This window comes from Streptococcus sp. 2106 (assembly GCF_013277315.1).
Lineage (GTDB): Bacteria > Bacillota > Bacilli > Lactobacillales > Streptococcaceae > Streptococcus > Streptococcus pseudopneumoniae.
The window spans coordinates 1-52,464 of the sequence record NZ_VMMS01000037.1 but is presented as its reverse complement, the minus strand read 5'-3'; the positions used below and the strand labels follow the sequence as shown (position 1 = coordinate 52,464).

General features: G+C 40.1%; 57 protein-coding genes and 1 pseudogene. 55 read left to right on the top strand and 3 right to left on the bottom strand.

The window, feature by feature from the left end; all coding sequences use genetic code 11:
- Nucleotides 1-67 precede the first annotated feature (67 nt).
- On the bottom strand, nucleotides 68-1,078 hold the full coding sequence (locus HT723_RS04770; RefSeq protein ID WP_000009158.1) for a YeiH family protein: 1,011 nt from the start codon (nucleotides 1,076-1,078) through the stop codon (nucleotides 68-70).
- Nucleotides 1,079-1,669: 591 nt separating this feature from the next.
- Here HT723_RS04770 and HT723_RS04765 point away from each other — a divergent pair.
- The 50 genes and pseudogenes from HT723_RS04765 to purB all read left to right on the top strand — a co-directional run bounded on the left by HT723_RS04765 (nucleotide 1,670) and on the right by purB (nucleotide 42,571).
- A complete protein-coding gene (locus tag HT723_RS04765) occupies nucleotides 1,670-2,839 on the top strand; it encodes a pyridoxal phosphate-dependent aminotransferase (protein ID WP_000366350.1) in 1,170 nt (389 codons plus the stop codon).
- Nucleotides 2,836-3,606 carry a DNA repair protein RecO gene (gene recO, locus HT723_RS04760; RefSeq protein ID WP_172934748.1) on the top strand — a complete coding sequence of 257 codons (771 nt, stop codon included), beginning with the start codon at nucleotides 2,836-2,838 and terminating at the stop codon, nucleotides 3,604-3,606. Before HT723_RS04765 ends, recO begins: the two co-directional genes overlap by 4 nt.
- On the top strand, nucleotides 3,603-4,595 hold the full coding sequence (gene plsX / locus HT723_RS04755) for a phosphate acyltransferase PlsX (protein WP_172934747.1): 993 nt from the start codon (nucleotides 3,603-3,605) through the stop codon (nucleotides 4,593-4,595). Before recO ends, plsX begins: the two co-directional genes overlap by 4 nt.
- Nucleotides 4,596-4,600: 5 nt before the next feature.
- Nucleotides 4,601-4,834: an acyl carrier protein gene (locus HT723_RS04750; RefSeq protein WP_023940550.1), complete on the top strand. Its 234-nt coding sequence runs from the start codon at nucleotides 4,601-4,603 to the stop codon at nucleotides 4,832-4,834.
- A 172-nt stretch (nucleotides 4,835-5,006) separates the two neighbouring features.
- Nucleotides 5,007-5,861 carry a C40 family peptidase gene (locus tag HT723_RS04745; protein WP_240154943.1) on the top strand — a complete coding sequence of 285 codons (855 nt, stop codon included), beginning with the start codon at nucleotides 5,007-5,009 and terminating at the stop codon, nucleotides 5,859-5,861.
- A gap of 112 nt (nucleotides 5,862-5,973) precedes the next feature.
- The gene (locus tag HT723_RS04740; protein WP_172934746.1) at nucleotides 5,974-7,143 is read left to right on the top strand and encodes an N-acetylmuramoyl-L-alanine amidase family protein; all 1,170 of its coding nucleotides are present in this window, start codon (nucleotides 5,974-5,976) and stop codon (nucleotides 7,141-7,143) included.
- Nucleotides 7,144-7,295: 152 nt separating this feature from the next.
- Complete coding sequence (locus HT723_RS04735; RefSeq protein ID WP_050207639.1) at nucleotides 7,296-7,442, top strand: smi_0057.1 family bacteriocin-like peptide; 147 nt, start codon at nucleotides 7,296-7,298, stop codon at nucleotides 7,440-7,442.
- A gap of 564 nt (nucleotides 7,443-8,006) precedes the next feature.
- Complete coding sequence (locus HT723_RS11540; protein ID WP_007285090.1) at nucleotides 8,007-8,822, top strand: GHKL domain-containing protein; 816 nt, start codon at nucleotides 8,007-8,009, stop codon at nucleotides 8,820-8,822.
- The gene (locus HT723_RS04725; protein WP_001221866.1) at nucleotides 8,819-9,550 is read left to right on the top strand and encodes a response regulator transcription factor; all 732 of its coding nucleotides are present in this window, start codon (nucleotides 8,819-8,821) and stop codon (nucleotides 9,548-9,550) included. The genes HT723_RS11540 and HT723_RS04725 overlap by 4 nt, the downstream gene beginning before the upstream one ends.
- Before the next feature lie 369 nt (nucleotides 9,551-9,919).
- Nucleotides 9,920-10,048: a smi_0059.1 family bacteriocin-like peptide gene (locus tag HT723_RS04720; RefSeq protein ID WP_000658221.1), complete on the top strand. Its 129-nt coding sequence runs from the start codon at nucleotides 9,920-9,922 to the stop codon at nucleotides 10,046-10,048.
- 11 nt (nucleotides 10,049-10,059) lie between these two features.
- A complete protein-coding gene (locus HT723_RS04715; protein ID WP_001004581.1) occupies nucleotides 10,060-10,200 on the top strand; it encodes a hypothetical protein in 141 nt (46 codons plus the stop codon).
- Between the two features lie 110 nt (nucleotides 10,201-10,310).
- Nucleotides 10,311-10,493, top strand: coding sequence for a class IIb bacteriocin, lactobin A/cerein 7B family (locus HT723_RS04710; protein ID WP_000435077.1), 183 nt, complete (start codon nucleotides 10,311-10,313; stop codon nucleotides 10,491-10,493).
- A 19-nt stretch (nucleotides 10,494-10,512) separates the two neighbouring features.
- A complete protein-coding gene (locus HT723_RS04705) occupies nucleotides 10,513-10,704 on the top strand; it encodes a hypothetical protein (protein WP_000439598.1) in 192 nt (63 codons plus the stop codon).
- Between the two features lie 29 nt (nucleotides 10,705-10,733).
- Complete coding sequence (locus HT723_RS04700; protein WP_001055966.1) at nucleotides 10,734-10,934, top strand: SPPN_00645 family bacteriocin-like peptide; 201 nt, start codon at nucleotides 10,734-10,736, stop codon at nucleotides 10,932-10,934.
- A 192-nt stretch (nucleotides 10,935-11,126) separates the two neighbouring features.
- Nucleotides 11,127-11,357, top strand: a complete 231-nt coding sequence (gene blpU, locus HT723_RS04695) for a bacteriocin-like peptide BlpU (protein ID WP_001093485.1) — start codon at nucleotides 11,127-11,129, stop codon at nucleotides 11,355-11,357.
- 2 nt (nucleotides 11,358-11,359) lie between these two features.
- On the top strand, nucleotides 11,360-11,485 hold the full coding sequence (locus tag HT723_RS11900; protein WP_007284823.1) for a PncF family bacteriocin immunity protein: 126 nt from the start codon (nucleotides 11,360-11,362) through the stop codon (nucleotides 11,483-11,485).
- A 606-nt stretch (nucleotides 11,486-12,091) separates the two neighbouring features.
- Nucleotides 12,092-12,679: a recombinase family protein gene (locus HT723_RS04690; protein ID WP_100104700.1), complete on the top strand. Its 588-nt coding sequence runs from the start codon at nucleotides 12,092-12,094 to the stop codon at nucleotides 12,677-12,679.
- Between the two features lie 198 nt (nucleotides 12,680-12,877).
- Nucleotides 12,878-14,113 carry a CAP domain-containing protein gene (locus HT723_RS04685; RefSeq protein ID WP_119942187.1) on the top strand — a complete coding sequence of 412 codons (1,236 nt, stop codon included), beginning with the start codon at nucleotides 12,878-12,880 and terminating at the stop codon, nucleotides 14,111-14,113.
- A 46-nt stretch (nucleotides 14,114-14,159) separates the two neighbouring features.
- The gene (locus tag HT723_RS04680) at nucleotides 14,160-15,560 is read left to right on the top strand and encodes an N-acetylmuramoyl-L-alanine amidase family protein (protein ID WP_172934744.1); all 1,401 of its coding nucleotides are present in this window, start codon (nucleotides 14,160-14,162) and stop codon (nucleotides 15,558-15,560) included.
- 29 nt (nucleotides 15,561-15,589) lie between these two features.
- Nucleotides 15,590-16,636, top strand: coding sequence for a DUF6287 domain-containing protein (locus tag HT723_RS04675; RefSeq protein ID WP_172934743.1), 1,047 nt, complete (start codon nucleotides 15,590-15,592; stop codon nucleotides 16,634-16,636).
- A gap of 492 nt (nucleotides 16,637-17,128) precedes the next feature.
- A complete protein-coding gene (locus HT723_RS04670) occupies nucleotides 17,129-17,257 on the top strand; it encodes a smi_0059.1 family bacteriocin-like peptide (RefSeq protein ID WP_000658224.1) in 129 nt (42 codons plus the stop codon).
- 11 nt (nucleotides 17,258-17,268) lie between these two features.
- A complete protein-coding gene (locus tag HT723_RS04665) occupies nucleotides 17,269-17,424 on the top strand; it encodes a hypothetical protein (protein WP_001004584.1) in 156 nt (51 codons plus the stop codon).
- 34 nt (nucleotides 17,425-17,458) lie between these two features.
- Nucleotides 17,459-17,653 (top strand): class IIb bacteriocin, lactobin A/cerein 7B family, encoded by a 195-nt coding sequence (locus HT723_RS04660; protein ID WP_000180815.1) that lies wholly within the window; start codon nucleotides 17,459-17,461, stop codon nucleotides 17,651-17,653.
- Between the two features lie 27 nt (nucleotides 17,654-17,680).
- Nucleotides 17,681-17,881, top strand: a complete 201-nt coding sequence (locus HT723_RS04655) for a hypothetical protein (protein ID WP_000478865.1) — start codon at nucleotides 17,681-17,683, stop codon at nucleotides 17,879-17,881.
- Nucleotides 17,882-17,889: 8 nt separating this feature from the next.
- Complete coding sequence (locus HT723_RS04650) at nucleotides 17,890-18,057, top strand: class IIb bacteriocin, lactobin A/cerein 7B family (RefSeq protein WP_001047582.1); 168 nt, start codon at nucleotides 17,890-17,892, stop codon at nucleotides 18,055-18,057.
- A 3-nt stretch (nucleotides 18,058-18,060) separates the two neighbouring features.
- Nucleotides 18,061-18,276: a bacteriocin immunity protein gene (locus tag HT723_RS11535; protein ID WP_078929797.1), complete on the top strand. Its 216-nt coding sequence runs from the start codon at nucleotides 18,061-18,063 to the stop codon at nucleotides 18,274-18,276.
- An 80-nt stretch (nucleotides 18,277-18,356) separates the two neighbouring features.
- On the top strand, nucleotides 18,357-18,536 hold the full coding sequence (locus HT723_RS04645) for a hypothetical protein (protein ID WP_023940560.1): 180 nt from the start codon (nucleotides 18,357-18,359) through the stop codon (nucleotides 18,534-18,536).
- 77 nt (nucleotides 18,537-18,613) lie between these two features.
- Entirely contained in the window at nucleotides 18,614-18,820 is a 207-nt protein-coding gene (locus HT723_RS04640) for a hypothetical protein (protein ID WP_023938646.1), read from the top strand.
- Between the two features lie 411 nt (nucleotides 18,821-19,231).
- Nucleotides 19,232-19,426: a hypothetical protein gene (locus tag HT723_RS11530; RefSeq protein WP_000757185.1), complete on the top strand. Its 195-nt coding sequence runs from the start codon at nucleotides 19,232-19,234 to the stop codon at nucleotides 19,424-19,426.
- Between the two features lie 20 nt (nucleotides 19,427-19,446).
- Nucleotides 19,447-20,340 carry an XRE family transcriptional regulator gene (locus tag HT723_RS04635; protein ID WP_138706030.1) on the top strand — a complete coding sequence of 298 codons (894 nt, stop codon included), beginning with the start codon at nucleotides 19,447-19,449 and terminating at the stop codon, nucleotides 20,338-20,340.
- Nucleotides 20,341-20,882: 542 nt separating this feature from the next.
- Nucleotides 20,883-21,179: an uberolysin/carnocyclin family circular bacteriocin gene (locus HT723_RS04630; RefSeq protein ID WP_000837727.1), complete on the top strand. Its 297-nt coding sequence runs from the start codon at nucleotides 20,883-20,885 to the stop codon at nucleotides 21,177-21,179.
- 6 nt (nucleotides 21,180-21,185) lie between these two features.
- A complete protein-coding gene (locus tag HT723_RS04625; protein ID WP_000698831.1) occupies nucleotides 21,186-22,322 on the top strand; it encodes a hypothetical protein in 1,137 nt (378 codons plus the stop codon).
- Complete coding sequence (locus tag HT723_RS04620) at nucleotides 22,319-22,801, top strand: stage II sporulation protein M (protein WP_001232096.1); 483 nt, start codon at nucleotides 22,319-22,321, stop codon at nucleotides 22,799-22,801. The genes HT723_RS04625 and HT723_RS04620 overlap by 4 nt, the downstream gene beginning before the upstream one ends.
- Complete coding sequence (locus HT723_RS04615; RefSeq protein ID WP_172934742.1) at nucleotides 22,798-23,394, top strand: ATP-binding cassette domain-containing protein; 597 nt, start codon at nucleotides 22,798-22,800, stop codon at nucleotides 23,392-23,394. Before HT723_RS04620 ends, HT723_RS04615 begins: the two co-directional genes overlap by 4 nt.
- Complete coding sequence (locus tag HT723_RS04610; RefSeq protein WP_000671992.1) at nucleotides 23,375-23,866, top strand: hypothetical protein; 492 nt, start codon at nucleotides 23,375-23,377, stop codon at nucleotides 23,864-23,866. Before HT723_RS04615 ends, HT723_RS04610 begins: the two co-directional genes overlap by 20 nt.
- Nucleotides 23,867-24,129: 263 nt before the next feature.
- Nucleotides 24,130-26,283, top strand: coding sequence for a peptide cleavage/export ABC transporter ComA (gene comA / locus HT723_RS04605; protein WP_172934741.1), 2,154 nt, complete (start codon nucleotides 24,130-24,132; stop codon nucleotides 26,281-26,283).
- Nucleotides 26,284-26,295: 12 nt separating this feature from the next.
- Complete coding sequence (gene comB / locus HT723_RS04600) at nucleotides 26,296-27,645, top strand: competence pheromone export protein ComB (protein ID WP_172934740.1); 1,350 nt, start codon at nucleotides 26,296-26,298, stop codon at nucleotides 27,643-27,645.
- Between the two features lie 169 nt (nucleotides 27,646-27,814).
- A complete protein-coding gene (gene purC, locus HT723_RS04595) occupies nucleotides 27,815-28,522 on the top strand; it encodes a phosphoribosylaminoimidazolesuccinocarboxamide synthase (RefSeq protein ID WP_166731940.1) in 708 nt (235 codons plus the stop codon).
- Between the two features lies 1 nt (nucleotide 28,523).
- A pseudogene (locus HT723_RS11895) lies at nucleotides 28,524-28,666 on the top strand (phosphoribosylaminoimidazolesuccinocarboxamide synthase).
- A gap of 56 nt (nucleotides 28,667-28,722) precedes the next feature.
- On the top strand, nucleotides 28,723-32,448 hold the full coding sequence (locus tag HT723_RS04590; protein ID WP_172934739.1) for a phosphoribosylformylglycinamidine synthase: 3,726 nt from the start codon (nucleotides 28,723-28,725) through the stop codon (nucleotides 32,446-32,448).
- A gap of 93 nt (nucleotides 32,449-32,541) precedes the next feature.
- A complete protein-coding gene (gene purF, locus HT723_RS04585; RefSeq protein WP_172934738.1) occupies nucleotides 32,542-33,984 on the top strand; it encodes an amidophosphoribosyltransferase in 1,443 nt (480 codons plus the stop codon).
- A gap of 212 nt (nucleotides 33,985-34,196) precedes the next feature.
- Nucleotides 34,197-35,219 (top strand): phosphoribosylformylglycinamidine cyclo-ligase, encoded by a 1,023-nt coding sequence (gene purM / locus HT723_RS04580; protein ID WP_172934737.1) that lies wholly within the window; start codon nucleotides 34,197-34,199, stop codon nucleotides 35,217-35,219.
- Nucleotides 35,216-35,767, top strand: coding sequence for a phosphoribosylglycinamide formyltransferase (gene purN / locus HT723_RS04575; protein WP_172934736.1), 552 nt, complete (start codon nucleotides 35,216-35,218; stop codon nucleotides 35,765-35,767). Before purM ends, purN begins: the two co-directional genes overlap by 4 nt.
- A gap of 44 nt (nucleotides 35,768-35,811) precedes the next feature.
- The gene (locus tag HT723_RS04570) at nucleotides 35,812-36,276 is read left to right on the top strand and encodes a GNAT family N-acetyltransferase (protein ID WP_119919943.1); all 465 of its coding nucleotides are present in this window, start codon (nucleotides 35,812-35,814) and stop codon (nucleotides 36,274-36,276) included.
- Nucleotide 36,277: 1 nt separating this feature from the next.
- On the top strand, nucleotides 36,278-37,825 hold the full coding sequence (gene purH / locus HT723_RS04565; RefSeq protein WP_172934735.1) for a bifunctional phosphoribosylaminoimidazolecarboxamide formyltransferase/IMP cyclohydrolase: 1,548 nt from the start codon (nucleotides 36,278-36,280) through the stop codon (nucleotides 37,823-37,825).
- Nucleotides 37,826-37,946: 121 nt separating this feature from the next.
- The gene (gene purD / locus HT723_RS04560; RefSeq protein ID WP_172934734.1) at nucleotides 37,947-39,209 is read left to right on the top strand and encodes a phosphoribosylamine--glycine ligase; all 1,263 of its coding nucleotides are present in this window, start codon (nucleotides 37,947-37,949) and stop codon (nucleotides 39,207-39,209) included.
- Nucleotides 39,210-39,402: 193 nt separating this feature from the next.
- Nucleotides 39,403-39,894 carry a 5-(carboxyamino)imidazole ribonucleotide mutase gene (gene purE, locus HT723_RS04555; protein WP_000165491.1) on the top strand — a complete coding sequence of 164 codons (492 nt, stop codon included), beginning with the start codon at nucleotides 39,403-39,405 and terminating at the stop codon, nucleotides 39,892-39,894.
- Nucleotides 39,881-40,972 (top strand): 5-(carboxyamino)imidazole ribonucleotide synthase, encoded by a 1,092-nt coding sequence (purK, locus tag HT723_RS04550; protein WP_023935450.1) that lies wholly within the window; start codon nucleotides 39,881-39,883, stop codon nucleotides 40,970-40,972. The genes purE and purK overlap by 14 nt, the downstream gene beginning before the upstream one ends.
- 9 nt (nucleotides 40,973-40,981) lie before the next feature.
- Nucleotides 40,982-41,209: a hypothetical protein gene (locus HT723_RS04545; RefSeq protein WP_023935448.1), complete on the top strand. Its 228-nt coding sequence runs from the start codon at nucleotides 40,982-40,984 to the stop codon at nucleotides 41,207-41,209.
- Between the two features lie 63 nt (nucleotides 41,210-41,272).
- Nucleotides 41,273-42,571 carry an adenylosuccinate lyase gene (purB, locus tag HT723_RS04540; protein WP_100104650.1) on the top strand — a complete coding sequence of 433 codons (1,299 nt, stop codon included), beginning with the start codon at nucleotides 41,273-41,275 and terminating at the stop codon, nucleotides 42,569-42,571.
- 54 nt (nucleotides 42,572-42,625) lie between these two features.
- On the opposite strand, the gene strH is transcribed toward purB, so the two are convergent.
- Both strH and HT723_RS04530 read right to left on the bottom strand, forming a co-directional pair.
- Nucleotides 42,626-46,555, bottom strand: a complete 3,930-nt coding sequence (gene strH / locus HT723_RS04535) for an LPXTG-anchored beta-N-acetylhexosaminidase StrH (RefSeq protein ID WP_172934733.1) — start codon at nucleotides 46,553-46,555, stop codon at nucleotides 42,626-42,628.
- A gap of 315 nt (nucleotides 46,556-46,870) precedes the next feature.
- Complete coding sequence (locus HT723_RS04530; protein WP_001007202.1) at nucleotides 46,871-47,587, bottom strand: GntR family transcriptional regulator; 717 nt, start codon at nucleotides 47,585-47,587, stop codon at nucleotides 46,871-46,873.
- 346 nt (nucleotides 47,588-47,933) lie between these two features.
- On the opposite strand from HT723_RS04530, the gene HT723_RS04525 reads away from it, so the two are divergent.
- From HT723_RS04525 to HT723_RS04505, 5 genes are read left to right on the top strand one after another with little or no spacing between them, the layout of a single operon-like run.
- Nucleotides 47,934-49,721, top strand: coding sequence for a beta-galactosidase (locus HT723_RS04525; RefSeq protein WP_172934732.1), 1,788 nt, complete (start codon nucleotides 47,934-47,936; stop codon nucleotides 49,719-49,721).
- Complete coding sequence (locus HT723_RS04520; protein WP_000156973.1) at nucleotides 49,718-50,194, top strand: PTS system mannose/fructose/N-acetylgalactosamine-transporter subunit IIB; 477 nt, start codon at nucleotides 49,718-49,720, stop codon at nucleotides 50,192-50,194. Before HT723_RS04525 ends, HT723_RS04520 begins: the two co-directional genes overlap by 4 nt.
- Nucleotides 50,195-50,220: 26 nt before the next feature.
- Nucleotides 50,221-51,126, top strand: coding sequence for a PTS mannose/fructose/sorbose/N-acetylgalactosamine transporter subunit IIC (locus HT723_RS04515; RefSeq protein WP_000617019.1), 906 nt, complete (start codon nucleotides 50,221-50,223; stop codon nucleotides 51,124-51,126).
- The gene (locus HT723_RS04510) at nucleotides 51,113-51,928 is read left to right on the top strand and encodes a PTS system mannose/fructose/sorbose family transporter subunit IID (RefSeq protein ID WP_000185298.1); all 816 of its coding nucleotides are present in this window, start codon (nucleotides 51,113-51,115) and stop codon (nucleotides 51,926-51,928) included. Before HT723_RS04515 ends, HT723_RS04510 begins: the two co-directional genes overlap by 14 nt.
- A gap of 6 nt (nucleotides 51,929-51,934) precedes the next feature.
- Complete coding sequence (locus HT723_RS04505; protein WP_023940582.1) at nucleotides 51,935-52,339, top strand: PTS sugar transporter subunit IIA; 405 nt, start codon at nucleotides 51,935-51,937, stop codon at nucleotides 52,337-52,339.
- Nucleotides 52,340-52,464 lie beyond the last annotated feature (125 nt).

Sequence of the window (52,464 nt, the reverse complement as noted above, 5' to 3'; positions counted from 1 at the left end):
CGAAGTCAGTAACATATACCTACGGCAAGGCGACGTTGACGTGGTTTGAAGAGATTTTCGAAGAGTATTAGAAAATGCCGATAAGGGTCTGCATACCAAGAGTGGTGAGGATGATGGCAATCCAGCAGATGGCTCCAAGAAGAATGGATTTTCCACTGGATTTGACCATAGCGACCAGATTGGTTTTGAGACCGATAGCACTCATGGCCATGACAATGAGGAATTTAGAGAGTTGTTTGAGAGGGGTAAAGAAACTACTAGACACACCGAGAGAGGTCAGAAGGGTGGTTAGGAGCGATGCAAGGATAAAGTAAAGGATAAAAAGTGGGAAGACTTTTTTCAGTTGTAGGCTTTGCTTGTTTTCTTGTTGGCGACTTTGCCAGTAGGATAGAAAGAGCGTGATAGGGATAATGGCCAAAGTACGTGTGAGTTTAACAATGGTTGCAGACTCGAGGGTATTGCTTTGGTAAAGACTGTCCCAAGCGCTGGCGGCAGCCGTTACAGAGGAAGTGTCGTTGACCGCAGTCCCTGCAAAGAGGGCGAAGCCTTCATTGGATAGATGAAGCCAGGTGCCGAGGGTTGGAAAGATGAGCGCAGCCAAGACATTGAAGAAAAAGATAACGGAAATGGCTTGGGCTACTTCCTTTTCCTTAGCATCAATAACGGGCGCTGTCGCTGCAATGGCAGAACCCCCACAGATAGAAGAACCTACTCCAACCAAGGTAGCCAGTTTTGTATCCAGTGCAAAGAAACGCTGGAAGAGGTAGGCAATAATCAGAGCTATTGAGATAGTGGACAGGATGACAGGGAGTGAAGATTGGCCAACTGCGAAGACCTGCGAGATATTGAGACCAAAACCAAGCAAGACAACGGCATATTGGAGCAACTTCTTGGAACTAAAGGTCAAACCAGCATCCAGTTGTTTATAGGACGAGAGAAAGGGATGTAGGAGCATGCCTATGAAAATGGCAAAAACGGGCGCGCCAATCACAGGGAAGAATCCTCCTAAGTACCAAGATACGATAGAAATGAGAAGGCAGGCCAAGATACCTGCTCCATTTTTTGATAGAAATGACATAAAAACCTCCAAATAAAATCTATTACCATTATAGACCTATAAACAGGAAAAGTAAAATAGAAAGTGGAGCCAACAATTATTTGACAAGTAGTGCTAATTATGTAACAATAATCTTACAAGAACTGTAACGAAGTCTTGGCAAAAACAAAAATACCAGAGCTCCACCTCTGGTATTTCTTTTTGTCCAGTTACATTAAAACTAAACTCAGGTTATATTTTTTTGTCGCGCTTATCTAACCACTTTCTGACTATCCACTCAGAAATGACATTACCGGTAATAGTAATCAGTAATGGTGCTAGAATAGTTGTAACGAAGATTATCAAAACCTCAATACTCTTCGAAAATCTCTTCAAACCACGCCAACGTCGCCTTGCCGTATATATGNNGATTTTCATTGAGTATTAGTTATGCTTTCACCTCGATTCCTAGTCTCATGAGATTTTCATTGAGTATTCTCAAAACATAGTGTTGTAATCAATTTAAATTAACCTACTTCAATTTGTCATGCTAGCGTTATTCTATCATGTATTTTTGCGGTCGGGGGTTTTTTGTAGTATAATAGAGATACGTTTTGAAAGTAGGAGATATCTATGGATTTAACTAAGCGCTTTAATAAACAGTTAGATAAGATTCAAGTTTCGTTGATTCGTCAGTTTGACCAGGCTATTTCTGAGATTCCTGGGGTTTTGCGTTTGACCTTGGGGGAACCTGATTTTACAACGCCAGACCATGTCAAGGAGGCGGCCAAGCGAGCGATTGATCAGAACCAATCCTACTATACAGGGATGAGTGGTCTGCTGACTCTACGTCAGGCGGCCAGTGACTTTGTTAAGGAAAAGTACCAACTGGACTATGCTCCTGAGAATGAAATCTTGGTTACAATTGGGGCGACAGAGGCTTTATCTGCGACTTTGACAGCTATTTTGGAAGAGGGAGACAAGGTGCTCTTGCCAGCTCCTGCCTATCCAGGTTATGAACCGATTGTCAATCTAGTTGGGGCAGAGATTGTCGAGATTGACACAACTGAAAATGGTTTTGTCTTGACTCCTGAGATGTTGGAAAAGGCCATTTTGGAGCAGGGAGACAAGCTCAAGGCGGTTATTCTCAACTATCCAGCTAATCCGACAGGAATTACCTATAGTCGGGAGCAGTTGGAGGCCTTGGCAGACGTTTTACGCAAGTACGAAATTTTCGTTGTCTGTGATGAGGTTTACTCAGAATTGACCTATACAGGCGAAGCCCATGTGTCTCTAGGGACTATGTTGAGAGACCAGGCTATTATTATCAATGGTCTATCTAAATCGCATGCTATGACCGGTTGGCGTTTGGGACTAATTTTCGCTCCTGCGGCCTTCACAGCTCAGTTAATCAAGAGTCACCAGTACTTGGTGACTGCCGCAAATACCATGGCGCAACACGCTGCGGTGGAGGCCTTGACGGCTGGTAAAAACGATGCGGAGCCTATGAAGAAGGAATATATCCAGCGTCGTGATTATATTATCGAGAAAATGACTGCTCTTGGTTTTGAGATTATCAAACCAGACGGTGCCTTCTATATCTTTGCTAAGATTCCAGCTGGTTACAACCAAGACTCCTTTGCCTTTCTAAAGGATTTTGCTCAGAAGAAGGCTGTTGCCTTTATCCCTGGTGCTGCCTTTGGGTGTTATGGAGAAGGTTATGTTCGCCTGTCTTATGCAGCCAGCATGGAGACTATCAAAGAAGCCATGAAACGACTTGAGGAGTATATGAGAGAAGCATGATTCAGTCTATCACGAGTCAAGGCTTGGTGCTCTACAATCGCAATTTTCGGGAGGATGATAAGCTAGTCAAGATTTTTACAGAGCAGGCTGGTAAGCGCATGTTTTTCGTCAAACACGCTGGCCAGTCTAAGCTGGCGCCTGTTATTCAGCCCTTGGTGCTGGCTCGATTTCTCTTACGAATCAATGATGACGGACTCAGTTACATCGAAGACTATCATGAGGTCATGACTTTTCCCAAGATTAATAGTGACCTCTTTGTCATGGCCTATGCGACCTATGTGGCAGCTCTTGCAGATGCTAGTTTGCAGGACAATCAGCAGGATGCTCCCTTGTTTGCTTTTTTGCAAAAGACTTTGGAGTTGATGGAAGCAGGCTTGGATTATCAGGTTTTGACCAATATTTTTGAAATTCAAATTTTGACTCGATTTGGAATCAGCCTCAATTTTAATGAGTGTGTCTTCTGCCATCGGGTTGGTCAGGCTTTTGACTTTTCTTTCAAATATGGAGCCTGCCTCTGTCCAGAGCATTATCATGAGGATAAGAGACGTTGTCATCTCAATCCCAATATCCCCTATTTGCTCAATCAATTTCAAGCCATTGATTTTGAGACTTTGGAGACCATTTCGCTCAAGCCCGAAATCAAGCAAGAGTTACGCCAATTTATGGATCAACTCTACGAAGAGTACGTTGGGATTCACCTAAAATCAAAGAAATTTATTGATTCCCTAGCAGACTGGGGACAATTACTAAAAGAGGAAAAGAAATGAAAAAAATCGCAGTAGATGCTATGGGGGGCGATTACGCACCTCAGGCCATCGTTGAGGGTGTCAATCAAGCCCTAGCTGACTTTTCAGATATCGAAGTTCAACTTTACGGAGATGAAGCTAAAGTCAAGCAATATCTGACAGCGACAGAGCGCGTCAGCATTATCCATACGGATGAAAAGATTGATTCAGACGATGAACCTACGAGAGCTATTCGGAAGAAGAAAAATGCCAGTATGGTCTTGGCAGCCAAGGCTATCAAAGAGGGTGAAGCAGACGCTGTTCTCTCAGCTGGGAATACAGGTGCTTTGTTGGCGGCTGGATTCTTCATCGTGGGTCGTATCAAGAATATCGATCGACCTGGACTCATGTCTACCTTACCGACTGTAGATGGGAGAGGTTTTGACATGCTTGACCTCGGTGCTAATGCGGAAAATACAGCCCAGCACCTCCATCAATACGCGGTTCTAGGTTCCTTCTATGCTAAAAATGTTCGTGGCATTGAGCAACCACGTGTTGGTTTGCTCAACAACGGAACAGAGAGTAGTAAGGGCGACCCGCTTCGTAAGGAAACTTACGAATTACTGGCGGCTGATGAAAGTTTGAACTTTATCGGAAACGTGGAAGCGCGTGATTTGATGAATGGCGTTGCGGATGTTATTGTGGCAGATGGTTTCACGGGAAACGCTGTGCTTAAATCCATCGAAGGGACAGCCATGGGAATTATGGGCTTGCTCAAGACAGCTATTACAGGTGGTGGTCTTCGAGCGAAACTAGGCGCCCTCCTTCTTAAGGACAGCCTCAGAGGTTTGAAAAAACAGCTCAACTACTCAGATGTTGGTGGAGCGGTCTTGTTTGGTGTTAAGGCACCGGTTGTCAAGACTCATGGCTCAAGCGATGCCAAGGCTGTTTATAGTACAATTCGTCAGATTCGTACCATGCTAGAAACAGGCGTAGTTGCTCAGACTGCGCGTGAATTTTCAGGAGAATAAAAGAGATGACAGAAAAAGAAATTTTTGACCGTGTTGTGACCATTATCCAAGAGCGACAGGGAGAGGACTTTGTCGTGACAGAATCCTTGAGTCTGAAAGACGACTTGGATGCTGACTCAGTTGACTTGATGGAGTTTATCTTGACTCTGGAGGATGAATTTAATATCGAAATCAGCGATGAGGAAATTGACCAACTCCAAAGTGTAGGAGATGTGGTTAAAATCATTCAAGCAAAATAAAGATAAGAAGTTCCAAGGCATTTGCTTTGGAATTTTTTATTTGGTTCAAATGACCGTTTAGGAACAGATTTAGTCTTTCTAGGGACAGTAGAAATCTGAGGACAAATAAGGGATATAATAGAGTCAGAAAAAATCAATCTCCAAAAAGGAGAAAAAAGAAAGGATTTTTATGATGAAAAAATATCTTTATTCTAGTTTGTTAGTTCTTGCAGGAGGCGTTCTCCTAGCAAATACTACGGTAGCCTATGCTGATTCCCCATCAGCAAGTGAGAAAGAAGCGATTGCTCAATTAGTTAATCAAGGCAAGATAAAAGCTGAAGAAGCTGATCAAGTAAAATTGATTGGTTTTGAAGATAAAGAAACTCAAGCAGAGGGCAATCAAGAGAAGAAAGCTTTCAATCAATATCGTGATCCGAAAGGAACATGGATGCAAACCAATGGTAAATGGTGGTTTAAATACGGTTCAGGTGGGTATGCTAAAAATTGGGAACAATTAGATGGTAAGTGGTACTATTTTGATGACCAAGGATGGATGAAAGAAAATACTTGGATTCAACCTGATGGTAATTATTACTACTTATCTGCTAGTGGTGCTATGGTCACTGGTTATCAACGTGTGAATGGTACACCATACTTCTTCAGAGCTAGTGGTGTATGGGTAGAAAATCGTGGACAGGCACTTGGTGAATATGCCGAGACATTTGTAGGGAAAATCCCATATGTTTGGGGTGGGGCAGATTTGAATAGTGGCGTAGATTGCTCAGGATTTACGATGGCTATTCATGCTAAGTTTGATATTAGTATTCCTAGAGTAACCTATGGTCAAGCGACAGGAGGAAGCTATGTAAGTAATGGCTCACAACTTCCTGGAGATTTAATATTGTACAATGGCGACCAAGGTTCAAATCAACATGTGGGTATTTATGTTGGTGGTGGCAAGGTAGTTCATGCTCCAGATAGAGGTCAAGATGTTTCTTATATGAATCAATATGGAATGGATCAAAATACAATTCGTAGATATTGGTAATATTGTCTAATTTTTCACAATATTATTGACTTTGACAATGAAAAGTATTAAAATATAGCTAAATAAAGAGGGGAAGCCCTCTTATAGCTATTCAATAAAGGAGGAAATGGCTATGAAAAAATCTAAATTACTTACTCTTGGTTTGCTTGCAGGTGCTGGCTTACTTTTGTCTATCAACCAAGCACAGGCTGCAGATAATTGGGTTAAAAATGGTGCTGACTGGAATCTTTCTCAAGATGGCAGTCTAGCTAAGGATAAATGGGTACAAAATGCTGGGTCATGGTATCACTTCGACATCACTGGTAAAATGCAGACAGGTTGGCTAAAAGACGGTAACACTTGGTATTCGCTCGCAGATAGTGGCGCTATGCGTACTGGCTGGTACAAGGAAGGTAGCACATGGTATTCACTAGCAGATAGTGGCGCCATGCGTACAGGTTGGTACAAAGAAGGGTCTACATGGTACTATCTTCATTTTAGTGGTTCTATGATGACAGGTTGGGAGTTCATAGATGGTAAATGGTCTTACTTTGAAAAATCAGGTGCTATGGTTGCAGATAGAGCTGTTCCAGCCAGTGATGGGGAAAGTTATGTCATTGGTAAGGATGGCTATCTAGCAAATAGAAAAGATGCTGGATACAGTATTCATGATATTGTCAAACTTGGAGATGGGCAAGAATATTTGCTAAATGCTAAAGGTGACGATGTTATTATTGAAAAAAATGCTTGGTATATCAGACCAGAGTTCAAGAAGTTTTCTAATAAATATGGAGATGAGGTTGCAAATACTACCTTAGCTTTAGTGGATAATAAAGAAGAAGGACAAGAAATTGATCCTAAGGCAGTTGTACAGAACTTCCAAAACTTACCAAATCGCTACTACTTTGATGAAAATGGGCATCGTGTGGTTAATATCCCAGCAATGACAACCTATTCAGAGATTAAAAAAGTTGGCAATGATATCTATTTAGAACATCCAGGTGCACGACTTCGTCTTGGAGCTACCCACTTTACAATCAATAACAATAAACTATACTATTTAGAAAATGAGCAAGGTAAGCTCAAAACAGGTTACTTTGTATTGATTGATGATGGTATGGCTACAACCCACTATCACATCCTAGCCTATGCGGATCAATCTGGTGAAATTCTTAAGATGAAACGCTTGCCATCAGGAGTTTCAGATTATCTGGATAAAGAAATCGATGGTTTATATGGTGAAAAAATTAAAATTGAATCTCCACACTCAAACGAATATTATAAAGTGGTTGTGGTTAAATAAAAATAACATCTTCACAACTAATCGTTAACGCTCTAACCAATATACCATTTTCAGGAGGCTTTAGATTTCTTGTATTTTAAAAGGAAACTAAAGCCTTTTGTAGATGGAGCAGGGGATAGAGTTATCTATAAAATAATGAAAAGGAGTCTGTCATGGAAATGAAAAATACATTTGTAGAATTGGAACAATTTGAAGAGTTAACCTCAGAGGTATTGGAGGAAGTGAATGGTGGAGGGATTTTTGAAGATGCCGTAAAATGGTGCGATAAGTTATTTAGTACGGGTAGACACTTTGCTTAAATTCACAGTATTCGTTAGAGATTAGATTTATTTATGATTATTTTAGAATTCTTAGTTTCTGTGCTATATATACTGTTGGTAGTCGTTTCAACCATGGTTCCTACTATTTATTTGGGTGCTCAAATTTCCCCAGAATTTTATAAAAAACGTTATTGGGTTCTTGTATTTTTAATTAGTTTATCTGCTCGTCAAACATTTGGAGAATTATTTCATATAGGAATCATTCTCTTCTTTTACTGTATTTTTTTACTAGTATTGCACAAGGGAAAAGGGGAAGCTTTTTTTCTTTCTCTGTATCTTTTTCTCTTCTTTCAAAGTATTCGTTATTTATTTTTGACAATTTGGATTCGTGTATTATCTGGTGAGCCTTGTTGTTTTGTAGATTCGTTTTCCACTTTATATAGATCTGTATTTGATTTATTATCAATATTGCTATGTTCTACAATTATGAAACGTTGTTCTTTGGATTTGGATTTATTCTTTTCAGATGCTTTCAAAACCCACTATTATAAGAGTTTTTTCATTATCCTACCTCTGACTGGATTTAGGATATTCTCTTCGTTTATGACCAATAGAAATAGTTCGTTCTACGTTCGTTTTGATACGACCATTTCTCTCCTGATTTTCATTCTCTTTTTCTCTTGGCTCTTTTACATCAAGCATTTGGAGCAGGTTTATCGTGATGAGCAGACCATTCAGAGACAGGAAGATGAAAATCGTTCCTTGCAAGGAATGGTGGATAAGTTGGGACATCTCTATGATGAGGTTCGAGGTTTCCGTCATGATTTTGCGGGAATTGTCGCCAGCATGGAGCCTGCCATAGCAAATCAAGACATGGCTGAGGTATCTACCATTTATCAAGATGTCTTTCTAAAGACTAATGAAAAGCTGAGGAAGGCGGATTACACGGCCTTTAATCTTCACAATATCCATGATATAGCTATTCGCAATACCTTGGCAAAAGCCATGATTGTGGCAGATAAGCAGGGAATTCATTTTAGTTTGGAGACGGTGGGGGTTGTCGAAGAGCTGGCATTGCCTATGTTGGAGGCTATCCGTATCCTCTCTATCCTCACGACAAATGCTTTAGAAGCAGCCAGTGAGGCTGAAAATCCGCAGATTCGGGTTGCTTTATTGGCAGGTGATAGGAGTGTCCGTTTTATCATTGAAAACACTCGTAAGAAAGAAGAACTGAATCCCAGTATTCTCAGTCAAAAGGGTTACTCTACCAAGGATAACCACAGTGGACTGGGCTTGGCAACCTTGGAGGACATGGTTTTTCATTATGATTTAAACTTAGATACCCAGCTAGGAGAGACGACTTTTAGACAAGATTTAGAATTGCCATTTAAGGATGAGAAACGAGGGGGAGAGGAATGAGAATTTTAGTTTTGGAAGACGATAGAGTCCAGCAAGGACGGATAGAGCAGACTTTACTAGATATCGGTCGCTCTCGCAATTTAAGATTGGAAATTGATATTGCCAAAAACTATGGGGATGTTGAAAAGTATTCTCAGTATTTTGACCATTACCAGCTCTATTTATTAGATTTAGAGATTGATGGAGAGCGTGAACGGGGCTTTCAGGTTGCTCAACAGGTTCGGGAGCGGGATCCTTTTACAAGCATTGTCTTTGTGTCCACGCACTCGGAGGCCTTACCTCTAGCTTTTCGCTACCACTTGTCTGCCTTGGATTTTATTTCCAAGGATCAGCCAGAGGCGGACTACTGTCATCAGCTGGAGCGCTGTCTGGACTATGTACTGGCAGTAGATAAGAGGGAAAATATGCGTCTCTTTACCTATAGTTTTGAGGGAAGACGGGGCTTCACTCTGCCCTACCATGAAATTTTAGCCTTTGAAACTTCAGTGGAATCCCATCGTATCAAGGTCTATTATGCCAATCATTCTATCAAGACCATTTATGGCAGTCTCAAGGATATCGCTGCCAAGGCTGAAAAAGATTACTTTGTCTATGCCAATCGCAATACGTTAGTCAGTTTACAGGCTATTGAAGAGATGACTGCCACAGAAGTGACCTTGTTAGAAGGCTTGCATTTCCCCGTATCACGAACAGCCAGAAGAACCCTTAAAAAATATCTTAATGTCTAATATCTGTTAGATTTGAATGAGTTTATCAATAAGAATATCGGAAAATTTTCTGATATTCTTATTTTTTGACTTCTTTTTCGAATAGATAAGTAAGAGGAAAAGAAAAGGAGTTTGCTTCATGTATCTACCGATTTTCTATTCATGGTATATTAAATTATTTTTCAAATAAAATTTAATTTAGTTGTACATTTTCGAAATTTTTTTCGAATAGATAAGTAAGAGGAAAAAGAAAGGAGTTTGCTTTATGTATCTACCAATTTTCTATTCATGGTTCATTAAATTATTTTTTAAATAAAATTTAATTTAGTTGTACATTTTTGAAATTTTTTTCGAATAGATAAGTGAGAAGAAAAAGAAAGGAATAAAATAATGAAAGAACATTATTACGGATTTGTTGAGCTAACTTCGGAAGAATTGACCGATATTCAAGGTGGAGAAAATTGGACGAAGACCCTTGTAGATTGGTACATTGGATTTCGTAGAGGTTTTGGTTTTTAGGAGGATAAGAGATGAATGAAATGAATGATAAGTATACTATTGAAGTATTAAAGGAAAGCGACTTAGCCTTGCTGGTGGGTGGTAGTGAGGCAAGTTACCAACATGGTTTAATGGTGGGGTTCATTTTACGTCGTGCGTTATTTGGATTCTAAGATAATATTTAGAGAGTGAAGCTTACCTACAACAATGAACAGAATATATGAAAAAGGAAATACAAATAACTACCTTTTTCAATTGTTAAGAATCAAAAAAGGAGAATAAGATGGAACAAATTAAAAATATGGAAAATAATTTTCATGTAATGAGTCATGAGGAATTGGCCGATGTAGAAGGAGGCTTGCTATTTGGTCTGGTAGTAGTTGGAGGAGTCGCAATTGCAGGAACATTTTTATTGGGTGCGGTAGATGGTGCTTCAGGAGCACATGCTAAGCGTCGTGGACGTTAACAGGGAAGGAAGAGCGCTGATGGAACGCATAATAGAAAGTTGGATTACTAGGGTAGAGAATTTTTACAGTTTGCAGTCAATTCCTGTGAAAGTATTCATTTTCATAGTTGGAGTAGTTGGGATTTATGCTTTAGGGACATTACTTTTAGGACCGGTTTATTGGGCGGGGCAGAAGTTTGGCGAAACAATTTACAATTATTTGTTTCAATAAAAAATTATAGATAAAGAGGAACAGACATAATGAATATGATAAAAATTGAAGAAAAATTTACAAGTCTTACAGAAAAAGATTTGGCAACAGTAGAGGGTGGTCGAGTGTCATGGAGAGGTAATATTAACATCGATGTCCACAAAGTGATTGATAGTACGGGAAGATTTTTCGGTGGTATCTATAATGCTGGTAGATCATTTGGGCGAAATGTTTACAATGCATTTTATTAATATAGTTTATTAAAATGAATATCATATATTATATTTTTGAATTCGTTTTCGAATAGATAAATAAGAGGAATACAGGGAATGATTATTTCAGTAATTCAAGATTTGGATGAAACAATTTAATAAACACTGCTATACCAAACTTGTCAAGTTTGCAACAAGACAAGCATTAAAATAAAAAAGGAGGCATTCGTTATGAATACAAAAACGATGTCACAATTTGAAATTATGGATACTGAGATACTTGCTTGCCTTGAAGGTGGCGGATGCAATTGGGGAGATTTTGCCAAAGCAGGTGTTGGAGGAGGAGCAGCACGAGGTCTTCAGCTAGGAATTAAAACAGGAACATGGCAAGGTGCAGCAACTGGTGCTGCGGGAGGAGCTATATTTGGAGGTGTGGCCTATGCAGCGACATGTTGGTGGTAATTATGGATTTTAAAAGTTTTATTATTGGTTTAGTAGTTGGTATATTTGGTCCCTATATGGATGATCTAATTAGAAAAAAATTTTTAAAGTCTTCGGAGAAGAAAACAGAAAAATTTGTCAAAAAATAATCAAAACGATAAATGATGAATCTGATTCAAAATTATCTTGCACATGTAAAGAGGACCATCTCTCCTCTTATCAGGTAAATAGGAATCTTGCAGTAGCGAATCAAAAAAGGAGTAACTATGAATCGTAATTTAGAACGGTGTTATCTATTCTGACTATGAATAGATCATACCAGAGGTGGCTTATAAATAGCGGGGACATTAGAAATTGAAGTAACTTTAAATAGGATGTCGTAAATGTTGCTATCAATGATTTATTTGTCCCAAGCTTGCCTAGGGTGTCAGTAAAAAATCAATTTCCTTTCAAAATAGCATATTTTTAGTAGGTAGGACGTTTGTTCTGCCTATTTTTTGCTAAAAAGTGCAGTTGAAGTGTCTATTTGCATCATTTGGAGTTTTACATGTATTTTTGATAAAAAATAGGTATAGAAATTAGGAAAGTTGAAGAAAAGGAATGAAGGAGGTCTTAGTTTGTGATTTTTTACATACTTTTAAGGCTTGATGAACCAGTTTGAACTAATATATAATTGCTAGAAATTGAATACACTACTCCTTGAGGGCATTTTGCCCTTTTTTATATTTTACAATAAGTGTAAAAGGAGAGTTTTTATGCGTTACGGTTATGTTCGAGTATCTACAAGAGAACAAAATATTGATAGGCAATTTTCAGCATTGGTAGAAAACAAATTATCAAAAGAGAATATTTTTATTGATTACGTTTCAGGAAAAGATTTTGACAGAATGGAATATCAAAAATTATTAACTACCTTGAAAGAAAATGATGAATTGGTTATTAAATCAATTGATAGGTTGGGAAGAAACTATGATGAAATTTTAGAACAATGGCAATCGATTACTAAGAAAAAGAAAGTAAATATAACTGTTTTAGATTTCCCCTTATTAAATACAAAGAATAGCAATGATAATATCACAGGAAAACTAATCTCCGATATCGTTTTACAAGTCCTATCTTATGTGGCACAGTTTGAAAGAGAACAAATCAAACAAAGACAAATGGAAGGAATACGGGAAGCACAGAAAAAAGGGAAGAAATTCGGTAGACCAAAATTGGTTGTCCCGAATAATTTCCCTGATGTGATAGCTCAATATAAGAAAAAAGAAATAACCTTACGAGAAGGTGCAGACATCTTAGGAGTATCAAAAAGCACCTTTCATAATTGGATAAAAAATTCATAGTTCCTGTCAAAAAACCTAGGATTTTTTGACAGGAAATACACTCTATTCTAGAGCCGTTTTCGTTAGAAAAAAAGGTTCTAAAATCAAGCATTTTGACCGATTATTATTACACTTCCATTTTATCAAGTTTGTCCAAAAAAGTCTAGGTTTTAGGACAAACTGATTACTTTACAATAAATAAAAATAGGGGGACACGAAATGGACACCAAAGCTAAAAAGTTCACACTTGCAACGATTTCAGCTCTATCACTTCTTGGGGTAGGAATTGTTACATCACAATCAGTAGCTGCTAATGATAGGCTGGTTTCCACTCAAGCAATCAATGGTCAATCCTACAATATCTTAAACTCTGAGGTTACTAGTACTTCTTCTGGTACTACTCTGGTTGGGATTGAAGGGACTTTCTTAACGCCAGATAAACAGGCTATCTTAGACCGTATCAATGCCATTCGAAAAGAGGCAGCAGACGAAGGTCTAGTTACTAGCTATGTTCCTATCAAATGGTCAACTGCGCTAGAAAAAACAGCCTTCGTTCGGGCAGCAGAAGCTTCTGTAACTAGGCATCATAAACGTTTATCTAATAAAGATATTTGGAGTGCCTGGCCTTCAGGGAATTTTTCACTAGCCGAAAACTTAGCTTGGAACTATGATGGATTTATGATAGCTATTAATCAATGGTATGAGGAAAAAGCAGATTACGTCAAATCTCGTAGTGGGGCAAGTGTATCTGGTCAAACTGGACACTACGAATCCTTAATCAATCCAGAATTGACCTATATGGGTTTGGCAGCCTTTGAAAACCCTGTCACTCAAAATGGATGGATTACCATTGCACAAAGTTTCGGAACAGCATCTGGTGGCTCTGAAGAATTAGCTGGTGGTTATGGAAAGGCCATTCAATATACAGAAGCAAATTCTTCTCAGATTCAAACATTTGCGACTAAGGCGAATCTTTTTGACAAAGACTTGAAGGCAATCGGAACTCATACCAGTAAGAAAACAAAACAAGGTAAGTCTAACGGGACTAATAAACCAGGTTTCTTTTTTCAAATGCAAGATATTGGTAGGGGTATGGGTTTTTGGCAACAATCGGGCTCTCGTTGGTGGTTTATGCAACTTGATGGGTCTTACCCTTACAATCAGTGGGCAAAATTAGATAATATCTGGTATCACTTCGATAGTTCAGGCTGGATGCAGACAGGTTGGTTGAAAGACGGTAAGGCTTGGTACTATCTCGACGGTTCAGGCGCTATGAAGACTGGTTGGCTCAAAGATAACGGTAGCTGGTACTATCTCGACGGTTCAGGTGCAATGAAAACTGGCTGGATGAAAGTATCTGGTAAATGGTACTATGCCTATAGCTCTGGTGCCCTCGCACTCAATACGACGACCCCTGATGGCTACCGTGTCAATTACAACGGTGAATGGGTATAGGATAAGATTATAAAAAATAGATAAAAAGAAAAGGAATACAAAAATTATGAAAAAAATCGTTTTAACGACTACAGCAGTTTTATCACTTGTAGCAACAGGAGCTACAATTTCAAGTGTCAATGCTGCAGACATTCCAATGGTCAAAGTATGGTCTCCAGCAGCCAATGCTTATGTTGAAGTCCCTGCTATTGGTTATCGTGATACAGATTTAGTCGCAACAGATGTGACGCTTGTAGAAAAAAGAAAAGCACAACTCGGAGCATTTTCTAAAGGTAATAGTGAATTTATAACGGTTGATTATGTAGACAAAGCTTATAGACAAGAATTTTCTAAGCAATTTGCAAGTTTTGAATCCAATGATATCGCCACATTCAACGGTAAAACAATTGTCTTTAAAGCAACAGACTATGGTATCTATACCATGAAGTTTGAGCTAAATGGTACTCGCTATAAGTTAACTGCTGATGTCAGAGAAAATCTGGGAAAAGGTGGTCCTTTTTACACTTATGTAACCAAACTAGAAGTCTTATCAAATAATCAAGCAAATACTATCTCGAATACGAGTACTGAAAAACAAATAGAAGCAACAATTACAAAGGTTGAAATTCATCATTTTGGATTTAATTTTGAAGGTGTACTCTCAGAGCCACTACAACACGGAGGAGATAATGCAGCTAGAGGAAATGTTACTCTAATTGATAAGGCTACCGGAAAGATTGTGTGCCAACATAATAATGATGTCATCTTTAGTGGTCTAACTAATGACGTCAACGACCAATTTCTTTTGCCTTTAATTTATAGTAATAAATTTAAAGGGGATGTTTTCGATATCAGACAGTTTCCTGCCGGAACATACATCTTGGAGATGTCTGGAGAAGCTGGCTCTCCGCACGATCACTCAGTTGATAATAGAAAACGTGTCTTTAAAGTTAGAAAAGAGGTGACTATCGGAAATCCTTCAACAAATTCAAATACTAACACCACAACTCAATCAGGTTCGAATCCATCTAGCTCGTCAACTTCTACAAGTTCGTCATCTGGAAACTATTCTAACACGGATACAACCATGACGACCCATCAGTCTAAATCTACTTGGATGTATTCGAATGGTCGCTGGTGGTATAAACACGAAGATGGCACTTATACAACTAATGACTGGGAAAAAATCAATGGTGTTTGGTATCGTTTTGATAACTCTGGTTGGATGCAAACTGGCTGGGTAAAAGACAACGGCACGTGGTACTATCTCGACGGCTCAGGTGCGATGAAGACAGGTTGGGTCAAAGATAACGGTAGCTGGTACTACCTTCAAGATTCAGGAGCTATGAAAACAGGCTGGATGAAAGTATCTGGCAAATGGTACTATGCCTATAGCTCTGGTGCACTCGCAATCAATACAACTACACCTGACGGTTATCGTGTCAATTACAACGGTGAGTGGGTATAAAAACAATTTCAAATTGTAAGATTAAACATATGAAAAAATTATTTCTATTCAGTATCAGTATTTTAGCTATCTCCATTTTAACAGCTTGCCAACCTCAGAGTAAAAACACTTCCTCAGAAAGTTCTGAAACAACTACTTCTAGTAGCAGTTCGCCTACTTCCACATCAGAAGAGAAGAAAAATGATTACACCCTATATAATCCTGTCCTTAAAGAATATGCCAAAGTATTAGATGATTCATCAGATTCACCTAAAGAGCTCAATTCAAAAGCAAACTTAAAAAATACTTATCCTAAAGAATACTCTGGACTACAATACAGCTTGTATGATTTAGACCAAAATGGTACGGACGAACTTTTGGTTGCCCTTAAAACGGATTCTAACTATTACGATTTATTAGATATTCGAACTCTTAAAAATGACGAAGTTATTCGACTGACCAATGCAGAAAACAATCTGGACTTTATTGGAGAGCGAGTACATTTTAATCCTTTAGAAAATGGCTATTTCCAATTATCTACCCGAGTATCTATTAATCAAATCCAACTTAAACTATACAAGTTCAATCAGGATGGAACACGATTAGACTTAGTTATCGAATCAGATACAGAAGAGGGAATGGGCACAAAACCACCTTCCCTTGACATAAGATCTTTCTCTTGGAAATCTGTCACAAGTCTCATAAGTGAAGAATCTTCCTTTCCGTCAGAAAGTAAAGGGATGGATATTTCTGCAATTCAAAATGGAGATTTTTCTAGTGTCGCAGGCACTTGGAGGAATCGTTCAGGTATTGAATTTACTTTCGACAAAAATGGTTTAGTAAGTGATAAGTCCAAAATTTCAATTGAACATGCTAAAGAAATTGACCACTATCTTAAGGCAAATTCTGTTTCTAAAGATGGAGGTGCTGGTGCAGCTATTGCCTTTTTACCGGCAGGAATCCCTATAACCATGTCTGTCACCTCTTCTTCAGATAATGGCTATACTGACTCGTCTGATATTACACAAGACCGCTTATGGTTTGGACACCAACTTATCAATGGTAGTACCGAGGGATTTTTTTACAAGGTAGAATAGTTTTAATAGACTTACAAATTTATCAATAAGAATGTCGGAAAATTTTCTGATATTCTTATTTTTTTGGATTCTTTCTCGAATAGATAAGTAAGAGGAAAAGGAAAGGAGCCTAGTTCATGTTTATATCAATGTTCTACCCATGGTTCACTGAGTTATTTTTTAAATAAATTTAATTTAGTTGTACATTTTTGAATTGTTTTTCGAATAGATAAGTAAGAGGAAAAGAAAAGGAGTTTGCTTCATGTATCTACCGATTTTCTATTCATGGTATATTAAATTATTTTTCAAATAAAATTTAATTTAGTTGTACATTTTCGAAATTTTTTTCGAATAGATAAGTAAGAGGAAAAAGAAAGGAGTTTGCTTTATGTATCTGCCAATTTTCTATTCATGGTTCATTAAATTATTTTTTAAATAAAATTTAATTTAGTTGTACATTTTTGAAATTTTTTTCGAATAGATAAGTGAGAAGAAAAAGAAAGGAATAAAATAATGAAAGAACATTATTACGGATTTGTTGAGCTAACTTCGGAAGAATTGACCGATATTCAAGGTGGAGAAAGTTGGGTGAAGACCCTTGCAGATTGGTACATTGGATTTCGTAGAGGTTTTGGTTTTTAGGAGGATAAGAGATGAATGAAATGAATGATAAGTATACTATTGAAGTATTAAAGGAGAGCGACTTAGCTTTGCTGGTGGGTGGTAGCAAGGAAAGTTATCAACGGGGTCTAATTACAGGTCTATTGTTACGCGGTATATTTATTGGAACCCCATTTTTTAGAAGATAAGATTTAGAAAAAATAGAACAAGAGGAGAAAAAAGATGACAAATTTTGACAAAATGGAACAGAACTTTGTAGCTCTTACAGAAGAAGAGTTGATGGATGTGGATGGGGGAGCATTGCCTCTTGTAATCGCCGGAGTGTCTATCTGGAAGATAGGTGCAGCAGTAGCAGGTGGAGCAGCAGCGCTTTTTGCTGGAGGAGCAGCTTTGGGGTATTATGCGAATAGACCATAATCTGATTGTAGTCAGAGAGGCATTTCTATGTTTTTAAAAAAAGAAGTGATATTATTAGGGGTATTGTTATCGCTACGTATTATTTTTACTATCGTTCAAATTTTAATTGATTATAAAATATTATCTGGACAGTATAGTATAAATTTTATGGATATTTCAGAAGTATTTACTTATCCAATACTCATTTTAATCATTTACATAGCAATAAAATATAATACAAAGGAGTAATGACGAATATGAACTTAGAACAATTTTATCAATTATCTGACGATGAATTAGTGGGAACAAAAGGTGGTTTTGGTCTTGCGGAAGCAGTTGGGATTGCAGGAGTACTGAATGCTGCTGTACAAATTTTTAATGCTGGTTACAAATTTGGTTCAGATTTTGCTCGTCGTGGGCGTTAGATAATGAACAGTCGCAACCTTAATCTCAATACATTGTTACCTAAACTAGCCACGATATGTCCTTTGTTGGGAATAACTCTTAATGTCGCGCTTCATGTGATTCGTACAGGTTCGTTAGTATCCTTTAATTGGCAATGGACTTTAGTTGGTTTGCTTTTCTCAGGATATTTTGGTATTTTTCGCAAAGATTTGTCAAAAAATAATCAAAACTATAAATGAAGAACATGAATCAAAAGGATTTTGTGTATATGAATGGTAACGTTTTTCCGCCATTCTTGTCAGGCAAATAGGAGTCTTCTATGAAAACATTTTTATTAGGCTTTGCTGAGAGTTATTTTACCGTATCGCTCATAATCTACATCGCAACGTATTTGATTTTGAGAAATCCAATCAATACCCTATTTTATCCAGAAATTTACCCTGTTTTATTTGGGCTCTTTTATCTAGGATATAAGGTCAATAAAAAGCGAGTAGAGTAAACAGTTAAGAATGACTTGTTAGTCTGCGCTAAAATGGCTAGGCTAGAATCTAGGAATGCATCACATTGGAGTTTAATATGAAATTTATTAAATCAATACTGAAAGTTTGGCCTGAAATTATGGTATTACTTAGTTCAATGTCTTATATCATCATCAGATTAGTAGCTGACATGAATAAAGTATCTTTACTTACTTGGTTTGATAGTTTCAATATACCAACGATTGCATTATTTATGATGGTCTTCATTCTTTTATACAGAAGTAAAGAAAAAAAGAATGGATAAATTTGAGGTAGTAGACGCTCTATAGGGAATAGGTGTCTTATAGTAACGAATCAAAAAAAGGAGTAACTATGAATCGTAATTTAGAACGGTGTTATCTATTCTGACTAGGAATAGATTATACCAGAGGTGGCTTAGAAATAGCAGAGACATTAAAAATTGAAGTAACTTTAAATAGGATGTCGTAAAGGTTACTATCAATGATTTATTTGTCCCAAGCTTGCCTAGGGTGTCAGAAAAAAATCATTTTCCTTTCAATAGCATATTTTTAGTAGGTAGGACGTTTGTTCTGCCTATTTTTTGCCAAAAAGTTCAGTTGAGGTGTTTATTTATATCGTTTGAAGTTTATTTGTATTGTTGTTCGTACTTTTTTGATAAAATAGTTATAGAAATTAGGAGAGTTGAAGAAAAGAAATGAAGAAGGTTTTAAGATATTTTTTAGTATTTGTTTTTCTATTTTTGATGAATATTTTCATCTTTAAGATACTAGCAACTCTGGGATTTCAGCTGACAATGAGTGAAAAGAGTTATATTGTACCACCGCTGTTTTCGATTATCGTTTTGTACATGATTGACAAAAGAATTAGGAAGAAAAAGAAATCTTTGTAATCAACTTAAGGAGTATTACTATGGATGAGTTGAAACGTGAAATTGGTTATAAAATCAAAACTATTAGGCGATCTTGTGGAAAAACTCAGATAGATATTTGTGGTGATGAATCAGAGTTGACGATTCGTCAGCTAGCACGTATTGAAAATGGGCAAGCTTTAGCAACACTTCCTAAATTATTATTGATTGCGGATAAACTTGGAGTATCATTACAGAATATTGTGGATGTTAAGGTTATAGAGATTCCAAAAGGATTCCTAAAACTCAAAGATGAGCTGATTCATTCTCAAACCTACGCTGATAAGGGAAGAATCGAACGAAAAGAAGCTATACTTGAGGAAATATATGAAAACTATTATGAGAATTTGCCTGAGGAAGAGCAGTTAATTGTGGATGTGACACAAGCTCGTTTTGATATTTATGGTAGTTCAGATGTGACCTACGGTTTAGGGTTAGTGGAAGAATATTTCCAGCAGTTATTAAAAAAGAAATATTTTTCTGTAAATGATTTGTTGATTATTGAATTGTATTTCTTTTGTTGTGCTATGGGATTAAAAGATAAAGAACATTTTGAGGAGTTAGCTCAAAAAGTATTGCTATGTTCAGAATATGAAGATAAGGCTAGCCTAGCTCAGATGGAAAAAGTTCTTCTGAGCCTATTTATCCAAATTCAGACAGAAGATAGTCTGATATATATTCAAACATTTGAGAAAATTATTGCTAAAACAAGACATGTTTTTTACCGACCTCATCTATTTTTGCTAAAGGCAAAATATGCTTTATTTGTAGACAAGAATATTTTAGAGGCAGAAAGTTTCTATGAAAAGGCAATTTCTCTAGCAGAATTGCTAGATGATCAGATATTAGTTCAGAGAATCTTAGAAGAAAAACAAATAGATTTCCCAACAACCTGACTTCTAAGTCATGTTGTTTTTTTCATGTTTTTGTTATACTAAGTCTATAAAGAAAACGCTCTCAAAAAGAAAGGAGGTTTATTATGGTTGGAACGTTATTTGTCCCTTTAAGTATAAGAGTTTGGTTCTATCTATAATATCAGGTAGAGATTAATGGAATAAAGTATTCTTATATTGGATTAAAGGAATGTTTTAATAGGTTTCCTACATTAGTATAGAGGATGAAACTCAATTTTCAATGATATAAAAGAGTGATTTGGAGATTGTGAGGGTTGAGTATGTTTATTTATGATGTAGGAAGTGTAAACTAAAAAGGAGGTAGTAATCGTATAAAAGTTAAATAGACATTATCTTTTATTGAGTCTTAGTGATATAAAAGTAATTTGATAATCTAGGAAAATGTAGTAGTAATTTATTTATTATAGATATGTTAATAAAAGTAGTATAAAATATAGACGAACATTTGAAGAGAGTTAGGAATACAACATGTGCGAATTAACTCTCAATAAAACATACATAATATACAAAAGGAGTACACTAAAATGAAATCTAAAAGAATGGAATTTCATAATAAATTTCTCATTGTTTCAGCAATGTTAGCAGTCATTAGTTGGTTAAGCTTAGGTGTTGTTTCTTTTCCTATGTTGGCTGGGACATTAGGAATTTCGACAAAAGCTGCTGCTACTGTAGTCAATTTGATTAGTGCTTATAGTACAGTTACAGCAGTAATTTCAATTGTAGGTGCAATCACAGGAGTAGGTTCTATTGGTTCGGGTATTGCAGCAACAGTTCTTTATATATTGAAAAAGAAGAGTGCTGCTCAAGCAGCTCTATGGTAGAACTAGATGAAAATACTTTCTAAAAAAGAATGTGAAAGTATTTTAGGTTATCTTAATTTTATTGGGATAACCCTTTTGTTTTTTGTTATCATAAGTTTGTCAATCTATTTTAAAAGCTATCTTCCTTTTCAAGGGAAATTATTTTTACTTTTTTTGGTAGTAGATTACGCTACTTTGAATCGTTATAATATGAAACTGCCTATCCAAAGTAAAAAAATAAATACTTTCTATATAAGGAAAAACTATATTTTTCTCTATCTTCTTGCCATTGTCAAGAAATATTATTCTTTCCAAATTTTACAATCATTCATTTATTTATTTATTTTGTATTTTCTAGATATTATTGGATATTTTTATTTATACATTACTCTTTGTTTGATAGTTATTCAAATTATTTCTTTAATTCTACCTAGTTTGTTTTCAATTATAAGTAAATTGTTCTTATTTTTATCTATAGGACTATTGTCTATAGAACAAGGACAAGTTGTAATTTATGTCATACTACTCAATTATTTTATTTTAGTCATGGGAATATTAGATAATCATGCGAGTAATTTCTATTTTAAAAGCAGTCGAATGAGCCAAAAAAGATTTCGTAGCAGTCTATTTATATTGCTTCGTTTTTGTTGGTTAAATAAAGGGTTAACTTTTTCTTTTATTTTGATTAGTATTCTTCTTTCCTATCTATTTTGGTATATGATGACGATGTTATCAATTGATGGTACAAAAATACCAATATTGTTTCTTTATACCTCAATATATATCACATTAATGGAGGCAATAATAGGGAATCATAAATCCTCAATTGGGGTAGATCTAGCTTTACTTCAATTATCTGCTCTTAATCATTCTAAAATGAATTTCTTTTTTAAGAATGCACAACTAATGATGTTGACGCATTTAATCTCTTTCTTACAATTTTCATTGTTGTTATGTTTGATTCCGGTGACAAGTTATAGTAATGATATAAAAAGTATTTTGTTGAATTTGTTATTGATTCCATTCAATTATTTTATAGCCTATGTCTATTATAAGAAAGCTCTATTTTTAATTAAAGGTACAGTTAGTTTATTGAGATGGAGTTTTCTGGTTTTATATTGTTTTCTGATATTATTTGTAACTTTAGTAGGGGGCATTAGATGAGAAAAAGTGGTTTTCTGATTTACTATGTGTTATTTTGTACGGTCTGTTTTTCACTAGGTTTACTTTTAAGCTTTATATTAAAAAGTGAGACTTTTGCTACTATACCTCCGAAACTGGAATTACAATTTACATTGACAGTTTTACAGGCAAATTCTACAAATTTTTTGCTATATCTATTCTGTTTTCCGATTTCGCCCTTATTGCAACTTTTTGATTTGCTATCTTTAGGAATACAATTGGGTATATCTGGTCAGATGATTGGAATAGTAGCTACAATAAAAGGAATATTACCTCATGGTCTTATTGAAATACCGAATTTTATTTGGTATCAAGGTATGAGTCAGTATCTTTTATACCGATTATTGAAGGATAGGGGAATTGAAAATATACTTATTTATATAAAAAGTAATTTAAAATGGTATATCATTTCTTATATTTTATTAATTTTAGCAGCGTTGATAGAGGGAATTAAATTATGAAAATTGAAAATGAATCCAAAAGTTATGATAAATGTATACTGAAAAATATATCACTCGAGATTGATAAAGGAATTTACAGAGTTGAAGGAGAGAATGGTTCAGGAAAGAGCACCCTTCTACAACTTTTAGCTGGGCTAGAGACTTTTGATAGTGGTTTAAAGAATTGTGTCTCCAAAGATGTACTATACCTTGATACCAATCAGCTTGGGGTTATTCCATTTACTATAGAAGAAAATTTACAGTTATTGTGTGATTCTTTTCAAATTCATCTATCATTTGAGGATAAAGAACAAATTAATACTTTTTTTGATAACAAAATCGGAGATAACTATATGATAGCCTCTACTGGAACAAAATTCAAATTAGGCTTATCCTTAATTTTTGCTAAAAATTGGGATTATATTTTTATTGATGAGACCTTATCAACAGTGGATGCAAGAAGTATTGATATGATTGCTAAACGCTTAATTTCCATGAAAGAAGGCTCTACTGTTATATATGTATCTCATAATTTATTGCATCAAGAATTGATTAGCAAATCTCAAAGGATTTTAATAGAGGAAGGACGGGTTTATGAAATTTCAAACAAATAATAGTTTATACAAGTTAATGAATCTGATTATTTATCTTTTTCTTTTATATCTGTTTATTGATTTACTGATGAAGTCGGGAATTTTAAATGAACAAATTGATAAATTATCTGAACTATCTAATCTTTTTACAATTAAAATAGAAACAATATTGACAGTGATTTCTGTTGTTTTCACATTTATAGCAACTCTTATTGAATATGGATTTTCTCTCTTTCTGATTACATTATTTTTTGATAAGGATAAGAGGAACTTTGGAGATGTTCTTTTATCTAAAAATATAACCTTAAGTTTTAGCATTTTACTTTGTTACTTATTTAATCCATCGGATATAAAGTTTGCTTATTTCAGCATATTGACAGTATTACTAATTGGGATAACAAATTATGCGAGATTTAAAAATTTAAGATTGACAGTAGTATTTTCTGTACCATTTTTATTTAATGCTATAGTGTCTATTATAAATAGTTTTTAGAAATACTAAAATTTCTTTTCTTTACTTAATAATGACACGAAATCATTTCGGTTTTATTAACTTGGAATTCTTATATTTTCTAGGTAGAACGTTTGTTCTGCCTATTTTTTTATCTAAAAAGTGCAGTTGGGAGGTAGATAGGCACATTTGGGAAGGAAGTCCAGTTTTTGTTTGGGGATTAGGGTAAGATAGTTGTTATCAGATGAGTTTATACTCTTCGAAAATCNNNGATTTTCATTGAGTATTAGGAAAAGGAGATGAATATGAAATTTGGGAAACGTCACTATCGTCCGCAGGTGGATCAGATGGACTGCGGTGTAGCTTCATTAGCCATGGTTTTTGGCTATTATGGTAGTTATTATTCTTTGGCTCACTTGCGAGAATTGGCTAAGACGACTATGGATGGGACGACGGCTTTGGGCTTGGTCAAGGTGGCAGAGGAAATTGGTTTTGAGACGCGAGCAATTAAGGCGGATATGACGCTCTTTGACTTGCCAGATTTGACTTTTCCTTTTGTTGCCCATGTGCTTAAGGAAGGAAAATTGCTCCACTACTATGTGGTGACTGGGCAGGATAAGGATAGCATTCATATTGCCGATCCAGATCCTGGGGTGAAATTGACCAAACTGCCACGTGAGCGTTTTGCGGAAGAATGGACAGGAGTGACTCTTTTTATGGCACCTAGTCCAGACTACAAGCCTCATAAGGATCAAAAGAATGGTCTGCTCTCTTTTATCCCTATATTAGTGAAGCAGCGTGGCTTGATTGCCAATATCGTTTTGGCAACACTCTTGGTAACCTTGATTAACATTGTGGGTTCTTATTATCTGCAGTCTATCATTGATACCTATGTGCCAGATCAGATGCGTTCGACGCTGGGGATTATTTCTATTGGGCTGGTTATCGTCTATATTCTCCAGCAGATTTTGTCTTACGCTCAGGAGTATCTCTTACTTGTTTTGGGGCAACGCTTGTCGATTGATGTGATTTTGTCCTATATCAAGCATGTTTTTCACTTGCCCATGTCCTTTTTTGCGACACGTCGGACAGGGGAAATCGTTTCTCGTTTTACAGATGCTAACAGTATTATCGATGCGCTGGCTTCGACCATCCTTTCGATTTTCCTAGATGTGTCAACGGTTGTCATTATTTCCCTTGTTTTATTTTCACAAAATACCAATCTCTTTTTCATGACCTTATTGGCGCTGCCTATCTACACAGTGATTATCTTTGCCTTTATGAAGCCGTTTGAAAAGATGAATCGGGACACCATGGAAGCCAATGCGGTTCTGTCTTCTTCTATCATTGAGGACATCAACGGTATTGAGACTATCAAGTCTTTGACCAGTGAAAGTCAGCGTTACCAAAAGATTGACAAAGAATTTGTGGATTATCTGAAGAAATCCTTTACCTATAGTCGGGCAGAGAGTCAGCAAAAGGCTCTGAAAAAAGTTGCCCATCTCTTGCTCAATGTCGGCATTCTCTGGATGGGGGCTGTTCTGGTCATGGATGGCAAGATGAGTTTGGGGCAGTTGATTACCTATAATACCTTGCTTGTTTACTTTACCAATCCTTTGGAAAATATCATCAATCTGCAAACCAAGCTTCAGACAGCGCAGGTTGCCAATAACCGTTTAAATGAAGTGTATCTGGTAGCTTCGGAGTTTGAGGAGAAGAAAACAGTTGAGGATTTGAGCTTGATGAAGGGAGAGATGACTTTCAAGCAGGTTTACTATAAGTATGGCTATGGTCGAGATGTCTTGTCGGATATCAATTTGACCATTCCTCAAGGCTCTAAGGTGGCTTTTGTGGGGATTTCAGGGTCAGGTAAGACGACATTGGCCAAGATGATGGTTAATTTTTACGACCCAAGTCAGGGAGAGATTAGTCTGGGTGGTGTCAATCTCAATCAGATTGATAAAAAAGCCCTGCGCCAGTACATTAACTATCTGCCTCAACAGCCCTATGTCTTTAACGGAACGATTTTGGACAATCTTCTTTTGGGAGCCAAGGAGGGGACGACACAGGAAGACATCTTACGGGCGGTTGAATTGGCAGAGATTCGGGAGGACATTGAGCGCATGCCACTGAATTACCAGACAGAGTTGACTTCGGATGGGGCAGGGATTTCAGGTGGTCAACGGCAGAGAATCGCTCTGGCGCGTGCTCTCTTGACAGATGCACCGGTCTTGATTTTGGATGAAGCGACCAGCAGTTTGGATATTTTGACTGAGAAGCGGATTGTCGATAATCTTATGGCTTTAGACAAGACCTTGATTTTCATCGCCCACCGCTTGACCATTGCTGAGCGGACAGAGAAGGTGGTTGTTTTGGATCAGGGCAAGATTGTTGAAGAAGGAAAGCATGCTGATTTGCTTGCACAGGGTGGCTTTTACGCCCATTTGGTGAATAGCTAGAAAGAGGAGAGGATGAAACCAGAATTTTTAGAAAGTGCGGAGTTTTATAATCGTCGTTACCATAATTTTTCCAGTCGGGTGATTGTCCCCATGTCCCTTCTGCTCGTGTTTTTGCTTGGATTTGCAACATTTGCAGAGAAGGAGATGAGTTTGTCTACTAGAGCTACTGTCGAGCCTAGTCGTATCCTTGCAAATATCCAGTCAACTAGCAACAATCGCATTCTTGTCAATCATTTGGAAGAAAATAAGCTGGTTAAAAAGGGAGAGCTGTTAGTTCAATATCAAGAAGGGGCAGAGAGTATCCAAGCGGAGTCCTATGCTAGTCAGTTGGACATGCTCAAGGATCAAAAAAAGCAATTGGAGTATTTGCAAAAGAGCCTGCAAGAAGGGACGGATTACTTTCCAGAGGAGGATAAGTTTGGCTACCAAGCCACCTTTCGCGACTACATCAGTCAAGCAGGCAGTCTTAGGGCTAGTACATCGCAACAAAACGAGACCATCGCGTCCCAGAATGCAGCAACTAGTCAAACCCAAGCTGAAATCGGGAATCTCATCAGTCAAACAGAGGCTAAAATTCGCGATTACCAGACAGCTAAGTCAGCTATGGAAACAGGTGCTTCCTTGGCCAGTCAGAATCTAGCCTACTCTCTCTACCAGTCCTACAAGTCTCAGGGCGAGGAAAATCCGCAAGCTAAGGCTCAGGCTGTTGCGCAGGTTGAAGCGCAGCTTTCTCAGTTAGAATCTAGTCTTGCTACTTACCGTGTCCAGTATGCAGGTTCAGGTACCCAGCAAGCCTATGCGTCAGGTTTAAGCAGTCAATTGGAATCTCTCAAATCCCAACACTTGGCAAAGGTTGGTCAGGAATTGACCCTTCTAAACCAGAAAATCTTGGAAGCAGAGTCAGGCAAGAAGGTTCAGGGAAGTCTTCTAGACAAGGGGAAAATTACGGCGAGTGAGGATGGGGTGCTTCATCTTAATCCTGAGACCAGTGATTCTACCATGGTAGCAGAAGGCGCCCTACTAGCCCAACTCTATCCGTCCTTGGAAAAAGAAGGGAAAGCTAAACTAACAGCTTATCTTAGTTCAAAAGATGTAGCAAGGATCAAGGTCGGTGATTCGGTTCGTTATACGACGACTCATGATGCCAAGAATCAACTTTTCCTAGATTCTACTATTACCAGCATAGATGCGACAGCTACCAAGACTGAAAAAGGGAATTTCTTTAAAATCGAGGCGGAGACTAATCTAACTTCGGAGCAGGCTGAAAAACTTCGGTACGGGGAGGAAGGTCGCCTGCAGATGATTACGGGCAAGAAAAGTTACCTGCGTTATTATTTAGATCAATTTTTGAACAAAGAGTAATGTTCGTATTTTCAGAGTTAAATGATTTTAAAACTGTGAGAAAGATTCTTCTTGCAGTTTTTTCTTTATGATTTTCGAGGGTGCTATGTTATTTATTCGGTTAAATTCTTGTAATTTTAGGTTTTTTATGGTAGAATGTGCTCAAGTAATACGAAAGGCGAACTTTAAAATGTCAAAACAATTGATCTATTCGGGAAAAGCTAAAGATATCTATACAACTGAAGATGAAAATCTTATTATTTCAACTTACAAGGACCAGGCGACTGCTTTCAACGGTGTCAAGAAGGAGCAGATTGCAGGTAAGGGAGTCTTGAATAATCAGATTTCATCTTTTATTTTTGAGAAATTAAATGCGGCTGATGTGGCGACTCACTTTGTGGAGAAACTTTCAGACACGGAACAACTCAATAAAAAGGTTGAGATTATTCCTTTGGAAGTCGTGCTCCGCAACTACACGGCTGGTTCCTTTTCAAAACGTTTTGGCGTAGACGAAGGTATCGCCTTGGATACTCCGATTGTTGAATTTTACTATAAAAATGATGATTTGGATGATCCATTTATCAATGACGAGCATGTGAAATTCCTAAAGATTGCGGATGACCAGCAAATCGCCTACTTGAAGGAAGAAACTCGTCGAATCAATGAACTTTTGAAAGCCTGGTTTGCTGAGATTGGGCTTAAGTTGATTGACTTTAAGCTAGAGTTCGGTTTTGACAAGGATGGCAAGATTATCTTAGCAGATGAATTTTCACCAGATAACTGCCGTTTGTGGGATGCGGATGGCAACCACATGGATAAGGATGTTTTCCGTAGAGGATTGGGAGAACTAACAGATGTTTACGAGATTGTCTGGGAGAAGTTGCAAGGTTTGAAATAATCTGTTTGCAACGGAAAACCTTCGTCTCTCAACAAAAAGGACTCAGGCTGAAAAGGTCCCCCAGACCTTTTCACTCCGTAGAGGATTGGGAGAACTAACCACGTTTATGAGATTGTTTGGGAAAAGTTGCAGGAATTGAAATAACAACCTCAAGGCTGTTTGGGAACATTGCAAGAGCTGAAATAAAGGAATAAGGATTGATGGATAAACGTATTTTTGTTGAAAAAAAGGCTGATTTTCAGGTTAAGTCAGAGAGTTTGGTGAGAGAACTCCAGCATAACTTGGGACTGTCAACTTTGAAAAGTATTCGCATTGTGCAAGTTTATGATGTCTTTGATTTGGCAGAGGACTTGTTTGCACCTGCAGAGAAACACATCTTCTCTGAGCAGGTAACCGATCATGTTTTAGATGAAGCTGCTGTACAGGCGGATCTTGCTAACTATGCTTTCTTTGCCATTGAAAGCCTGCCAGGGCAGTTTGACCAGCGTGCGGCATCTTCACAGGAAGCCTTGCTTTTGCTGGGAAGTTCGAGTGATGTGACAGTCAATACAGCCCAACTTTACTTGGTCAATAAAGACATTGATGCGACTGAGTTAGAGGCGGTCAAGAACTACTTGCTCAATCCAGTTGATTCTCGTCTCAAGGACATCACGACAGAGATTGCCAAGCAGGAATTTTCAGAGTCAGACAAGACCATTCCGAAATTGACTTTCTTTGAAAGCTATACAGCAGAAGACTTTGCTCGCTACAAGGCTGAGCAAGGGATGGCCATGGAAGTGGATGATTTGCTCTTTATCCAAGACTATTTCAAGTCAATCGGGCGCGTGCCGACGGAAACAGAACTCAAGGTTTTGGACACTTACTGGTCTGACCACTGCCGTCACACGACTTTTGAGACAGAGTTGAAACAGATTGATTTCTCGGCTTCTAAATTCCAAAAACAATTGCAGGCGACCTATGACAAGTATATTGCCATGCGTGAGGAGTTGGGGCGTTCTGAAAAACCTCAAACCTTGATGGATATGGCGACTATTTTTGGTCGTTATGAGCGTGCTAATGGACGTTTGGACGACATGGAAGTGTCAGACGAAATCAATGCTTGCTCAGTAGAAATCGAAGTGGATGTTGATGGTGTGAAAGAGCCATGGCTCCTAATGTTCAAGAATGAAACTCACAACCACCCAACGGAAATTGAGCCATTTGGTGGGGCGGCAACTTGTATCGGTGGAGCCATTCGTGACCCATTGTCAGGTCGCTCATATGTCTACCAAGCCATGCGGATCTCAGGTGCGGGTGACATTACAGCACCGATTTCTGAAACTCGCGCTGGGAAATTGCCACAACAAGTTATTTCTAAAACAGCGGCTCATGGCTATTCTTCATATGGTAACCAGATTGGGCTTGCAACAACCTACGTTCGTGAGTACTTCCACCCAGGTTTTGTAGCTAAACGTATGGAGTTAGGTGCAGTAGTCGGTGCGGCTCCTAAGGGCAATGTTGTCCGTGAAAAACCGGAAGCGGGTGATGTTATTATCCTCCTTGGAGGTAAGACTGGACGTGATGGTGTCGGTGGTGCGACAGGTTCTTCTAAGGTTCAAACGGTTGAGTCTGTGGAAACTGCTGGAGCTGAGGTTCAAAAAGGGAATGCTATCGAAGAACGCAAGATTCAACGCCTTTTCCGTAATGGCAATGTCACTCGTCTTATCAAGAAATCTAATGACTTTGGTGCTGGTGGAGTCTGTGTGGCTATCGGTGAATTGGCAGACGGTCTTGAAATCGACCTTAACAAGGTGCCTCTTAAATACCAAGGTTTGAATGGTACAGAAATTGCCATCTCTGAATCTCAAGAACGGATGGCAGTCGTGGTTCGTCCTGAGGATGTAGATGCCTTCGTTTCGGAATGTAACAAAGAAAATATTGATGCTGTTGTGGTTGCGACAGTGACTGAAAAACCAAATCTAGTCATGCACTGGAATGGTGAAATCATTGTCGACTTGGAACGTCGTTTCCTTGACACCAATGGTGTGCGTGTGGTTGTCGATGCTAAGGTTGTGGACAAGGACGTCAAACTTCCAGAAGAGCGTACAATAAGCGTAGAAACACTGGAAGCAGATACCCTTACCGTTCTATCTGACCTCAACCATGCGAGTCAAAAAGGATTGCAGACTATCTTTGATTGCTCTGTTGGTCGTTCAACGGTTAATCACCCACTTGGTGGTCGCTATCAACTCACACCAACTGAGGCCTCTGTACAGAAATTGCCAGTTCAACACGGTGTGACTCATACTGCGTCAGTCATGGCCCAAGGTTTCAACCCATATGTAGCTGAATGGTCTCCATACCACGGTGCTGCCTATGCGGTGATCGAAGCTACAGCTCGTCTAGCAGCAACAGGTGCCAATTGGTCTAAGGCTCGCTTCTCTTACCAAGAGTACTTCGAGCGCATGGACAAACAAGCTGAGCGTTTTGGTCAGCCAGTAGCAGCTCTCCTAGGTTCTATCGAGGCACAAATTCAGCTTGGTTTGCCATCTATCGGTGGTAAGGACTCTATGTCTGGTACCTTTGAAGAATTGACCGTTCCGCCAACCTTGGTTGCCTTTGGGGTGACGACGGCAGATAGCCGTAAGGTACTTTCTCCTGAGTTCAAAGCTGCTGGGGAGAATATCTACTACATCCCAGGTCAAGCCCTCTCTACAGAGATTGATTTTGACTTGATTAAGTCTAACTTTGCTCAGTTTGAAGATATCCAAGATGGTCACAAAGTAACATCTGCATCGGCTGTCAAATACGGTGGTGTGCTTGAAAGTTTGGCACTTGCTACCTTTGGAAATCATATCGGTGCAGAGGTAACCTTGCCTGAACTTGAAACAGCTTTGACAGCTCAATTAGGCGGATTTGTCTTCACATCTCCTGAAGAAATCGCTGGAGTAGAGAAAATCGGTCAAACAAGTGCAGACTTTACACTGACTGTCAACGGTGTGAAGCTAGATGGACACAAGCTTGACAGTGCCTTCCAAGGAAAACTGGAAGAAGTTTACCCAACAGAATTTGCCCAAGCCAAAGAACTAGCAGAAGTTCCAGATGTCGCTACTAACACAGTCATCCAAGCTAAAGAAAAAGTTGAAAAACCGGTGGTCTATATCCCAGTCTTCCCAGGAACCAACTCAGAATATGACTCAGCCAAGGCCTTTGAGAAAGAAGGTGCAGAGGTTAACTTGGTGCCATTCGTGACCTTGAATGAAGATGCTATTGTCAAGTCAGTTGAAACTATGGTTGACAACATCGGCAAGGCTAACATCCTCTTCTTTGCAGGTGGATTCTCAGCTGCGGACGAGCCAGATGGTTCAGCTAAGTTTATCGTCAATATCCTGCTCAATGAAAAAGTGCGTGCGGCTATTGATAGCTTTATCGTCCGTGGTGGCTTGATTATCGGTATCTGTAATGGATTCCAGGCCTTGGTCAAATCAGGTCTTCTTCCATACGGAAACTTTGAAGATGCTAACAGTACTAGCCCAACCCTCTTCTACAATGATGCCAACCAACACGTGGCCAAGATGGTGGAAACCCGTATTGCCAATACCAACTCGCCGTGGTTGACTGGCGTGCAAGTGGGCGATATCCACGCTATTCCTGTTTCGCACGGTGAAGGGAAGTTTGTCGTGACGGCTGAGGAATTTGCAGAGCTCCGTGACAATGGTCAAATCTTTAGCCAATATGTTGACTTTGACGGCAAACCAAGTATGGACTCTAAGTACAATCCGAATGGTTCTGTCCATGCCATCGAAGGAATTACCAGCAAGAACGGCCAAATCATCGGTAAGATGGGCCACTCAGAACGTTATGAGGAAGGTCTTTTCCAAAATATCTCAGGAAATAAAGACCAGCACCTGTTCGCGTCAGCGGTTAAACATTTCACTGGAAAATAATACTTGCAGATTTTCTAATAGATAGTATCAGTAATGTAAAAGTCATGTAGATTTAGCTCTTGGTGCTACACAAATAAAAATTAGGTATATAAAATGACATACGAAGTAAAATCTCTTAATGAAGAATGTGGTGTTTTCGGTATCTGGGGGCATCCAGATGCTGCTAAATTGACCTATTTTGGTCTCCATAGTCTTCAGCACCGTGGTCAGGAGGGGGCAGGAATCCTTTCCAATGACCAAGGAAAACTAAAGCGCCATCGTGACATGGGACTTTTATCAGAAGTGTTCAGAAATCCTGCTAACTTAGATAAATTGACGGGGACTGGTGCGATTGGGCATGTGCGTTACGCGACTGCTGGCGAAGCTTCTGTAGATAATATCCAGCCCTTCCTCTTCCGTTTTCACGATATGCAGTTTGGCTTGGCTCATAATGGAAATCTGACCAATGCAGCCTCTCTCAAGAAAGAACTGGAACAAAGAGGCGCGATTTTCAGTGCGACTTCGGACTCTGAAATCTTGGCTCACCTCATTCGTCGCAGTCATAATCCTAGCCTGATGGGCAAAATCAAGGAAGCGCTCAGCCTTGTCAAAGGTGGTTTTGCCTATATCTTGCTGTTTGAGGACAAGTTGATTGCGGCTCTTGACCCCAATGGTTTCCGTCCGCTTTCTATCGGGAAAATGGCTAACGGAGCGGTGGTTGTTTCCTCTGAAACCTGTGCTTTTGAGGTTATTGGTGCTGAATGGATTCGTGATTTGAGGCCAGGTGAGATTGTGATCATTGATGACAAGGGCATCCAGTATGATAGCTATACAGATGATACTCAGTTAGCAATCTGTTCTATGGAGTATATCTATTTTGCCCGCCCTGATTCTAACATTCATGGTGTCAATGTTCATACGGCACGTAAACGTATGGGTGCCCAATTGGCACGTGAATTCAAGCATGAGGCGGATATCGTGGTCGGTGTACCCAATTCTTCCCTCAGCGCGGCTATGGGATTTGCGGAAGAATCAGGCTTGCCAAATGAAATGGGACTTATCAAGAACCAATACACCCAACGGACCTTTATCCAACCAACTCAAGAATTGCGGGAGCAAGGGGTGCGGATGAAACTATCTGCTGTTTCTGGTGTTGTCAAAGGCAAGCGTGTGGTGATGATTGATGACTCTATTGTACGTGGAACAACCTCTCGTCGTATCGTTCAGCTCTTGAAAGAAGCGGGTGCGACTGAGGTTCACGTTGCCATTGGTAGTCCAGCGCTTGCTTATCCATGTTTTTACGGGATTGATATCCAGACCCGTCAGGAGCTGATTGCGGCCAATCATACGGTCGAAGAAACGCGTCAAATCATTGGTGCGGACAGTCTGACCTATCTTTCTATTGAGGGGTTGATTGATTCGATTGGGATTGAAACAGATGCGCCAAATGGTGGTCTCTGTGTCGCTTATTTTGATGGTGACTACCCAACGCCTCTCTATGACTACGAAGAAGACTATCGTAAAAGTTTGGAAGAAAAGACCAGTTTTTACAAATAGATCACAGATTCTCCATTAAAGAAAAGGAATATAAAAATGACAAATAAGAATGCTTATACTTCACGTCTCACTATTGACTAAAAGCTAAAGCATTTGTCAGTAGACGCTTTGTCCTATAGGATCAAAGCTAGAGCCCTGACTAGTATTTTTAGATAAAATAATTGTTTATCTAAAAATACGTCGCAATCTTCTCAAAGAAAAGGAAAAATAAAATGGCAAATAAAAATGCTTATGCTCGATCTGGCGTGGATGTTGAAGCGGGTTATGAAGTTGTTGAACGGATTAAAAAGCACGTGACTCGTACGGAGCGTGCAGGTGTCATGGGAGCTCTTGGTGGCTTTGGTGGTATGTTTGACCTTTCAAAGACTGGGGTTAAAGAGCCTGTCTTGATTTCAGGAACTGACGGTGTCGGAACTAAGCTCATGCTGGCTATCAAGTACGACAAGCACGATACCATCGGTCAGGACTGTGTGGCCATGTGTGTTAATGACATCATCGCTGCAGGTGCTGAGCCCCTCTATTTCCTGGACTATGTGGCGACAGGCAAGAATGAACCAGCCAAGTTAGAACAAGTGGTCGCTGGTGTGGCAGAAGGTTGTGTGCAGGCAGGCGCTGCCCTTATCGGTGGGGAAACTGCTGAAATGCCCGGTATGTACGGCGAAGACGACTATGACTTGGCTGGTTTTGCAGTCGGTGTTGCAGAAAAATCTCAAATCATCGACGGTTCAAAAGTAGCAGAAGGCGATGTGATTTTGGGACTTGCTTCAAGCGGTATCCACTCAAATGGCTATTCACTTGTTCGTCGTGTCTTTGCGGATTACACAGGTAAGGAAGTCCTGCCAGAATTGGAAGGCAAGAAACTCAAGGAAGTTCTTCTGGAGCCGACTCGTATCTATGTCAAGGCTGTTTTGCCACTCATCAAGGAAGAGTTGGTCAACGGTATTGCCCACATCACAGGTGGGGGCTTTATCGAAAATGTCCCTCGTATGTTTGCAGCTGACTTGGCTGCTGAGATTGAGGAAGACAAGGTTCCAGTGCTTCCAATTTTCAAAGCCCTTGAAAAATACGGTCAGATCAAACACGAAGAAATGTTTGAAATCTTCAATATGGGTGTGGGACTTATGCTAGCAGTTAGCCCTGAAAATGTAAGTCGTGTCAAGGAATTGCTGGATGAACCAGTCTATGAAATTGGCCGTATCGTCAAGAAAGAAAATGAAAGTGTCATCATCAAATGAAAAAAATAGCGGTTTTTGCCTCTGGTAATGGCTCAAATTTTCAGGTGATAGCGGAACGATTTCCAGTGGAGTTTGTCTTTTCAGACCATCGTGACGCCTATGTGCTTGAGCGTGCAGAGCAGCTCGGCGTTCTGTCCTATACTTTTGAACTCAAGGAGTTTGAGAGCAAGGCAGACTACGAAGCAGCCATTGTCGAACTCTTGGAAGAGCACCAGATTGCCTTGGTTTGTCTAGCAGGCTACATGAAAATTGTTGGGCCTACTTTATTGGCAGCTTATGAAGGCAGGACTGTCAACATTCATCCAGCCTACCTGCCAGAGTTTCCAGGAGCTCATGGGATTGAGGATGCTTGGAATGCTGGCGTTGCTGAGAGCGGCGTGACCATTCATTGGGTGGATTCAGGTGTGGATACAGGAAAGGTTATCAAACAAGTGCGTGTGCCACGGCTGGCTGATGATACCATTGACAGTTTTGAAGCTCGGATTCATGAGGCAGAGTACAAGCTCTATCCTCAAGTGTTGGAGAGTTTAGGGGTGGGGAGAAGATAAGAAGTAAATCAAGTTTTGATTGTGCAATAGTGCTAGGAGAAAAAATGATTGAACTGAAATTAGTAGATGAGAGCAGTTTTCAGGCAGTGCTGGATTTGAAAATATCTGAAGCTGATGAACAAGCACGTTTCGTGTCTCCAAATGTACGCTCTTTAGCGGACGCATGGCTCTACCGAGAGAATGGGGATGTGTTTCCAATGGCAATCTATTGGAATAAGCTTGTAGTTGGTTTTCTCCTGTTGGAGATAGATAAGGATGAAGCGGAATACTTTATCTGGAGGATAATGATTGGCCAGCAGTACCAAGGAAGAGGTTATGGACGAAAAGCCGTGGAAGTTCTGATCAAAAAGGCTCAGATGGATAGCGCTTGCAATCATATTATCGCAGATTATGTGGTTGGAAATGAAAAAATGAAGCACCTGTTGACTAGTTTGGGTTTTCAGGAAACAGGATTTATAGAAGAAAATAATGAAGTTGTTATGCGCTTGGACCTAAAGAAAGAGGAATAGAATGACGAAAAAAGCTTTAATCAGCGTCTCAGACAAAGCGGGCATTGTTGAATTTGCCCAAGAACTAAAAAAACTTGGTTGGGATATCATCTCAACAGGTGGTACCAAGGTTGCCCTTGATAATGCTGGGGTGAAGACCATTGCCATCGATGATGTGACTGGTTTTCCAGAAATGATGGATGGTCGTGTGAAGACCCTCCACCCAAATATCCACGGAGGGCTTCTCGCTCGTCGTGACTTGGATAGCCACTTGGAAGCGGCTAAGGACAACAAGATTGAGCTCATTGACCTTGTGGTGGCCAACCTTTACCCATTTAAGGAAACCATCCTTAAACCAGATGTGACTTATGCGGATGCCGTTGAAAACATCGATATCGGCGGGCCTTCTATGCTTCGTTCAGCGGCTAAAAACCACGCTAGCGTAACGGTTGTGGTAGACCCTTCTGACTACGCTGTGGTTTTGGACGAATTGGCAGCAAACGGCGAAACCTCTTATGAAACTCGACAACGTTTGGCAGCCAAGGTTTTCCGTCACACAGCGGCTTATGATGCCTTGATTGCAGAGTATTTTACAGCTCAAGTGGGTGAAAGCAAGCCTGAAAAACTCACTTTGACTTATGACCTCAAGCAACCAATGCGTTACGGTGAAAATCCTCAACAAGATGCCGATTTCTATCAAAAAGCTTTGCCGACAGATTACTCGATTGCATCCGCTAAACAGCTCAACGGTAAGGAATTGTCTTTTAACAATATCCGTGATGCGGATGCTGCCATTCGTATCATCCGTGACTTCAAAGATCGTCCAACCGTTGTGGCTCTCAAACACATGAATCCATGCGGTATCGGTCAGGCTGATGACATTGAGACTGCTTGGGCCTACGCTTATGAGTCTGACCCAGTGTCTATCTTTGGTGGAATTGTCGTCCTTAACCGTGAGGTGGATGATGTGACTGCTGAGAAGATGCACGGCGTTTTCCTCGAGATCATCATCGCACCAAGCTATACGGATGAAGCGCTAGCCATTTTGACCAACAAAAAGAAAAACTTGCGCATCCTTGCCTTGCCATTTGATGCTCAAGAGGCTAGCGAAGTGGAAGCAGAATACACAGGTCTAGTCGGTGGACTTCTCGTGCAAAATCAAGACGTGGTCAAGGAAAGCCCAGCTGACTGGCAAGTGGTGACCAAACGTCAGCCAACCGAGACAGAAGCGACTGCTCTTGAGTTCGCTTGGAAGGCTATCAAGTACGTCAAATCAAATGGTATTATCGTGACCAACGACCACATGACACTTGGTGTTGGTCCAGGTCAAACCAACCGTGTGGCTTCTGTTCGCCTTGCCATTGACCAAGCCAAAGATCGTCTGGACGGGGCGGTCCTTGCTTCAGATGCCTTCTTCCCATTTGCGGATAACGTGGAAGAAATCGCCAAAGCAGGAATTAAGGCCATCATCCAGCCCGGTGGCTCTGTCCGTGACCAAGAATCCATCGAAGCAGCGGATAAATACGGCTTGACTATGGTCTTTACAGGTGTGAGACATTTTAGACATTAAGAAGATAAAAGGGAAGAAAACAGTTTCTTTCCTTTTTTGGCTTAAAATGCTAACTGAAACAAGATTAAAACGAACTTTTTTGATATAATGTTGGTAAATAATTCGCAAAAGAGGTTGAGGAATGAAACTGCTTGTTGTCGGTTCTGGTGGTCGTGAGCATGCGATTGCTAAAAAGTTACTTGAATCAAAAGACGTGGAAAAAGTCTTTGTAGCTCCTGGGAATGATGGGATGGCTCTGGATGGTTTGGAATTGGTAAATATCTCTATTTCCGAACATTCTAAATTGATTGACTTCGCAAAGGCCAATGATGTTGCTTGGACCTTTATCGGTCCAGATGATGCCCTTGCTGCTGGTATCGTGGATGATTTTAACCAAGCTGGGCTTAAGGCCTTTGGTCCGACTAGGGCTGCAGCGGAGCTGGAGTGGTCCAAGGATTTTGCCAAGGAAATCATGGTCAAATATGGTGTTTCGACAGCAGCCTATGGCACATTTTCAGATTTCGAGGAAGCAAAGGCCTATATCGAAAAGCATGGTGCGCCTATCGTAGTCAAGGCGGATGGCTTGGCGCTTGGGAAGGGTGTCGTCGTTGCTGAGACGGTTGAGCAAGCGGTCGAAGCCGCTCATGAGATGCTTTTGGACAATAAATTTGGTGACTCAGGTGCGCGCGTGGTTATTGAGGAATTCCTTGAAGGAGAGGAATTTTCACTCTTTGCCTTTGTCAATGGTGATAAGTTCTACATCATGCCAACGGCTCAGGACCACAAACGTGCCTACGATGGCGACAAAGGGCCTAACACGGGTGGTATGGGTGCCTATGCGCCAGTTCCACACTTACCACAGAGTGTAGTTGATACAGCGGTTGACACCATTGTCAAGCCAGTTCTAGAAGGGATGATTAAAGAAGGTCGCCCTTATCTGGGAGTTCTTTACGTAGGGCTTATCCTGACAGCTGATGGACCCAAAGTCATTGAGTTCAACGCTCGGTTCGGAGATCCAGAAACTCAGATTATCTTGCCTCGCTTGACCTCTGACTTTGCTCAAAATATCACAGATATCCTGGATAGCAAGGAGCCAAATATCATGTGGACGGACAAGGGTGTGACTCTGGGTGTGGTTGTCGCATCCAAGGGCTACCCGCTAGACTATGAAAGGAGCGTTGAGTTGCCAGCCAAGACAGAAGGCGATGTCATCACCTACTATGCAGGGGCTAAGTTTGCGGAAAATAGCAGAGCACTGATCTCAAACGGCGGACGAGTTTATATGCTCGTTACCACAGCAGCCACCGTCAAAGAAGCCCAAGCCAGCATCTACCAAGAACTATCCCAACAAAAAATAGAAGGACTCTTCTACCGAACAGATATCGGAAGCAAGGCAATTAAGTAAAGATATAAGAATAACGCGCCGTAGTCGCCAAACACGATAATGGTCGTCGTGGTGAAAAGACCAGAACAGTGAATGTTCTGGTCAGGGGGAAACTTTGAGACCTTAGGCTCAAAGTTTAGGAATGAAACCGAAGGTTTGCTTCCGTCCCCACCACCTAAGACCATTATCAAAAAAGAAGAAAAAAGGAAAAATTATGACTAAACCAATTATTTCCATCATCATGGGCTCAAAATCCGACTGGGCAACCATGCAAAAAACAGCAGAAGTCCTAGACCGCTTCGGTGTAGCCTACGAGAAGAAGGTTGTCTCTGCCCACCGCACACCAGACCTCATGTTCAGACATGCCGAAGAAGCTCGTAGCCGTGGCATCAAGGTCATTATCGCAGGTGCAGGTGGCGCAGCCCACTTGCCAGGAATGGTAGCTGCCAAAACAACCCTTCCAGTCATTGGCGTGCCAGTCAAATCTCGTGCCCTTAGTGGCGTGGATTCACTCTATTCTATCGTTCAGATGCCGGGTGGGGTGCCTGTTGCGACAATGGCTATCGGTGAAGCTGGTGCGACAAATGCGGCTCTCTTCGCCCTCCGTCTTCTTTCAGTAGAGGATCAAGCTATCGCGACGGCTTTGGCAGATTTTGCAGAAGAACAAGGAAAAATCGCAGAGGAGTCTACCAATGAGCTCATCTAAAACAATCGGAATTATCGGTGGCGGTCAACTGGGTCAGATGATGGCCATTTCTGCTATCTACATGGGGCACAAGGTTATCGCGCTGGATCCTGCGGCGGATTGCCCGGCCTCTCGCGTGGCGGAAATCATTGTGGCACCTTATAACGATGTGGACGCCCTCCGTCAGTTGGCAGACCGTTGCGATGTCCTCACTTACGAGTTTGAAAATGTCGACGCTGACGGTTTGGATGCCGTTATCAAGGATGGACAACTCCCTCAAGGAACAGATCTGCTCCGCATTTCGCAAAATCGTATTTTTGAAAAGGACTTTTTGTCAAACAAGGCTCAAGTCACTGTGGCACCCTACAAGGTCGTGACTTCTAGCCTAGACTTGGCAGATATCGACTTGTCGAAAAACTATGTCCTCAAGACTGCGACTGGTGGCTACGATGGTCATGGACAAAAGGTTATTCGTTCAGAAGCAGACTTGGAAGCAGCCTATGCGCTAGCAGACTCAGCAGACTGCGTCTTGGAAGAATTTGTCAACTTTGACCTTGAGATTTCTGTCATCGTGTCAGGAAATGGCAAGGAGGTGACGTTTTTCCCAGTTCAGGAAAATATCCACCGCAACAATATCCTGTCTAAGACCATCGTACCAGCCCGCATTTCTGAAAGTCTAGCAGACAAGGCTAAAGCTATGGCAGTGCGAATCGCAGAACAACTCAACTTGTCTGGAACTCTCTGTGTGGAAATGTTTGCGACAGCTGATGACATCATTGTCAATGAGATTGCTCCACGACCACACAACTCAGGCCATTACTCTATTGAAGCCTGTGATTTCTCTCAGTTTGACACCCATATTCTCGGTGTTCTCGGAGCACCATTGCCAGCCATAAAACTACATGCGCCTGCCGTCATGCTTAACGTTCTCGGCCAGCATGTTGAGGTCGCTAAAAAATATGTCACAGAAAATCCAAGCGCCCATCTCCACATGTATGGTAAAATAGAAGCAAAGCATAATCGTAAGATGGGACATGTGACTTTGTTTAGTGATGTACCGGATAGTGTGGAAGAGTTTGGGGAAGGGATTGATTTTTAGGACAAGTTCATGATACAAATTATCGTTAATACATTTATTGAAAAGGATAAGACTGGAGCAGTTGTCGAAGTCTTGTATGCCAGTGCTGACCAAGATAAGGTACAAGCTAAATATGAAGAACTAGCTGCACAATACCCCGAAAATTATTTAGCTATCTATGATGTACCGCTGGATACGGATTTGAATATACTAGATCATTACCCGTCTGTGTTTATTGGAAAAGAGGAGTTTGAGTAGAAATCTTGGTTTACCTAGATAGCTTATTCCCAACAGCTTAAGAAGAAAGGAAAAATGAACAACATGATCAACCGTTACTCTCGCCCTGAGATGGCGAATATTTGGAGCGAAGAAAATAAATACCGTGCTTGGCTTGAAGTGGAAATCTTGGCTGATGAGGCATGGGCTGAGTTGGGGGAAATCCCTAAGGAAGATGTGGCTTTGATTCGTGAGAAAGCGGATTTTGACATTGACCGTATTTTGGAAATTGAGCAGGAGACGCGCCACGATGTGGTGGCTTTCACGCGTGCGGTTTCTGAGACTCTTGGTGAAGAGCGCAAGTGGGTTCACTATGGCTTGACTTCTACTGACGTGGTGGACACGGCCTATGGTTACCTCTACAAGCAGGCCAACGACATCATCCGTCGTGACCTTGAAAACTTCACTAATATCATCGCTGACAAGGCCAAGGAGCACAAGTTCACCATCATGATGGGGCGTACTCATGGTGTGCACGCTGAGCCGACAACTTTTGGTCTTAAATTGGCAACTTGGTATAGCGAAATGAAACGCAATATCGAGCGTTTCGAGCATGCGGCTGCTGGTGTAGAAGCTGGTAAGATTTCTGGTGCGGTTGGGAACTTTGCCAATATCCCACCATTTGTAGAGGAGTATGTCTGCAACAAGCTTGGTATCCGTGCTCAAGAAATCTCTACACAAGTCCTTCCTCGTGACCTTCACGCTGAGTACTTTGCAGTTCTTGCCAGCATTGCGACTTCAATCGAACGTATGGCGACTGAGATTCGTGGTTTGCAAAAATCTGAACAACGCGAAGTGGAAGAATTCTTTGCTAAAGGGCAAAAAGGTTCATCTGCAATGCCTCACAAACGCAACCCAATCGGTTCTGAAAACATGACAGGTTTGGCGCGTGTTATCCGTGGTCACATGATTACGGCTTATGAGAATGTCGCTCTCTGGCATGAACGTGACATTTCCCACTCATCAGCTGAGCGTATCATTACACCAGATACGACCATTTTGATTGACTACATGCTCAACCGTTTTGGAAATATCGTCAAGAACTTGACAGTTTTCCCAGAAAATATGATCCGCAACATGAACTCGACTTTTGGTCTTATCTTTAGCCAACGGGCTATGTTGACATTGATTGAAAAAGGCATGACCCGTGAGCAAGCCTATGACTTGGTGCAACCAAAAACAGCCTACTCTTGGGACAACCAAGTAGACTTTAAACCACTTCTTGAGGCAGATTCAGAAGTAACATCACGTCTCACACAAGAAGAAATCGATGAAATCTTCAACCCAGTTTATTACACCAAACGAGTGGATGATATCTTTGAACGTCTTGGACTAGGTGATTAATTAAAAAATAAACAGCGAGCTTCAATCTCGCTGTTTATTTTTTATCGAAAAGACTTAGTCTTCTTTTCTTTTAGTGAGTCCATAAGCTGCTAGTGTGGCCATGAGTCCTGCGACTACTAGTCCTGCAGAATCGTGAGTTCCTGTTTCAGGAAGTTTTTTCTCTATTACCACAGGAGCTGGATCTTGAGGAAGAGCTTTGCTTTCCTCAGCAGGAGCAGTTGATGGAGCTGGTTGGCTTAGGATTTCTAGTTTTGGTTTTTCTTCAGCAATAGCGGCTTGTCCGTTTTCATCGCCTACATGTGTTACCATAGTTCCGACTTCGACTATTTGAGTAACGGCTTCCTGTGCTACGACACTATTTACGAGTGTTTTCACTTCCTTACCATCGGCAGAAGTGCTCACAGAGTAGAAGTTGCTACGATGTCCATTGACACCCTTAGTAATGACTTGTGTTTTTCCTTTGAGTAAGAGTGGATTTTCACGAGTCACTGTGGTAAATGGAATTTCTTCTTCTTGGATATCCAGTCTAGGTTTTACCTCAGTAGTTGGTGCAAGACCACTTTCATCACCCTTGTGAGTTACAGGAGCGCCAACTTCAACCACTTGGTTTATAACTTCTTTGGTTACCTGGCTATCAAGGACTGTTTCTGTTGTTTTTCCATTTTCAGTGAGTACAGAGATGTAATGAGTTCGTTCACCTTTGACTCCTGCTGTGATAATATTTTCCTGACCAGCTGGGAGGTTAGGATTTTCTTTCTTGATAACTTCAAATGGAATTTCTTCAGTTCTTGTGATGAGTTCTGGTCTGGTTTCAACATTGGCAGCCACTTCATTTTCATCTAGGCTTCCTGAATGAGTTGCAGCTGGTTTGAGGCCTTGAAGAGCGGCTTTTAGGTTGGCTACAAGTGTGTCAAGCTCAGCTTGTTTATTACGGTTGAGGTTGTAATTTAGAGCTGTTTTAGCTGCGTCAAGGGCCTCAAGACTTTCTTTACTATATCCTTCTAAGTTTGTAGGAATTTTAGCTAATTCTTCGCGGAGAGCATTATAATTAGCACGGAAGTAGTCTTTGTTGTGGTCTGCAAAGGCAGTCATGAGTTCAAAGATTTCCTCTTCCTTGTATTCAGCGCTTGGTCTATCTGCCCAGATTGAAAGCATACTTCCGACTGTTGGAAGATCTACTTCAGGATATTTGGTAGAAGCTAGTTGATTGAATGGAACTTTTCCAGAATTTTCAATTGCCTTTGAAAGAGGATAAGCTTCATCTTGTTTGTGATTTCCTAAAACATAGTACCAGTCACCGTTGGTATTCAAGAACTTATAACCTTTGTTTGCCAGATACTGAGGTGACGCAAGGTTGTAGCCCCACCAGCCTTTAGACCAGTAAGAAATCAAGACATCTTTATCGAATTCAGCATCATCCTTGTCTTCGTAATAGAAGCCATCGTTGAAGGCCATTGGTTGTAGCCCTCTTTCCTTAGCCATAGCAGCTAGACTGTTAGAATAGTCTGCAAACTTGTTATAGAGTCCATACCATTTGAGGTAGTACCAACCTTGGGCGTTGGTCGCATCATTGGCATATTCATCTGTACCATAGTTGAATATCTTTGATTTATCAGCAAAGTAATCCATATACTTACCGATAAGGGCTTTGGTAAAGTTAAGGGCTTCTTGATTTTCAAGGTCCATGGTTGTTTTTGAAACTTTATCAAAGTTTGCTTGAGGATTTTTAATACCTAATTTTTCCATGGCAACCAGCATAGCATCCATATGTCCTGGACTATTGATAGCTGGAATCAGACCAATACCTTTTTCCTTAGCGTATTTAGCAAGCTCTGTCACTTCTGCCTGTGTCAGTGCAGTACCGTTTGGATCGTCGTAGTAAGCTTTAGTTCCTTCGATAATGGCTTTTTTAACGTCATCACTAGCATAGGTTTTTCCGTTTGCAGTAATGGTCATATCATCGAGTAGGAAGCGAAGGCCATCATTTCCTAGAAGGAGGTGGGCATCAGAGTAGCCGAGCTCACTGGCCTTGTCTACGATGCGTTTGAGCTGGTCCAGAGTAAAGTATTTGCGTCCAGCATCGATTGAGATTACCTTGTTTTTGGCAAGTTTTTCAACCTCACGTTTAGCTTCTTCTTCTTTTTGAGCTTCAGGCGTGAGGGTCAAGTTGTTGACAGTTTCTTGAAGTTTAGCAATGGCTTGATCAATCGTATCTTGTTGGGCACGGCTAAGGTTGCTATCGAGAGAGCGAATAGCTTTTTCAGCTTCTTTTACGGCCGCGACGCTTTCTGCAGTATAACGGTTCAGGTCTTTTGGTACCTCGTTAAGTGCTTGCTCTGCAGATTCATAATCAGCTGCGAAGTATTCAGCGTTGGCATTTGCAAAATGACGCATGAGTTTGAAGAGGTGTGATGGTGAATAACGTGCAGATGGAGTGTCAGCCCAAGCAGCTACCATACCACCGATGATTGGGATATCAGCTCCTTCTGTTTTTGGTACAGAAGTGATTGGTGTGTTTTTAATACCATTGAGCCCCTGATCGAGATTGTACCAGCCTTGGCCATCAGCGTTTCGTCCAAGAACGTAGTACCAAGCATCATTGGTATTAAGGATTTGGTGACCTTTTTCAGCTAGTAGTTTAGAAGAAGCGACATCGTAGCCTCCCCAACCACCAGTCCACATAGAAACGATGATGTCTTTGTCAAAACTACCAAAGCTTGTGTCGCTATTGTAGTAGATACCGTCGTTAAAGGCCATTGGTTTGAGACCGTGCGATTTTACAATACGAGCGAGGTCATTGGCGTAGGCAATAAATTTTTCATAGCCTTTTACAGGGTAGCCTTCGTTTGGATAGTATTTATCAGCTTGAAGCACAATCCAACCTTTAGCATCTGTCGCATCATTGGCATATTCATCAAGTCCGATGTTGAAGATTTCAGTCTTTTTCGCGAAATAAGCAGCATACTTGTCGATAAGGGCTTTTGTAAAAGCGACAGCTTGTTCGTTGTCAAGATCGACAGTACGGGCTGATTCCTTCCCAAAATAGCTAAAGTTAGGGTTTTGGATTCCCAATTCTTTCATGGCATTGAGAATCGCATCCATGTGACCAGGACTATTTACTGTCGGAATGAGACCGATACCTTTATCTTTTGCATAGTTAATCAGATCTGTCATTTGACTTTCTGTTAAGTGATTGCCGTTTGGATCGTTGTAATAATCATTTGTACCTTTTTCAATGGCGCGTTTGACATCGTCACTGGCATAGGTCTTGCCGTTAGCTGTGATGCTCATATCGTCCAACATGAAACGAAGTCCATCATTTCCGACTAATAGGTGTAAATCAGTGTAGCCATAATGTTTCGCTTTATCGATGATTTCCTTGAGCTGTTCTGGTGAGAAATATTTACGTCCAGCATCAATAGAAACAATTTTCTTTTTCGCTAGTTTTTCACTTACAGTTGCAGCACGTTCCTTTCCTGCCTCTGTTGCCGGTTTGTCAGCCTCTGCTTTCGCTTCATTTTTTTTAGCATCTTTTTCAGCTGGTTTATCCTTGTCAGTCTTGTCTGTATTTGACTCTTTAGAATCAATCTCTTTAGCTTCTTCTGCCTTTTTATTAGCAGTTTCTTTTTCAGCAGAAGTTGGAGTTACCACTTCTGCTTTATCACTAGGAGTTGAACTAACTTCCTCTTGTGGTTTTTCTTCTGTTTTTGGAAGACTAGCTACCTTATCAGTAGCTGGAGTTTCTGTTTCTACAGTTTTTGGAGTTTCTGGTTGAAGCTCTGCTTTAGGTGTTTCCTCAGTCCGATTTTCGGATGGTTGAGGGGAATCAGAAACCGTATGGATGGTCGGTTGGTTTTCTGTAGTAGTAGGAGTAACTCCATCGGCTGCAACAGTCTGTGCTTGGAAGGCAAATCCAATTAGAACAGAAGCTGCTCCTACAGCGTATTTACGAATAGAAAAACGCTGTTGTTTTTCATGTTTCATTGCAAAACCTCCTGATTGCATTGTTATATTGATAGCGATTATATAAATCAACGCCTTTATTTTATTTCTTATATTAACGAGAGTCAAGAGGAGATGACAAAAAACTATAATAAGTATAAAAAAATATAAAATTTAAGCTTAAGATTTCAGATTGGTCAGAAAAAATATGTATATATATCTAGTATAATTTTTGGTTCTATTTCTATAAAATATTCCACAAATTATAGAATCTTCCAAAAATAGGTAAGCGCTACCTTTTTGGTGTGGTATAATAAGCATAGAAAAAGCCCGAGCGATTAGGCTCAGGCTTTCTTCTTAGTGATCACGGTCACATGAGATGAATTTAATCTTGTAGTAATCAGATCGTTTGTAAGTTTCACTGTATTCTAAAACTTGGCCAGTTGATTCGAGTTTGGTGATTTTAGTTTGTAGGACAGTAGGGAATTGTTCATCGACTCCGAGGACTGAAGCCGCATGTTCTGGAGTTGGAAAGACTATTTCATTGATTTCTTCAAAGTGTTCATCATTCATGTGAATGTGGTAGTCTAACTTGAAACGGTTATAGATAGAACTATAGTATTCAAGGTTTGGATAATTTGCGTTGATATATTGTTCTGGGATGTAGGATGTATGGTAGATATAAACGACACCGTTTGATTCGCGGATACGTTCAATCTTGTAGTAGAATTGATCGCCACGTAGACCCAATTTTTCCAAGTAAACGAGCTTGTTTCCGCGTTCAATTGAAAGAACAGTTACCTTATCATCTTTAGCATTAAAGAGTTCAATATCTGAAAACTCTACAAGCTTGTGTTTGCGTGCACGTGAAACGAAGGTTCCTTTTCCTTGTTGGCGGACAATATAGCCATCTTTAGCAAGGTCGTTTAAGGCGCGGACAACTGTGATAGAGCTGACATCGTACATTGAAATGAGCTCTGCTTCAGTGTAAAATTTATCTCCACTGCTAAACTGCCCAGAGATGATTTTATTTTTTAATTCGTCTTTTATGTATTGATATTTGGGAATTGCCATATTTTTACCTCTATTTTCCTTCTCCATAGAAAATTTTACCATAAAAGCGAAAAAAATAGTAGTCTTTTGAATAAAAAATTAGATAACAGATTAAAAAATTAAGTTACATAGGCATTGTACGTATTTTATAAATGTATTTTGTGCAAAATTATTTTAGGTTCTCTATTCCGAATTTAAAGAGTGTTTGAAATGGGTCTGAAAATGTTTGAAACTAATTGAACGTGTGTATAATAGTAAAATTGCAGTAAATATCCCTACAATTTCTATTGACAATTCAAACAGATTGGTTTATAATGACTATAACAACAAATGAAAGCGCAAACTTTCGCAGTCAGAAGGTAGTTTTATGACACGATTTGAGATACGAGATGATTTCTATCTCGATGGAAAATCATTTAAGATTTTATCTGGTGCCATTCATTATTTTAGGGTTCCTCCAGAGGATTGGTATCATTCGCTCTATAACTTGAAGGCTCTTGGTTTTAATACGGTAGAGACTTATGTGGCTTGGAATTTACACGAGCCTCGTGAAGGTGAGTTTCATTTTGAAGGTGATCTGGATTTAGAGAAATTTCTCCAAATAGCGCAGGATTTGGGTCTCTACGCAATTGTGCGTCCGTCTCCATTTATCTGTGCGGAATGGGAATTCGGTGGCTTACCAGCTTGGCTCTTGACCAAGAACATGCGAATTCGCTCATCCGACCCAGCATATATCGAGGCAGTTGGTCGCTATTATGACCAGCTCTTGCCAAGACTGGTGCCTCGTTTGTTGGACAATGGTGGCAATATTCTCATGATGCAGGTTGAAAATGAGTATGGTTCTTACGGAGAAGATAAGGCTTACCTGAGAGCCATTCGACAGCTGATGGAAGAGTGTGGCGTAACCTGTCCTCTCTTTACATCAGATGGTCCTTGGAGAGCTACTCTGAAAGCGGGAACCTTAATTGAAGATGACCTCTTTGTAACAGGCAACTTTGGTTCTAAAGCTCCATATAACTTTTCACAGATGCAGGAATTCTTTGATGAACATGGTAAGAAATGGCCACTCATGTGTATGGAGTTCTGGGATGGCTGGTTCAATCGTTGGAAAGAACCGATTATCACACGGGACCCAAAAGAATTGGCAGATGCAGTTCGAGAGGTTTTGGAGCAAGGCTCCATCAATCTTTACATGTTCCACGGTGGTACAAACTTTGGCTTCATGAATGGTTGCTCGGCTCGAGGAACCTTGGATTTGCCACAAGTCACATCTTATGATTACGATGCCCTTCTGGATGAAGAAGGAAATCCAACTGCCAAATATCTGGCAGTCAAGAAGATGATGGCAACCCATTTTCCAGAGTATCCGCAGCTGGAACCACTCTACAAAGAGAGTATGGAGTTGGATGCTATTCCACTAGTTGAAAAAGTTTCCTTGTTTGAAACTCTGGATAGCTTGTCAAGTCCAGTAGAAAGCCTCTATCCTAAAAAGATGGAGGAGTTGGGACAAAGCTATGGCTATCTACTCTATCGAACCGAAACAAACTGGGATGCAGAAGAAGAAAGACTTCGTATCATTGACGGTCGAGATAGGGCTCAGCTTTATGTCGATGGTCAGTGGGTTAAAACCCAATATCAGACAGAGATTGGGGAAGATATTTTCTATCAAGGCGAAAAGAAAGCGTTATCTAGGATTGACATATTGGTAGAAAATATGGGGCGTGTCAACTATGGACATAAGTTCTTAGCAGATACGCAACGTAAGGGAATTCGGACAGGGGTTTGTAAGGATTTGCACTTCTTACTAAACTGGAAACACTATCCACTCCCACTAGATAATCCTGAGAAAATTGATTTTTCAAAAGGATGGGCAGAAGGACAACCAGCCTTTTACGCTTTCGACTTTACTGTCGAAGCGCCAAAAGATACTTACCTAGACTTATCTGAGTTTGGTAAGGGAGTTGCCTTTGTCAATGGGCAGAACCTAGGACGTTTTTGGAACGTCGGCCCTACTCTCTCGCTTTATATTCCTCATAGCTTCCTCAAGGAAGGTGCCAACCGCATCATTATCTTTGAAACAGAAGGTCAATATAAAGAAGAGATTTATTTAACTCGTAAACCTACACTAAAACACATAAAGGGGGAAAACTTATGACAATTGTAGGATGCCGTATCGATGGACGTTTGATCCACGGACAAGTAGCCAATCTTTGGGCTGGAAAACTAAATGTTTCACGTATTATGGTTGTAGACGACGAAGTTGTCAACAACGACGTTGAAAAGAGTGGTTTGAAGCTTGCGACACCACCAGGTGTGAAATTAAGTATTTTGCCAATTGAAAAAGCGGCAGCCAATATTCTTGCTGGAAAATACGATAGCCAACGTCTCTTTATCGTGGCTCGTAAACCAGACCGCTTCCTTGGTTTGGTAGAAGCAGGTGTACCACTTGAAACCCTTAATGTTGGAAATATGTCTCAAACACCAGAAACTCGTTCTATTACACGTTCTATCAACGTAGTAGACAAGGATGTGGAAGACTTCCACAAATTGGCAGAAAAAGGTGTTAAACTTACTGCTCAAATGGTTCCAAATGATCCAATTTCAGACTTTTTGAGCTTATTAAAATAGGAAAAAATTTTTAGGAGGTCATTGTTATGATACAATGGTGGCAAATTTTACTTCTCACTTTGTACTCAGCTTATCAAATCTGTGATGAGTTGACGATCGTTTCATCTGCAGGTTCCCCTGTATTTGCTGGTTTTATTACTGGTTTAATCATGGGAGATGTGACTACTGGTCTACTTATCGGTGGTAACTTGCAACTATTCGTTCTTGGGGTTGGTACCTTCGGTGGTGCTTCTCGTATCGACGCAACTTCTGGTGCAGTTCTTGCGACAGCCTTCTCTGTTTCACAAGGAATTGATACAGCACTTGCGATTACAACAATCGCTGTGCCAGTAGCAACTCTCTTGACTTACTTCGACGTTCTTGGACGTATGACAACTACTTTCTTTGCTCACCGTGTGGATGCTGCAATCGAACGCTTTGACTATAAAGGTATTGAACGCAACTACCTACTTGGTGCGATTCCTTGGGCTCTATCTCGTGCCCTTCCAGTCTTCTTTGCGCTTGCTTTTGGTGGTGAATTTGTACAACACGTAGTAGACTTCGTTACAAAATACCAATGGGTTGCAGATGGTTTGACACTCGCAGGACGTATGCTTCCAGGTCTTGGATTTGCAATCTTGCTTCGTTACCTTCCAGTTAAACGTAACCTTCACTACCTTGCTATGGGATTTGGTTTGACAGCTATGTTGACTGTTCTTTACTCATATGTAACTGGTCTTGGTGGCGCTGTTGCTGGTATCGTAGGCACTCTACCGAAAGATGTTGCTGAAAAAATTGGTTTCGTGAACAACTTCAAAGGTTTGTCTATGATTGGTATCTCTATCGTAGGTATCTTCCTTGCAGTGCTTCACTTCAAAAATAGCCAAAAAGTAGCTGTAGCAGCACCTTCTACACCATCAGAAAGTGGGGAAATCGAAGATGACGAATTCTAATTACAAACTTACAAAAGAAGATTTTAACCAAATCAACAAACGTAGCTTGTTTACTTTCCAATTGGGTTGGAACTACGAACGTATGCAAGCTTCTGGTTACCTTTACATGATTTTGCCTCAATTGCGTAAAATGTATGGGGATGGAACTCCTGAATTGAAAGAAATGATGAAAGTTCATACTCAATTCTTCAATACTTCACCATTCTTCCACACCATCATCGCTGGTTTTGATCTTGCCATGGAAGAAAAAGATGGTGTAGGTTCAAAAGATGCGGTTAACGGTATCAAGACAGGTTTGATGGGGCCATTTGCTCCTCTTGGAGATACAATCTTTGGTTCACTTGTACCTGCTATCATGGGGTCAGTCGCAGCAACTATGGCTATCGCTGGCCAACCTTGGGGGATCTTCCTTTGGATTGCAGTTGCAGTAGCCTATGACATCTTCCGTTGGAAACAGTTGGAATTTGCTTACAAAGAAGGGGTTAACCTTATCAACAACATGCAAAGTACCTTGACAGCTTTGATTGACGCTGCATCTGTACTTGGTGTCTTCATGATGGGTGCTCTTGTAGCAACAGTGATTAACTTTGAAATTTCTTACAAATTGCCAATCGGTGAAAAGATGATTGATTTCCAAGACATCTTGAACCAAATCTTCCCACGTTTGCTTCCAGCAATCTTTACTGCCTTTATCTTCTGGTTGCTTGGTAAGAAAGGTATGAACTCTACTAAAGCTATCGGTATTATTATCGTACTTGCTTTGGCTCTTTCTGCCCTTGGTCACTTTGCACTTGGAATGTAATTTCTTATGACTAAATCATTAATTTTGGTGAGCCATGGTCGCTTCTGTGAGGAGCTTAGAGGTAGCACAGAAATGATTATGGGCCCACAAGATAACATTTACACAGTAGCTCTTCTTCCAGAAGATGGCCCAGAAGAATTTACTGCTAAATTTGAAGCTGTTATTGAAGGGTTGGATGATTTCCTAGTCTTTGCGGATCTTCTCGGTGGGACACCTTGTAATGTGGTGAGTCGCTTGATTATGGAAGGTCGTGATATTGACCTTTACGCAGGGATGAATCTTCCAATGGTGATTGAATTTATCAATGCGAGCCTTACAGGCGCAGATACGGACTACAAGAGCCGTGCTGCAGAAAGCATTGTGAAAGTTAATGATCTGTTAGCGGACTTCGATGATGACGAAGATGAATAATACTCTTCGAAAATCTCTTCAAACTACGTCAACGTCGCCTTGCCGTAGGTATGGTTTTACTGACTTCGTCAGTTCTATTCACAACCTCAAAACAGTGTTTTGAGCCGACTTCGTCAGTCTTATCC

Bases quoted from the DNA above. Each gene is read 5' to 3' on its own strand.
- HT723_RS04770 (WP_000009158.1), bottom strand. From the start codon at position 1,078: ATGTCATTTCTATCAAAAAATGGAGCAGGTATCTTGGCCTGCCTTCTC.
- HT723_RS04765 (WP_000366350.1), top strand. From the start codon at position 1,670: ATGGATTTAACTAAGCGCTTTAATAAACAGTTAGATAAGATTCAAGTT.
- recO (WP_172934748.1), top strand. From the start codon at position 2,836: ATGATTCAGTCTATCACGAGTCAAGGCTTGGTGCTCTACAATCGCAAT.
- plsX (WP_172934747.1), top strand. From the start codon at position 3,603: ATGAAAAAAATCGCAGTAGATGCTATGGGGGGCGATTACGCACCTCAG.
- HT723_RS04750 (WP_023940550.1), top strand. From the start codon at position 4,601: ATGACAGAAAAAGAAATTTTTGACCGTGTTGTGACCATTATCCAAGAG.
- HT723_RS04745 (WP_240154943.1), top strand. From the start codon at position 5,007: ATGAAAAAATATCTTTATTCTAGTTTGTTAGTTCTTGCAGGAGGCGTT.
- HT723_RS04740 (WP_172934746.1), top strand. From the start codon at position 5,974: ATGAAAAAATCTAAATTACTTACTCTTGGTTTGCTTGCAGGTGCTGGC.
- HT723_RS04735 (WP_050207639.1), top strand. From the start codon at position 7,296: ATGGAAATGAAAAATACATTTGTAGAATTGGAACAATTTGAAGAGTTA.
- HT723_RS11540 (WP_007285090.1), top strand. From the start codon at position 8,007: ATGACCAATAGAAATAGTTCGTTCTACGTTCGTTTTGATACGACCATT.
- HT723_RS04725 (WP_001221866.1), top strand. From the start codon at position 8,819: ATGAGAATTTTAGTTTTGGAAGACGATAGAGTCCAGCAAGGACGGATA.
- HT723_RS04720 (WP_000658221.1), top strand. From the start codon at position 9,920: ATGAAAGAACATTATTACGGATTTGTTGAGCTAACTTCGGAAGAATTG.
- HT723_RS04715 (WP_001004581.1), top strand. From the start codon at position 10,060: ATGAATGAAATGAATGATAAGTATACTATTGAAGTATTAAAGGAAAGC.
- HT723_RS04710 (WP_000435077.1), top strand. From the start codon at position 10,311: ATGGAACAAATTAAAAATATGGAAAATAATTTTCATGTAATGAGTCAT.
- HT723_RS04705 (WP_000439598.1), top strand. From the start codon at position 10,513: ATGGAACGCATAATAGAAAGTTGGATTACTAGGGTAGAGAATTTTTAC.
- HT723_RS04700 (WP_001055966.1), top strand. From the start codon at position 10,734: ATGAATATGATAAAAATTGAAGAAAAATTTACAAGTCTTACAGAAAAA.
- blpU (WP_001093485.1), top strand. From the start codon at position 11,127: ATGAATACAAAAACGATGTCACAATTTGAAATTATGGATACTGAGATA.
- HT723_RS11900 (WP_007284823.1), top strand. From the start codon at position 11,360: ATGGATTTTAAAAGTTTTATTATTGGTTTAGTAGTTGGTATATTTGGT.
- HT723_RS04690 (WP_100104700.1), top strand. From the start codon at position 12,092: ATGCGTTACGGTTATGTTCGAGTATCTACAAGAGAACAAAATATTGAT.
- HT723_RS04685 (WP_119942187.1), top strand. From the start codon at position 12,878: ATGGACACCAAAGCTAAAAAGTTCACACTTGCAACGATTTCAGCTCTA.
- HT723_RS04680 (WP_172934744.1), top strand. From the start codon at position 14,160: ATGAAAAAAATCGTTTTAACGACTACAGCAGTTTTATCACTTGTAGCA.
- HT723_RS04675 (WP_172934743.1), top strand. From the start codon at position 15,590: ATGAAAAAATTATTTCTATTCAGTATCAGTATTTTAGCTATCTCCATT.
- HT723_RS04670 (WP_000658224.1), top strand. From the start codon at position 17,129: ATGAAAGAACATTATTACGGATTTGTTGAGCTAACTTCGGAAGAATTG.
- HT723_RS04665 (WP_001004584.1), top strand. From the start codon at position 17,269: ATGAATGAAATGAATGATAAGTATACTATTGAAGTATTAAAGGAGAGC.
- HT723_RS04660 (WP_000180815.1), top strand. From the start codon at position 17,459: ATGACAAATTTTGACAAAATGGAACAGAACTTTGTAGCTCTTACAGAA.
- HT723_RS04655 (WP_000478865.1), top strand. From the start codon at position 17,681: ATGTTTTTAAAAAAAGAAGTGATATTATTAGGGGTATTGTTATCGCTA.
- HT723_RS04650 (WP_001047582.1), top strand. From the start codon at position 17,890: ATGAACTTAGAACAATTTTATCAATTATCTGACGATGAATTAGTGGGA.
- HT723_RS11535 (WP_078929797.1), top strand. From the start codon at position 18,061: ATGAACAGTCGCAACCTTAATCTCAATACATTGTTACCTAAACTAGCC.
- HT723_RS04645 (WP_023940560.1), top strand. From the start codon at position 18,357: ATGAAAACATTTTTATTAGGCTTTGCTGAGAGTTATTTTACCGTATCG.
- HT723_RS04640 (WP_023938646.1), top strand. From the start codon at position 18,614: ATGAAATTTATTAAATCAATACTGAAAGTTTGGCCTGAAATTATGGTA.
- HT723_RS11530 (WP_000757185.1), top strand. From the start codon at position 19,232: ATGAAGAAGGTTTTAAGATATTTTTTAGTATTTGTTTTTCTATTTTTG.
- HT723_RS04635 (WP_138706030.1), top strand. From the start codon at position 19,447: ATGGATGAGTTGAAACGTGAAATTGGTTATAAAATCAAAACTATTAGG.
- HT723_RS04630 (WP_000837727.1), top strand. From the start codon at position 20,883: ATGAAATCTAAAAGAATGGAATTTCATAATAAATTTCTCATTGTTTCA.
- HT723_RS04625 (WP_000698831.1), top strand. From the start codon at position 21,186: ATGAAAATACTTTCTAAAAAAGAATGTGAAAGTATTTTAGGTTATCTT.
- HT723_RS04620 (WP_001232096.1), top strand. From the start codon at position 22,319: ATGAGAAAAAGTGGTTTTCTGATTTACTATGTGTTATTTTGTACGGTC.
- HT723_RS04615 (WP_172934742.1), top strand. From the start codon at position 22,798: ATGAAAATTGAAAATGAATCCAAAAGTTATGATAAATGTATACTGAAA.
- HT723_RS04610 (WP_000671992.1), top strand. From the start codon at position 23,375: ATGAAATTTCAAACAAATAATAGTTTATACAAGTTAATGAATCTGATT.
- comA (WP_172934741.1), top strand. From the start codon at position 24,130: ATGAAATTTGGGAAACGTCACTATCGTCCGCAGGTGGATCAGATGGAC.
- comB (WP_172934740.1), top strand. From the start codon at position 26,296: ATGAAACCAGAATTTTTAGAAAGTGCGGAGTTTTATAATCGTCGTTAC.
- purC (WP_166731940.1), top strand. From the start codon at position 27,815: ATGTCAAAACAATTGATCTATTCGGGAAAAGCTAAAGATATCTATACA.
- HT723_RS04590 (WP_172934739.1), top strand. From the start codon at position 28,723: ATGGATAAACGTATTTTTGTTGAAAAAAAGGCTGATTTTCAGGTTAAG.
- purF (WP_172934738.1), top strand. From the start codon at position 32,542: ATGACATACGAAGTAAAATCTCTTAATGAAGAATGTGGTGTTTTCGGT.
- purM (WP_172934737.1), top strand. From the start codon at position 34,197: ATGGCAAATAAAAATGCTTATGCTCGATCTGGCGTGGATGTTGAAGCG.
- purN (WP_172934736.1), top strand. From the start codon at position 35,216: ATGAAAAAAATAGCGGTTTTTGCCTCTGGTAATGGCTCAAATTTTCAG.
- HT723_RS04570 (WP_119919943.1), top strand. From the start codon at position 35,812: ATGATTGAACTGAAATTAGTAGATGAGAGCAGTTTTCAGGCAGTGCTG.
- purH (WP_172934735.1), top strand. From the start codon at position 36,278: ATGACGAAAAAAGCTTTAATCAGCGTCTCAGACAAAGCGGGCATTGTT.
- purD (WP_172934734.1), top strand. From the start codon at position 37,947: ATGAAACTGCTTGTTGTCGGTTCTGGTGGTCGTGAGCATGCGATTGCT.
- purE (WP_000165491.1), top strand. From the start codon at position 39,403: ATGACTAAACCAATTATTTCCATCATCATGGGCTCAAAATCCGACTGG.
- purK (WP_023935450.1), top strand. From the start codon at position 39,881: ATGAGCTCATCTAAAACAATCGGAATTATCGGTGGCGGTCAACTGGGT.
- HT723_RS04545 (WP_023935448.1), top strand. From the start codon at position 40,982: ATGATACAAATTATCGTTAATACATTTATTGAAAAGGATAAGACTGGA.
- purB (WP_100104650.1), top strand. From the start codon at position 41,273: ATGATCAACCGTTACTCTCGCCCTGAGATGGCGAATATTTGGAGCGAA.
- strH (WP_172934733.1), bottom strand. From the start codon at position 46,555: ATGAAACATGAAAAACAACAGCGTTTTTCTATTCGTAAATACGCTGTA.
- HT723_RS04530 (WP_001007202.1), bottom strand. From the start codon at position 47,587: ATGGCAATTCCCAAATATCAATACATAAAAGACGAATTAAAAAATAAA.
- HT723_RS04525 (WP_172934732.1), top strand. From the start codon at position 47,934: ATGACACGATTTGAGATACGAGATGATTTCTATCTCGATGGAAAATCA.
- HT723_RS04520 (WP_000156973.1), top strand. From the start codon at position 49,718: ATGACAATTGTAGGATGCCGTATCGATGGACGTTTGATCCACGGACAA.
- HT723_RS04515 (WP_000617019.1), top strand. From the start codon at position 50,221: ATGATACAATGGTGGCAAATTTTACTTCTCACTTTGTACTCAGCTTAT.
- HT723_RS04510 (WP_000185298.1), top strand. From the start codon at position 51,113: ATGACGAATTCTAATTACAAACTTACAAAAGAAGATTTTAACCAAATC.
- HT723_RS04505 (WP_023940582.1), top strand. From the start codon at position 51,935: ATGACTAAATCATTAATTTTGGTGAGCCATGGTCGCTTCTGTGAGGAG.